This is a genomic window from Paenibacillus anseongensis, from assembly GCF_009757995.1.
Classification (GTDB): Bacteria; Bacillota; Bacilli; order Paenibacillales; family NBRC-103111; genus Paenibacillus_E; species Paenibacillus_E chondroitinus.
On the sequence record NZ_WSEM01000002.1, the window covers coordinates 57,672 to 110,015 of the forward strand.

Sequence of the window (52,344 nt, forward strand, 5' to 3'; positions counted from 1 at the left end):
AATTCGGAGAATTTTCTTGCCCGTTCACTGGATATGGATCAATTCATTAGCACAGTTGCTTCCATCTGTGATTATGTCAAAGCCAAGAAGCGGAGTAAGAAGAAGTTATACCTTTCTTTGGACGAATGGAACGTATGGAATTCGATTGGCACCAGCCGTGCTACGGAGCGCTGGCAGATTGCGCCGGCTGAATTCGAGGACACTTATACCCTGGAGGATGCCCTTGCCGTCGGCTGTTTTCTGATTACTATGCTTAAGCATGCCGATCGGGTAAAAATGGCGTGTATGGCACAATTGATCAATGTCATCGCACCTATTATGACCGAGAACGGCGGGCCTGTTTGGCTGCAAACGACGTATTATCCTTATCTCCATGCTTCTCTTTACGGCAGGGGAAAAGTGCTGCACCCTGTTATCCGATCGCCGAAATATGACTCCAAAGACTATACAGATGTTCCTTTTTTGGAAGCCATCAGTGTTTATAACGAGGAACAGAGTCAAATTACGGTTTTTGCTGTGAATCGTCATTTGAGCGAAACGCTTGATCTGGATATCAATCTTCGCAGCTTCTGCGAAGTTAGGTTAGTTGAGCATTTGGTGCTTGAACATGACGATCTGAAAGCAACCAATACCAAGCTTCATCCGGAAAATGTAATCCCTCATAATCAAGGAACTGCAAGAATGGAAGAAGGGCATGTTCAGGCTAGGCTTTCTAAGAGTTCATGGAATGTGATTCGTTTGGACGTTATAAAGGAATAAATAACAAACAAGGTCAGTCGACGTAATGTCGATTGACCTTGTTTGTATTAGTCGTTTGTGAGAAGGATAGTCAGCCTGCCGGCTTCCACCTGAACGTGACACTCTCCGTTATGGTCGGAGGAATAGGTTGTCTTGTTGTGGGGATTCAAAAGTGCTGATCCAGCTTGGCAGCGGAATGTGTGCGATTGTTCTGTCCCGTTCACTAACAAGTAGAACATGGTTTGTTCATCCCGGAGTATTTTGTACATCCGTATTTCAGGGCAATCGGCATCAGTTGGAAAAGATTGTATGACCAGTGCGGATGCTTCGCGGGTTTTTGGATAGAGCAGAGTCAGATAATCTCGGTTGCAATTAGAGCTGTTATCTCGGCCGCCATCATCACCGCCATCACCGCAACCGCCACCAACGCCAATGCTGCTAATTCGGAAGTGTTCTTGTACGGTCAGGGGATAGGCACCAGATACGGCTCCGTGATCCTTAGATACTGAAATGCCGCTTGGCTCAAGGAAAGTGACTTCCAATTTCATGTCATTTAAGCAATGGGCCGTGATCCGATTGTTCTCTATATCAGACATTGTGCTCATCGCATGCAGATTCCAGATGCTATTGTTCTCACTACGAATACGATCCCAAACCACATAAACATCAACGCCGGCTTTCACATAGGCAAAGTGGCGATGGTAAGTTTCCGCATGGCTATCTGGAATTTTACTCCGAACATAATCGAATTGATTCGAAAAGAAAACTTCCTCACAGAGGCTTTTCAGCGGGCCATTCTGTATGACCCCTGCTTCGTCCATGAATTGAACTACGTTATGCGCATGTCCGTTCACATACCAGTGGCGGTCTCCATTGTAATATCCACCCGTCCCAGGATCCAGGGTCAGCGGGGTACCGTTCGCCCAGATGGAGAAATGCCCCTCATCGTGATGGGCATGATAGGTGAGTGGCGAAGATTCAAAAATGGCATAGTTCTCACGGCCCCACACACCGGCATTTTGGCGGAAAATAATATAGCCCATCCCTGGATAGTGGACGGAAGTCAGCGCAGGAGCTTCTTGAGGAAGCTCTGGCAGTGGGTAGAGAAGTGCGAGAAGGGTACAAGGATAAGCCCCCGTATCGCGAAACACGCCACCCCCATGCTGCCAAGCCCACATCATTTCCCGACTAAGCTGTGAATCTGTTGTGGCATAAAAGGGCGCTGCGTAAGCAAACATACGAAACCACTGGTCGTCAACCGTTGAATCGCCAACAGCAGGAGACAGCAGTTTAGGCTCCGAATCCGGCCCGCCCTGAACGTTATCCTTCGGAGTCACCGTGTCGATTAAGAAGCGGTACATCTTTTTTACCTTGTCTCGTGACCAGTAGTCTACGCCCTTAAGTCGCTGCAGCAGCGTGAAAAATAGAAAGTACCTATGCAGCACAGCGCCATGGTAACGGATATTTTCAGGCCACGCGCCGTCCTGATCTACGACATGCTCCAGCTGCCAATCAACGACAGCACAGGTATGGGCCAGATAGTCATCAGCGAGCTTTTCTTCGGGGAAAATGAGTGCGTAGATCCCGAGGCCAGTAGCGCGGTCCGCGTTCCAGTTGCTCCGCTTGCCTCCCTTTTCATCCGGAAACTGCTCGAGATCGAACCGATAATATGCGGTGTCCATCATCATTTTAGCTATATAACGGAAATTAGCATGGATGTCTGCGCTCTCGTGTGGAAGGATGACACCCGAGTCTGCAATCTGGTCGTATATGACCGATAACACGGCGATGCCCCGTCCTATATGGACGGCTCCGTATGTATCATCATCATGCCAGCCAGTCGCTTTGAAAATATCCATGCCTTGGCACATATCGGGCAGCATGTACAGCATCTTTCGTTTGGCCCGCTCTGCGTACTCCATATTCCCGGTTACCATATAGACGTTTGCATCCGCTCCAGTTGTCTCCAGCAGGGCAGCCCAATTGGTCGGTGTTTTGCGGTTAAAGGAGGGCGAAATATATACCGCATCCACAGGCTGACCGACAGCGTCCTGGAACTCCACTTCGATCGTTACACCGTCATCCGAGAAGTGTTGATCCAATCGAAGATTCGTCTGAATACTGTAGTGCTCCTTGGCATGCACAGGAATCGGATCTGTAATTGACAGTTGCATGTGGTTGTTATTTGACAAGTTCTTTACGTGCAAGCACTGCCCTTGTCCGGGGTTTTCGGAAGGCTGAAGGGAGGCTGAGCTTGTGACGGAGTGCGACGATGCTGCCCATCCGAGTAACCCGTGATCGAACCTGCCGTTCTCTAGCGGAATAGGCAGCCCTTTTTCCGAATGGGTAAGCTGTACTTGGTTGATCCAAACTTCTCCTTTTCCCCGAATATGTAAAGCGAACTTCAGATAGGCAGCGTTCTCCGGCGTTCGGAACACAAAAGGAACGGTTCGGAAAGCATATATCCGTTGAATAGGCAAGGACAATTCCTCATTTGCAAATGTATCCGACAACTTCCATTGCCGCTCATATTCCTGCCGCAATTTAGGCTGCATGAAAACCCGATTGCGAATACTCTCTAGCTGCTCCGCACCGTAGCAGGCGAAAGGACGATTGGCCGTCGCGATCCTAGATTGGTTTGTCATTTCACATACCCCCGAGTGGTTAATGCTTACTTATATAAACACTATATCACCTGCTTTTTTTTAGTGAGGGGGACAATCCATGTTAGGAAGGGGGGCAAATCAACTGAAATGATAACGTGAATTAAAAGCGCTGAACAAAATTATATCTTCACAAACGAACATATATTCGGTATTATAAATATGGTTTATTATTCCAAAATGAATTGGAGACTTCGAATTTCTCAAAATCGTCTGCTTGATGAATTTAAAATAACCCGCCTTCAGTTAGTTGAAATACTGTTAGCTGAAACAGAAGTTGTTTCTAAACATGTTACCGTGAATGGCGTAGATACTTGCCCGCACACCGGCACACCCTATTCTTTGCTTTACATCATTCATGAATTTAATGATCATGATAAGCACCATAAAAATCAAATCTTAGCGGTAATATAATTTTATAAAGCAAACATGTTAAAGGGTGGGGTAAGTGGAGATATATTCTAATTGCCGCAATGGACAAAAACAGAGTCATTGGAAAAGACAATGACATTCCATGGAGAATCCCTAATGACTGGCGGTATGTTAACAAAATAACAAAAGGACATACAATTGTATTGGGGAGAAGGAATTTTGAATCCATTGGAAAGGTACTTCCCGATCGTAGAAATATTATATTAAGTAGAGATACAGAGTTAAGCATAGAAGGATGTGAAATGGCGCATTCCATCCAAGAAGTTTTTGATCTATGCCAGAATGAAGAGAAGATATTCATTTTTGGAGGAGAACAGATTTACAAATTATTTATGCCATATGTTAAAAAAATGTATGTAACAAAAATTCATCATGAGTTTGATGGAGATACCTATTTTCCGGAAATAGATTTTAGTGAATGGAAGGAAGTATCCGTTGAGAAAGGGATAACTGACAGTAAGAATCCTTTCACTTATTTTTTTCATATTTATGATAGAAATTAAGGAGGAGTCAAATATGATTCAATCAATAGTTCATATTGCTCTAGTGGTAAAAGATTATGATGAAGCAATAGACTTTTATACAAAGAAGCTGAACTTCACTTTAGTTGAGGATACCTATCAACCTGAGCAAGATAAACGATGGGTAGTAGTATCCCCGCCAGGTTCAGTTGGCACCACGTTATTGCTTGCGAAAGCATCGAAAGAGGAACAAGATAGGTTTATCGGAAACCAGACGGGTGGTAGGGTTTTTCTGTTTTTAAACACGGATGACTTCTGGAGAGATTATAATGACATGGTGGCAAAAGGAATTGAGTTCGTTAGAGAGCCCAAAGAACAGTCCTATGGAATTGTCGCCGTATTTAAAGATCTATATGGGAACCTATGGGATTTACTTGAGTTAAATGAGGACCATCCTATTCATAAGAGAATAAAATAATTTCCATTGGGGCTACCTGCTAGCGAATAGCGTTAGTTCAAACAAACCAGGAGCAGATCGCCGCGGCAACTGCTCTTTTTGTCATTGAGGATTGTAGGGTCAAACTCAACGAAGGGACGAAGCTTTTAATTTAAAGCCGTTCATACACGTATCCCAAGCTTGGTTAGATCCTCTCCAGTCTTCCCCTTGTGGTAGAAGCACCGAGCTAATTCCACCTAGCCCCCAAGACTCGTAAATCACATCTTTGCTGTCTTTTTGGTGGTTATTCACGATCAGAAGGTGGAATTTTCCATGTTTCAGCCTTTTTAATGCGGCATGCAGCTCTTGTGCTTCCTTTTTTGTAGCATTGGTTCTAATAAAAAGAATGGGTTGACCTTGCATAGTTTTCATAAACCGATCTACGCGTCGATTGAGCTTTTCTTTAAACGCGGGATAAGCATCACGCCATCGCTCCGCAGTGAGATAAAGAGGGAAGTCATGGAAAGATGTAACGCCACTTGCATTATCTCTTATAACAAAGCATTCATAGGTAGTGCCAATGAGTTCAAGCTGGCTAAGTTCCATAAATCCTTTGAAACGATGATTTATCAAACGAACCACTTCCCCTGTCGAATCGGAAATAAACCAATCTAAGGGCCCCGCATATTTTCGTAAGCCTAGTCTTCTAAGCTGATGGGCTGTTTGACATGTAGAACCTAGACTAATGTAGGCCTTATAACCACCTAGGGAATCGCGCGATTTCATAATTTTCACTCCCTTTTCAACAGCCGATCTCCTTCACAATGATGAGTAGAATTAAATTATGCAAAAATTAAATTTCCGCTTGGGCAAACGTGTAGTGCAATCTGTTATTTCACTACCTCAGAACAATAATTGAAAAATGAAGCAGAATATAGACTTATGCCCAAGCAATGATCACGTACCCAGCGTAGATTATACCGTAGTTAAAATTCACTTGAGGGGAATGACTAGATATGAGTGGTGCAAGTTGTGCTGGTTATGGTGTTAACAACGCAGCAGCTGTTCTGGTTCTTTTTATTCTTTTAGTTATTATCTTGATGACTTTTGCAATCTAACCTGACATCGCAAAAAACAAAAAACGGTCTTATCGCGAAATAGAAGCGATACAGACCGTTTTTTTGTCGGTAAAATAATGCTGACAGGTGAGTTGGGTACTGGCTGGAAATATCAAAAAGGCCGCCCTTATTTTTCATCTAAGGATGACCTTTTTATGGTTAATGAAGGTGAAATTTGAGTTGCTGTGGTGGGGTAATATATAAGATTCAACTTTAAAAATAATGCGTGGGCACATGGCTGGAATTTGCACTATTTTTTCGGGATGGTTTAAAAAGGGGATGACCCGAAAATCTTTATTATAAATGCCGGTTATTTATACTCGATTTGGTACATACGTCCAATCAATCATTGCGTAACCAACATATTTTATACCGTAGTGACATTTCACCAGAGGGGAATGAGTACACATGGGAGCAGTAGGTTATGGTGGTAGTTGTGCAGGTTATGGTAACAACGCAGCAGCAATTTTGGTTCTCTTTATTCTTTTGGTAATCATCACATCCGCATTTGTATGGTAATTTCTTAAAATGAAAAAAACGGCCCATTCGCGCAACAGTCGCGAACACGGGCCGTTTTTTCTTATTGTTAAGGGAACCTGGGGCCGTTATTCCTGGCAAAATCGGCCGATTCCACGTGTTCGCGGAACTACAGGGCTCTATTTACCTGCCAATCTCCGTTTTCCCTGCCAAAACGGAGAAATAGCGGACGCTAGTTCACTTCAGCTCTGAGATGGCCACTTTACGGTAAAATAGCGGCCTGTAGTGGCGTTAATTGTAAGTACACGGTAAGGATTCGAATGCTTCTGTGTAATTCTCATTAAATTCTCATTTTTTATTGTTAAAGTCGTTCAATGGGATGATACTGTATAGAAAAACATCTTGATCTTCAAACTACTTGGGGATACATGCACTGGTAAACTTTAACTTATGGATCAGGGAGATAACGATGAAACGAATATTGCTCATTGAAGATGAAAAAAACTTAGTCCGATTTATTCAACTGGAGCTGGAGCATGAATTGTTTGAAGTGCAGGCCGCTTATGATGGGAAAACCGGATTGGAATTAGCGCTTCAAGAAGAGTGGGACTTAATATTGTTGGATCTCATGCTGCCGGGACTTCATGGCATTGAGGTGTGTCGACGGATACGTGCAGCCAAGAAGACACCGATCCTGATGTTGACAGCCAGAGATAGCGTTGTGGATCGTGTATCTGGCTTAGATAGCGGTGCAGATGATTACATGCCAAAACCATTTGCCATTGAAGAATTATTAGCTCGAATAAGAGCTATTTTTCGCCGCACGGAGTTAGAAAGAAACGATACGCATGAAAAGCTTTCTTTTCAGAATATTACTGTCGATGTGGATGCCCGTATTGTATATAAGGATCAACAAATTGTTGCGCTTACGAAACGCGAGTTCGATCTATTAGTTATGTTCATGAAGAACCATAATCTTGTCTTAACACGTGATATGCTTTTGGATCAAGTATGGGGGTATGATTCTTTGGTTGAGACGAATGTTGTTGATGTCTATGTAAGGTATTTGCGAAACAAACTAGGTTATAACGGTGAAACAAATTTAATTCACACCATAAGAGGAATAGGATATGTAATGAGATGATAGAACGTCTAACCATGATGATTCGGCGCCTTCCGATCAAGTGGAAGCTCATGTTTGGAGCTACCGCGTTAATCTTTTTGATATTTGTAACCTATAATTTTGCTCAATACATAGTGCTTAAACAATGGATGCTGAAACAAGAGAAAGATCAAATTCAAGTGAATATGATTCAGCTTGAAGATTATTTTAACGAGAAATTGAATAGGACAGAGACTTTGCAAATTTCAGATAGCCGATCTTATTTAGAGAAGATTATTGGAAAAAATCAAATGATACGCATCCTTGATAAGGAAGGGACTTCATTACTGACTGTTTCAAACCATTTTGATGAGAACTGGGTTTCACGGAAACCAACTAGTTCACAAGAGCTAACCGACATTACCCATCAGGAAGAGCACATTTTAATATACAGGAGTCCACTGATTACCTCTGCCTTTGTTGGGACTATTGAGTTGGCAAGTAATTTGGAAACATTCGATCATTTTAGCGAGACGATTTTGTGGGTAATGGCAGTCGGTGGGGTACTGGCTATTTTTATTAGCGGACTCGGTGGTTTAGCCATTGCGCGGCAGTTCATGCGTCCGATTCGAACGTTGGCATCAACGATGCAGAACGTCCAGGAGAATGGACTTAAGGAACGAGTTGTGCAGATAGAAAATGGGGACGAATTATCTAGTTTAGCGAAACTTTTTAATGAATTGATGGATCAACTGGAAGTTTCTTTTCGTCAACAGAAACAGTTTGTTGAAGATGCTTCCCATGAGCTTCGAACGCCCATAACCATTTTGGAGGGGCATTTATCGCTCTTAGATCGCTGGGGGAAATCCGATCCTGTTGTGCTCGATGAATCACTGTCAGCATCTCTACAAGAGGTTAGGCGTTTGCGAGGTATTGTTCAAGAATTACTGACATTAACGAGAGCAGAGTCTCAATTCTCATATGAAAATAGAGAGCCAAGCCAACTTGAACCTATTATTCATGAGACGATAAAAAGATTGGAGCTACTCCATCCGGATTTTGTATTTGAGCTGAATTTGGTGAAAATTAGAGATGTTTTCATATCAATAAACCCACTGCATATGGAGCAGATTCTCTTAATCATTTTGGATAATGCCGTCAAATACACGAAAGAAAATAAAAGAATCTTAATTGAAGGAACAACATTTAAAAATGAAGTTGAAATAACCATCGCAGATCACGGAGTTGGTATTCCCAAGGAAGATCTGGCGCATGTCTTCGATCGTTTCTACCGTGTGGATAAAGCAAGGAGCCGTGAATTAGCAGGAACTGGACTTGGGTTAAGCATTGCTAAGCGTCTCGTCAATAATTATCAGGGAGAAATAACGGTCAGCAGTCAGGAGAAAGTTGGAACAAAAATAAGTGTGAAGTTTCCAAGGTTGTAAATTTATATTATTATGTTTTCTCATTTTCCTCTCATTTTCATCATGTAAAGTTATTGTAATGTCGTCTTTGCGGCATCTACTATAATTAAAGGATTGATGAACATGAGTTTCGCTCAGTTGGATTATCAGTTGTTTCAAATGGTTAATGGGTTAGGACGCACGATGGATGTTCTAAATCCTGTTATGCGTATGTTTGCTTCTTATGCTGAGTACGTATTTTACATTGGCATAGTGATTTATTGGTTTACTAGGCATCGAATCCAACGTCAAATGGTTGCGCAATCGCTTGTTTCTGCCTGTGTAGCATTTGCATGCAGCGGAATTATCGGACATTTTTTCTATCGAGACCGTCCTTTTGTAACGCATACGGTGCTTCAATTGATTGAACATCCAGCGAATGCTTCATTTCCAAGTGACCATGCAACCGGGGCTTTTGTCATTGCTGCTTCCATTTGGATTTTCCGTAGAAAAGAAGGAATGGTGTGGTTTGTCTTAGCGGCTTGCATTGCATTATCGCGAGTATGGACAGGGGTTCATTACCCATCAGACGTTTTGGCGGGCGCAGTGCTTGGCATAGCTGCCGCGGCTGTTATACATCAATTATTAAGCAGGGTTCCAAAAGCGCAAAATATGCTATTCCAAGTTATTCATTGGTATGAAGTTGTGGAGAACAAAGTTTGGAAGAAGAAACTCGTAAGCGAATATTCAACGAAACTATAAGTCTCTATAAATCCGTTCAAGTGATGAACGGATTTTTATTTTTGAATAAATGGATAGTTAAGAAAGTTTTAAGAATTGGTTCATAAGCGTTTCATTTTTGTTGCCTATGATTTAGTTGTAAGCCCAATACCAAAAAGGAGAGACTTTGAGTGCCACTCAAAGATCCCTCCCTATATTAGGAGGAAATCATGAAAAAAAAGTGGATCATGTTAGGCAGTGTTGTTGGGATTAGTAGCATCGTTATGGTGACAACTGGGTTTAGCGCAATGGCGAGTACATCAGGGTATGAAGCCTATAAATCAGCGCTTAAAAATACCAAAACGGTGCAAAATGTTGCTGTACAAGCAGAAGCGGCTTTACAAGATAATGGAGCAGTGCTTGCTAGTGCGAGTGGAAATTTTAAAGTGAGTCTAGATTCGAAAACAGCAAGCGGAAACGCAGATGTTGCAGTGGGCGGCACACAGCAAGCACTTAGCTTCTATAAGGAAGCAAACCAAACAGTACTTAAATCAGCTGCCAGTGATGTGTATTTCGTGAAACAAGAGAACGAGAAGAAACATAAAACCGAGAATAAGCTGAATGAAACGGAAATTCCTCAGCAGGTTGAAACGGTTATTGATGCGTTAGTCGGGAATCTGAAAGATTATGTAGCTGTTGATACGAAGGATGATGGTTCCAAAGAGATTTCGATACAACTGGATAACGCGCAAATTCCAACTGTAGTCAATGCATTGGCGCCAATCGCTATTAAAGAAGCTACTAAGACCGAACACGACGGCGAAAAAAGTGATGATGGTGTTCAGGCGAATGCCCTACCATTTCAAGAGGATTTTCTGAAAAATGCAGCTCCTCAACTGACCCAAGACATCAAAATTGAACATGTATCGATTAAAGCAACAGTGAATTCAAGTAATTATCTTTCTCATCAAGAAGCGGATCTAACCGTATCAGGCAAAGATGATGCCGGCACCGTACATCAAGTTACACTGCACCTTCAAGCGAATCTATCAGATTATAATCAAACAACACCCGAAACCGTTGATCTTACTGGAAAAACAGTGCAAACATTGAAGCACGATCACCAAGGTAAGCAAAATCAATAAGGGTTTACGCAAGTTAGATGCTCATGCAGACAGGCTTCCCTGTTGAAGCTTGTCTGCTGTTCATGAATGGGGGAACCAAATGGATATCATTTTAGAAACAACTAATCTATGTAAAGAATATGGCAATAAACGCGGAATTCGCGATATGACACTTCGGCTATATGCTGGTGATGTGTATGGTTTGCTCGGGCCAAACGGTGCAGGGAAAACGACATTTTTAAAATTGATAACGGGTTTAATTCGACCGGATCAAGGAACAATTACTTTGTTTAATCATAAAATACCCGAACATTTTGAAGCGGGTATGCAGCATGTAGGCACGATGGTTGAATCGGCGGATTTTCATGATTTTCTTACAGCAAATCAGTATTTAGCACTAGTAGCTCGGTTCTACCCAGCTGTTGTATCGAAACGAATCGAAGAAGTATTGGATCGTGTAGGCTTACTTAAAGTACGCAAAGAAAAAATTAAAGGCTATTCAACAGGGATGAAACAAAAATTAGCGCTTGCCGCGGCTATATTACCTGAGCCGAAACTTGTCATACTAGATGAGCCTACGAATGGATTGGATATTGAAGGAACCGTGATGTTTCGGAAATTAATCAAGCAGTTGTCCACGGAAATGGGAACCTCATTTCTAATTTCGAGCCATATGATTCACGAGTTAGAACAGTTATGTAATCGAGTTGGGATCGTTATAGGGGGGCAGTTGAGAAGAGAAGGATATGTCTCTGACTTATTGCAAAAAAATCAATCCTTGGAGCAATTCTATATCGATGAGCTTCAGCTTCCAAAGGAGGACAACGCGAGTGCATAGATGGCGTGCTGCTTACTTAAATGAACTTTACTTAATGTTTTATCGAAAAAAAGTCGTGATGTTTGCTATTTTTTCAGCTCTATTGCCGATCGTACTCGCCGTTTCACTTCAAGCATTACAGCCTTTTCTTGGACTTTTTGCAGTTAGCCAGTCTTTTCCGATTGAGATGCTTTCGATTTATACGAGCATTTGGATCCCGCTCTTGATTTTAACCATTACAGCTGATTTATTTCCTGGCGAAGTAGGATCCAGAACGATGAAACTTGCTTTACTACGACCCAATTCACGGTTTCAAGTCTATGCAACAAAAGCGGCTGCTCTTGTCACATGTATGGCTGGAATCCTGATTGTACTCGGCATCGTAACCTCTATTTGTAGCTTTTTTGCTGGAACAACATCTAGTTTCACGGAAACATTGGGAATGTTGAAAGCCTATGTTGCTGCTTTTGTTTCTATGGTAGCCATATCGTCCTTGTTTGTATTTGTTTCCCAGTTTTTCAAATCAGCCAGCGGATATATGGTTTTTGCACTCATTCTTTTTGCAGCAGCTAAAAAGCACCCTTCTTGCTGCACAATTTCGCTGCCTTTTCACCAACATCGTATACAGATTGGCATATGTTATGGTTAAGTCCGTCCGTTTCCAATGGTAAATTAGTAACGACTTCACTTTTCCTGCTTTCAAGTTGCATGTTGTTTATGGCACTAGGTTACTATAAATTCGATCGAAAAGAAGTATAAATAAACGGGGTCTGCACATGTCAATTCGTCTAAAATTATTACTTTCCTATGCAGCCATGCTGCTAATTCCACTCGTAATGATGATGATCACAGCCATCTTATTAATCGTAGTATTCCGTGGGGATTTTCAGGGTATTCGCGAACAAGTGAGCTCCGGGGTCGGACTATTCGAGAATCAGAATCTAGAGCATACGTTCAAGGAAATGAAACGAACCTCGGAGAAAAATCCGGCCATGCTTGCCGACCTGACTTATCTGGCAGACATCGATCAAGAACTGCAAAGCAATAACTCAAGGATGATTGTACGAAAAGATAATACGTTTGTGTATGTATCTCCAACCTTAGAAAATTCGGATGTCCTTCAGCAATTGCCGGCATTTAAGCATCCTGGCCATCCGGAACACGAGGATGCCAAACACATTGGGAACAAATTACTGGAGATTAGTTCTTTTGATTTTTATTTTTCTGGCCAGCAGTCGGGAAGTGTCTTTATTATTACGACTGTTAATCCGTTAGTTAATTTTATACAGAAATTTTTCCCGGCTCTTTTTATAACGCTCCTTATTATATTAGTTCTGACGCATAGCTCATTAACTTATTTTGTTTCTAGAAGTATTATTTCACCCCTAAGCAAGTTAAAAAATGCAATGAAAAGGATCCAATCCGGTGATCTGGATTTCCAAGTTCAGATAACAAGCACCGATGAGATCGGGCAGCTCAGTATAGCCTTCGAACAAATGCGCAAGCAACTGAAAGAATCTATTCAAACGCAAGTTCAATATGAAGAAAACCGAAAAGAATTGATTTCTAACATTTCGCACGATATACGAACCCCGCTTACTGCGATTAGAGGTTATATCGATGGACTAGGTGATGGAATTGCGGATACCACGGACAAAAGACAAAAATACATCGAAATCATTTCATCCAAAGCGGAAGAAATGGATCATTTAATCGATGAATTATTTCTTTTTTCTAAACTGGATTTAAAGCGAGTGCCGTTTAACTTTGAAGTCGTCAACTTCTCCAATTTTCTAATGGATTGGTCGGACGAACTTGAATTTGAACTCCATAAAAAAGGCATCCATTATAAGTCAGAGATCGCAGTTGACCAGCAGACACTGGTTTCCATTGATCGAGACAAAATAAGACGTGTTTTTTCTAACATTGTAGACAATTGCTTAAAATATATGAACAAAACGGAGAAATCCATCACTTTGCAAGCAAAGACTGCTGGAACAAGTGTGATTATAGAAATTAGGGATAATGGGGCTGGTGTAGAAGCAGATGCGCTCCCATATATTTTTGATCGCTTCTACAGGGCAGATCCGTCTAGGAATAGCAACAATGGGGGAAGCGGGTTAGGATTAGCGATTTCCAAACAAATGATCGAGGGGCATGGCGGGGCCATTAGCGCACACAGTATGAAAGGCGAATGGACTTCTATTACCATAAAATTACCGCAAAAGTTGCGTAAAGACGGTGGGAATGAATGAAACGGGTACTTATTGTTGAGGATGAACAGCTCATTGCAGAACTTGAACGTGATTATTTGGAGGTAAATGGATATAAGGTCGATATCGCAACTGACGGTGAACAAGGCCTTAAGTTGGGTCTAAGTGGAGAGTTCGACTTAATCATCCTGGATGTCATGCTGCCTTTATTAAATGGATTTGAAGTATGCAAGCAAATTCGTGAGAAATATCAGATTCCAATCTTGATGGTAACCGCCAAAAAAGAGGATATTGATGTTATTCGTGGACTTGGTCTAGGGGCAGATGATTATATTACGAAGCCTTTTAAGCCTGGTGAATTAGTAGCAAGGGTTAAAGCACATTTAGCACGATACGAACGATTAATTGGTACCAAAGAAAATAAAGATGAGATTCGCATTCAGGGACTTTTAATTGATAATAGTTCCCGTCGGGTATTTGTTCATGATCAGGAGATTAATATAACAACCAAAGAATTTGATCTGCTCTATTTTCTAGCTACGAATCCAAATCGAGTATTTAGTAAAGATCACCTATTTGAACGGATTTGGGGATTTGATGCTATGGGAGATGCCCAGACGGTTACGGTCCATATCCGTAAATTAAGAGAAAAAATTGAAGTCGATCCATCCAATTCGCAATACATTGAAACGGTATGGGGAGCAGGTTATCGGTTCCGGTTATAAAAGTATGTGATGAAAGGTGGTAGGCATATGATACCATTTAATCCTCGTGTTTTAATACTTACGGCTAATTATGGGAATGGACATCTCCAGGCTTCCAAAGCATTATTACAGCAATTCAATCAGCAAGGTGTGGAGAACGTGAAGATTGTGAATCTAATGAAGGAAGGCCATCCATGGATCCATTCGATTACATCAACGTTGATTAGCAAAAGCATGAAAGTTTCGCGGCTAGGAATTGACTATTATGGTTGGAGCTATTATTTGACTCGGGAAACCAAAGAAACGGCCTTATTTCAGAAGTCAATGACCTATTTAGGGCAAAAGAAGCTGAAAGAGATTATACACGAAGAACGTCCGGATGTAGTCGTCAATACTTTCCCCTTCGGTGCATCTCCAATCGTTTGTAGTTCCATGGGGATTAAGAATTATACCGTGCTTACGGATTATGCTTTGCATGCAAGTTGGCTTCACCCGAAAGTCGATCGATATTATGTGGCAACGGAAGACTTGAAAAAGCAAATCATTGAAAGAGGAATTAACAAGGACCGAATAGATGTTAGCGGCATTCCGCTCAGACAAGAGTTCGCCAATACGAGGATTCGTGCAAGAAATCAGCAGAAGAAAATCATTCTTATCATGGCCACGGATAGCGGTGTAACAAGTTATATAGAGGAAATGATGCGCACGCTTTTTCTTATAGATAATTGTCAATTGGTCGTTGTTTGTGGTCATAATGAGAAGTTAAAACATAGATTGGAAGTGGAGTTTGCAGCTTATAAGGGGATAACCATTCATGGGTTTGTAGATAATCTTCATGATTGGATGGCACAAGCTAGTTGTATGGTAACGAAAGCAGGCGGATTAACGTTGACAGAGGCCATAGCCTTAAGAGTTCCGGTTTTCATTTATAAGCCTAATGGCGGGCAAGAGAAAGAAAATGCCTTATATTTATCACGCCGCGGCGTAGCTTCAATCTCAAATAAAATCGAAGAACTTTCGAATAGTATTCAACATTTCATTCATCATCCTCAAAAATATGAAGAAATTCGGGATCATATGGAGGAATTACACCGAAATCATGCAGCAGCTCATATCGTAAAAGATATCATGCATCATTGGAATGGCCAATTCATGTTAGCGTCAATTTAGAATGGGGAGGCATGATTCAAATGAAAAGCCAAGCCAAAACCTCCAAGTCCTAAAAAGGGTTGGAGGTTTTCAATTTGGGGATGGTAACGATGACTTCTGTTCCGTTATGCCGATCACTGGCTATTTGAATTGTGCCATGATGCAAACTGACAATACATTTAGCTATGGCTAGACCTAAGCCTGAACCGCCGGTTTGTCTGCTTCGGGATCGATCTACGCGATAGAATCGTTCGAAGACGAAAGGCAATTCTTCTGCGGGAATGCCAATGCCATCATCAACAATGCGTATACAATGATTTGAATCTGTTTGAGAGAGGTAGATCCGGGTGTGATGTTTCATGTATTTCATCGCATTATCCAAAATAATGAAGAGGACTTGTTTCATTTGCGGCCGATCTGCTTCCATCATGATGCTGCTTTCGGTGGGGATAAGTATGAATTCTTTGTCGGAGAGTGGCTGAAGAAGTTGAATGTTCTCTTTACATAGTGTGACAAGATCAAATAAGGAAAGCGTTAATTTAGGTTCGTGGTCGAGTTCAGCCAATTCAAGCAATTGATAAGTAATGTGTTTCATACGCTTGCTCTCGTCATGAACAGCATTAAGAGCTTCCATATGAAGGTCTATGTTTTCAAACCCCCATCTGCGAATGAGAGATGAATAGCCTTCAATAATCGTAAGTGAAGTCTTAAACTCATGTGAGGCATCAGAAATAAACTGCCGCTGTTTCTTCATACTTATCTCGATCCGTTCCATCAAATGATTAAATGTCTCAGATAATTGATAGAGTTCATCCTTTGACTTTCGATTCAAAGGTAGTTTGGTTATCGCAAGACTCGTTTCAATCTCTTTCATCGTCTGAATCATACGGGATAGCGGTAAGAATAACAGTTTGGTCAATAAAAAACTAGCAGATAGAGAGAGCAGCATAGCAGCAAGCGTTACGATGCCAATAATACCAACCAATCGGTATAAGCTTTGGTCAAGCTCTATTGGTTCCGTAATGATTTCTAACGTTCCGATGATTTCTGTTCCTTGGCGAATGGGTGTTCGCACAATCATAACGGTCTGTTCATTAAGTTTTTGCGAATAAGTCACTTGTGTATCCATGTGTTTTGGCGGAATAACGGCTAATTCGTCATTGTTGGCTACTTGGTTTATCACCTTAGAAGAAAGATTAAGTGAGCGAATCATAGAGTGATCGGGTAGATACCTTCTTAATATGCGGTTGTTATCTTCTTGGAGCAATTCCATAGGACTTATTTGTGTAAGCATTTGGTTAGCCGTAAATTGAAGTGATTCGAGCTCTTCCTCTTTTTCATACTGTGCATAAAGATAGTAAATAATGAAGGTAAGCGGTATTAGAATGCTAATTAACCAAAAGAATGAAAGCAGGGAAGCTTTAGTTTTGATTTTCATGTCAATTAGACCTCCAAGAGGTACCCAATACCACGGATGGTTCGAATGTTCGGGTAAGGCGCAAGTAGCTTTTTGCGAATATACCTTATATATACATCCACCAGATTTGAATTTCCTAGGAAATCGTAACCCCATACATCGTTCATGATTTGTTCCCGACTAAGGATTTCATTTTGATGTTCGATCAAATAGACGAGAAGTTCAAATTCTTTTGGTGTAAATTCAATTTTAATATCATTCTGTAATACTTCTCTGGAACGAAGATTCACATTTGTTCCTTTCACCGTATAAATCATGGAGTCATGCTTATTAAGCTCATCATCGGGTTGTTGGAATTGATTTTGGCGGCGTATACAAGCGCGAATCCGAGCAAGCAGCTCTTCCAAGTGAAAAGGTTTCGTTATATAATCCTGGCCCCCCAAATCAAGTCCATTCACAATATCCGCGGGGGTGCCGCAGGCAGTTACCACAATAATGGGAGTTTCTGAATTCTTCTTGCGAAAGGATTTAATAAGCTCAAAACCGTTGTATACAGGAAGCAGAATATCTAAAAGAATGAGGTCCCACTTCTCATTTAATGCTTTTCGTAGTCCTTCTGAGCCATCTGAAGCTAGCTCCACAATATAACCGGCATGTGTGAGTTCTAATTGCAGCAGCCTTGCTATTTTCTCTTCATCTTCGATGACAAGTAATTTATGTGACATGTACAGCTCTCTTTTCAAGGTATTTGAAATTAATCGCCTTACATCTTACATCTTATGTACCTAGAAAGCGGGATGTTCTGGCATAGGAAAAGGACCTCCTTCAGTTGGAGAACTGAAAGAGGTCTTCTGAGCTTTTAAACAAAGCGAGACAGGCTTAGTGAATCACACGACGGGCTGTTTTGTAATTTTTGCTCCACCAGCCAGAGTTCATATCTGAAATCGTAACACCAGGGCTGCCGTAGGTGTGCAAAACCTTTCCATTCCCCATGTAGATACCAACGTGATGAATTGGTGAGTAGAAAAAGACAAGATCACCCGGTTGAAGCTGATTTCTAGCAACAAAAGTTCCTACTTGTGACTGCTGCTTAGAAGAACGGGGCAGATTGATCCCATTTTTGCCATAAACATATTGTGTGAAAGAAGAGCAATCAAACGAGCTGGTGGTGGCTTTTTGAGAACCGAATTTGTACCTGACACCGATATATTGTTTACCAGTTGTAATAATACTATTTGCTTTCCCCGATATCGATGTTGAAGCTGAAGCTGCTGTCGCAGAAACATTGCTTGCAGCATGCGCGGATTGCGGCGCCATCATTAGGTTAGCAGATGCAAATAAGGATACACTAAGTGTAATACCTAATAGCGATTTGCTTAGGCGGTTCGTTTTCATGTTGTTCATGATTGGATATCCCCCTTCAGGATCGTGTTTTAGGTTTTCACCTGAGATAACCTTAACATATCCGGAACTCCCTATAGATTACCAAACATGCGGGAATACCAGGTCCAATGAGGCTTAAAGGACAATTATTAGAAGATCATGAGAATCGGATGAACGGAAATACCTTGACAATCCAAACACAAGATAACTTCATGTTTAAAGAATTCTCTCATGTGATTTTCACATTCCTATGATAGGATCAATTCGAGGCAGGTGAAGAAAGATGAATCATCATTCAATGATCTTGTTAATCACCCATTACGGTTATGCAGGTATTTCTATAGCACTCTTCCTTGGCATTGTTGGCATCCCGTTACCGATCGAGATTATCCTGTTAGGTGCAGGCTATATAGCCGTCAAGACGAATTTACATGTAGGTGGCATTATCGGCTTCGCCTGGCTAGGAGCGAGTGCTGGAATGACAGTTAATTACCTTCTGGGGAAAAGTATAGGGTTGAAGCGGATTAGCAAAGTAACCAAGTGGATTAAGCTCTCTGAAAATAGATTAGAAAATTGGGCAGAGCATTTTAAGAAGCATGGAGCTATCTTACTATTAGTAGGCTTTTATGTGGCTGGTCTTAGACATGCTGCACCGTTCATTGCAGGGGCAATCAAATTGCGGTTCACTAAATTTATAAGTATCTCGTATTTGGGTGCAATGGCCTGGATCTTAGTTATTGTTTTTCTAGGTCAAAAGCTTGGTAAAGCGTGGGACCACATGTTTATGCATTTCCATCATCCAATATGGCTGATTGTCGCGGCTGGTGTAGTCGGTCTTGGTTTGTTAGGAGTTAAAATGATGATACGTCAACAAAAATTGCCCTCTTAAAACGGAAGCAGCTCCAATCCCCTGTTTAAAGAAGGATTGGAGCTGTTGTACGCTGCTCAAGGAACAAGGATTATTTGCGTTTTGCACGGAGGAACCGTCCGTTTGCTCTCGCATACCGCAGGACTTTGAAGAACATTTTTTTATTTTTTAATTGGTTGAAAATAAAAGGGTCAGGCGCTGTGTTGACTTCCAGCACCCACGGTTTTAAATGTTTATCGATTCCAATATCAACACCAATTTCTTTAAATCCGGGATAACTTTTCTGATAGTGCTTTGCAATTCGATACCCTAAATGTCTTAAGCTTTGGATATAATCACTTTTCTGTTGATTCTTTAAATGGGAACCAAGTAATAATTCTAAAGGCAGCGGTTTGCCGCTATTATGAAAGTTCGTTACGATCTTGCGAGGATGAGCAACTCGGCCAATATAACCCGTTGTTTCCCACTTCTTATGAGTGTTTTTTTGAACCATGATACGTGTGTCGAAGATTCGCTTCTGGTGCGTTAAGAGATGAATACCTTGCTGTACAAGATAAGATCTGTTTAACTTGGCTTTGCTTAGAGCAGCGAATAAGCCTTGAAACGTCCCAAATGATTTGGCAATTTTGCCAGCCTGATAACGGTATTTATCATTTTTCTCTACACGAATAACACCTTGTCCGCAAGAACCATTGTTTGGTTTGACATAAACCATTTTATGCTTATTTAGCATTTGAAGAAGGTTCGATTGACTGTAGACTCTTGTTTCCGGTACAAATCTGCGAAGTTCCTTGTTTAATAAGAGCACCTTTGTTTTGACCCATTTGCTGCCAATTGTTCGAGCTCTATTCACCATTTCAGCACCTCTTGTTTAGATATTATTCGAGTTATCATATTCAAATGAAGTTGAGGGACTTGGAGTAGAGTTTAGTTCAAAAATTAAATTTCTTTAATTGATAAGGGGGATTAATTCATTAGTGAATTTGAAGATACAACTTACCTGGGCTTTTTTTATAAGCCTTTTGAGTGCAATTAGTTTTGGAGCCATAGCGCTCTTGGTAACCGATCATAAGGTAGTTCAATTCGACAAGGTGATCATTTCGTTTGTTCAAGGGTTAGAAACACCGCTTTTAACAAGCATTATGAAATTCTTTACCTTCCTAGGAGGGGGATTTCCAGTTGTCGTTGTTACGTTAATCATTTTGTTTTTCTTGTATAAGGTTTTACATCATCGCAGTGAATTGATTCTATTTATAAGCGTTGTCATCGGATCGGTGATTTTAAACGAAACATTAAAGCTTATCTTTAAACGTGCGAGACCAGTATTGCACCGCATCATTGATGCAAATGGTTTTAGTTTTCCAAGTGGGCATTCAATGGCCGCTTTTAGCTTATACGGTGTTGTTGCTTTTTTGCTTTGGCGGCATATTTCAACTGCTCTTGGTCGTAGCGCGTTAATTGTTATTAGTATCATTATGATTATGGCGATAGGAATCAGCAGAATTTATTTGGGCGTACATTATCCAAGCGATGTTCTTGGCGGTTTTCTAGCAAGCGGTAGTTGGTTAGCCATCTCTATTTGGTATTATCAGCGATATCAGGAAAGACGGTATGAAGATATGAAGATATTGGAGGAGTTAAGATGAACTCTCAGCAACATCTAGAAGTAAAACAACCGTGGATTCCTAAGAAAGAACGCATTTGGGTATTTGGTGCGATGGCAGTGTCCACAATCTATCTTATATGGCAGCTTTGGAATCTGTTTCATTTACCATCAACAACATTGCACAGTCGCCTTTTTGAGCGTACATTCAAGGATTATGGCTCCAATGCCCGTATAGCTCTATTCATAGTCGTATCGAATTATGTTTTAGCTTTTATCATTAAACAAGGCATTTTGGGAAAATTCGCTCATCTGAAAAAAGGCTTGGTTGTGCTGCTTCGTATTGTCAAGAAATATCATGTTACAATTGCTATTCTCGCTATCGCACTTATCATACTCCATACGGTTGCTGTGTTTATGTTTGGTTTTAAATGGGATTTCAACAACATTAGCGGGCTGCTTGCATTAATTGTCCTGTTGCCGGTACCGATTTCGGGCTTACTGCGCTATAAAAGACTCGATAAGAAATGGCATTTAAGATGTGGACTAGCGTTTGCTGTGTTATTTTTGATTCATGCATTTTTATAGAAGTTTTTGGGTTGGATACCGCGGAGGAGCTTAAGGGATGGGGTTGCCAGGGGAATCTATGCCTCAGAGCTTATAGACGAAACTTATAATGAGGAAAACATGAAATGCCGCGCGGTTGCGGTATTTTTTTTATTTTAAAATAGATATAGCCTGTAAAATAACAAAAGAGGCGTTCGGATTAACTGATGCCTCTTTTTACTGGTTGACGGAAAAAACACGCATAATGAACCTAAATTATGATCATCTTAGGGCAGATCTTTAGGTACCAGATTAAAAATTTCTTCTGTTTCAAAACTGTCAATAAGCCGATCCAGCCATTTGTAATATCGAATTGCTTCGTCGATTTTATTAATATCTGTTTGCAGAATGCCTTGCAGCGCTGTATCGTCAGGATATAGCTGACTAAGTTGATTAAGCTCAACTTTTGACTTGCGCAAAGAGCTGAGATTGATTTCCAATGCTTTACGCCACTTCAGTGAAAAATAATCGGAGAAAGTTTGGAACCAATCCATTTCTACTTCATAAAGGTCTTTCCGCGACCCTTTCTCCCAAACTTTATTGACCATTTTCAAATCAACCAGCGTACGCACGCCAGTGCTCATGCTGGTTTTACTCATTTCCATGGCTTCTCTCATCTCATCTAGGGTCATGGGCTTGTTTTGGAAAAAAAGCAATCCATATAGATGGCCGATCGATTGAGTTATGCCATAGAGTTCCATATTTTTGCCCATAGATTCAATGATGCGTTTGCGCGCTTTTTGAATAATCAACTCTTGTTCGGAGCTTATATTGTTTAGTTGTTCCATTCCAAGTTCACCCTGCCTTTATGTGTACAACGTTATTGTAAGAAACAATTTCGATAAAGTAAAGAAAGTCATTGAATAGGATGCTGAAGTATGTAGTAGAATTTAAAATGTTTTGTACAGTTTTTTCTGTATAAACAGATTAAACAGAATTTATGGTTGACATAACCCGCTTTTGTTCTTTACACTTAAAAGGCAAGAGGGCATTAACGCATACAGAAAGGAGTGAGCGTGTGGCAATTATTGATGTGCATCAGGTAACCAAGGTATTTGGGCCTGATCCCGAGTCTGTTCTTCCGCTATTGAATAGTAAGGTCTCCAAAGAACAGATTTACAGGGAAACGAAACATACAGTGGGGGTCAACGAAGTCAGCTTTTCCGTAGAACCTGGTGAAATTTTTGTCATTATGGGACTGTCAGGCAGCGGGAAGTCAACACTTGTCCGGCTGCTTAACAGGTTAATTGAACCTACGAAGGGGATCATCAACATTCACGGCAGAAATATTGTCGAGATGAGTGATGAAGAGCTCCGCCATGTTCGGAGAGAAACGATTAGTATGGTATTTCAGAAATTTGCCTTGTTTCCGCATAGAACGGTTGCTCAAAATGTGGAATACGGGCTTGAGATTCAAGGGAAAAGTAAGGCGGAGAAACGAGTAAAGGCCATGGAGGCCTTGAGTCTTGTAGGATTGCAAGAGTGGGCGGACAGTATGCCATCGCAATTAAGCGGCGGTATGCAGCAAAGGGTAGGACTTGCCAGAGCGCTGGCTAACGATCCTGATATTTTATTGATGGATGAGGCCTTTAGTGCACTAGATCCATTAATCCGTAAGGATATGCAGGATGAGCTGTTAGAGTTGCAAGATAAAATGAAGAAAACAATTATTTTTATTACGCATGATTTGGATGAGGCGCTTCGGATCGGTGACCGGATCGCATTGATGAAAGATGGCAGTGTCGTTCAGATTGGGAAGCCGGAAGAGATTATGATGAACCCCGCTAATAAATATGTTGAACGATTTGTCGAGGACGTAGACTTGTCTAAAGTACTGACAGCCTCATCGGTGATGCGAAGGCCAGAAACAGTTGGGCTTGACAGGGGGCCGCGGGTAGCTCTTCAACTTATGCGAGAAAGCGGCATATCGAACTTATTTGTTGTTGATCGTGGGAAAAAACTACTTGGTGTAATCACAGCTGAAGATGCTTCTGAGGCTGTAAGAGTAGGAAGAACACTCGAGGACATCGTTATTCGAAGTGCGCCTACTGTGACGCCGGAGCAAATGCTATATGAGCTATTCGAAATATGTGGTAATTCAAAATATCCGGTAGGCGTTGTTGATGAGAACAATCGTATTATCGGTGTCATTGTTCGCGGTGCCGTTCTAGGAGCACTAGCTGGACAACCTATTGCTAAAGAGGAGGTGCATAAGGATGATTCCCAAGATTCCTCTAGATGAGTGGGTAGAATTTATCGTGGATAAACTGGAAATTAATTTGGCTGTACTATTTCAATTCTTCTCGGTTTGCATTGAGGGATGCGTGAATGCCTTATCTTTTGTTTTCCAAGGTGTTCCGGTTTTATTATTCATCGCAATAATTTGTGCAATAGCCTTTTATTTGGGCCGCTGGTCATTTGCGCTATTTTCAGGGCTAGGTCTTTTATTAATAGATAATTTAGGGTTTTGGAGCCATACGATGGACACCTTAGCGCTTGTTCTGACTTCTGCGTTAATTTCTATCATTATTGGTATTCCAATAGGAGTCTGGTGCGCTCAAAGCAATAAATTTCGTGATGTGATTACGCCATTATTGGATTTTATGCAAACGATGCCTGCTTTTGTGTATTTAATACCAGCTGTAACGTTCTTTGGATTAGGAGTTGTTCCTGGTGTTATTGCTTCTGTGATCTTTGCAGTACCTCCAACAATAAGGCTTACGAATTTAGGAATTCGGCAAGTTGCAGAAGATTTAGTAGAAGCTGCCGATGCATTTGGCTCAACAAGAACACAGAAATTGTTCAAATTGCAATTCCCATTAGCAATGCCGTCGATTATGGCGGGAATTAATCAAACGATTATGCTTTCATTATCAATGGTTGTTATTGCCTCTATGATCGGGGCTCAAGGTATAGGGGCGGATGTCTACCGCGCAGTGACACAGATTAAGACAGGACAAGGGTTCGAGGCGGGCTTATCCATTGTCGTATTAGCCATACTTCTTGATCGAATGAGTCAGTATATTCTGAAAAGAAAGAGGAGCGTGTGAATAAATTGAGGAATAAAATTAAAGCATTAGTGTTGGTAAGTTTGGCTGCAGTAACCGTGATTACAGGTTGCTCCAAACAAGTATCGTCCGAAGGAAACGTTGGAAGCCAGGTGCATCATGAAATCATTGGGATCGACCCAGGAGCGGGATTAATGAAACAAGCTGCCCAGGCGATCAATGATTACGATCTGAAAGGTTGGAAGTTGGTGGAAGGCTCAAGCGCTGCAATGACAGCCGCTCTCGACAAAGCCTATAAAGCTAAGACGCCAATCATTATAACGGGCTGGACACCTCACTGGATGTTTGCCAAATATGAGCTAAAATATTTGAACGATCCTAAAGGTGTGTTTGGAAAGGATGAACAGATTCATACCATTGTGAGGAATAACTTGAAGAAGGATGCTCCTTCGGCTTATACCATGCTGGATAGGTTCGAATGGAGCCCAGAAGAGATGGCCGTCGTAATGTCTGCGATCATCGATGGGAAAAAACCGGAAGAAGCAGCTGTCGCTTGGGTAAAGGATAATGCGGATAAGGTTGATGGTTGGGTAAAAGATCTAGCTCAAGAAAAAAGCAAAAAGCTAAAACTCGCCTATGTCGCATGGGATTCCGAAATTGCGAGCACGAATGTCGTAAAAGCTGTTTTGGAAGAAAAGCTTGGATATAAAGTGGAAATGCTGCAGGTAGAAGCCGGACCGATGTGGGCAGGAATCTCAGATGGAAGTGCGGATGCAATAGTAGCTGCATGGCTGCCAACGACGCATAAAGATTATTTTGATAAGTATAAGGGTAAATTTGAAGATTTGGGGCCGAATCTGAATGGTACTAAACTAGGATTAGTAGTTCCCACATATTTGAATATCAATTCAATTGAGGAACTGAACAGCAAATAAGGAAAAATGAACAAATGAGGACAAAAACATATATGAAATATCAGCCGCGAATTTCGCGGTTTTTTTATTGTATTGTTTTCCATTGATAGACGTCATGATGATGTGTTCTCCGCGGTAATTGAACAATGAATTTTTAAGGATTAACAAATAGAATTTTAATTTGGAATTAATCAAATTCGACCCCATTCATTCCTTTTAATTAATAAGAATATAACTTGAAATGCGTTGGAATAAATAAAAGAGATCCAGTATGATGGCATTATTATATTTCGGGAAGGCAGAAATGAGGAATGTACACATAAATCGAAATTTCGGCATCGTGCTGCATGTGATACTGTTTTATAAAATCACTTTACTATAAAAGGAGAAATAAAAATGATCCTTATAACTGGAGCAAACGGGAAAACTGGTCGTGCAGTCATTAAAGCTTTGCTTTCTAAAGGAGAGCGGATAAGGGCTTTTGTTCGAAGAACCGAACAAATCGAGGACATTAAATCATTAGGTGAGATGGAAGTCGTTACAGGCGATATGCTGGATCAAAATGCTGTAAATGAGGCATTAGTCGGAATTAGGGCTGTATACCACATTTGTTCAGCAATGAATCCCGATGAGGTTCAAATCGGACAAGTAATCATACAAGCGGCTCGCTTGGCAGAAGTTGAACATTTTGTATTCCATTCTGTCATACATCCCGTCATTCAAGAAATGCCGCATCATCAGAAAAAACTTATGGTTGAGGAGCTCCTGGTGAATTCAGGTATCCCATATACGATTATTCAGCCAGGCATATTTATGCAGAATATACTTGAGTCTTGGAAGCTGCTTAGCGAAAAAGGTATCTTTCGACAAAAGTATTTTACGACTCAAGAAACTCGCATCTGTATGATTGACTTAGATGACTTAGCCGAGGCAGCTGCAATCATTCTTACTCGTCCGGGACATACAGGGGCTTCATATGAATTTTCTGGACCTGAAAATTTATCATTGTCTGATATGATAGCAGCAATGGAACAGCATTTTGGCCATGAAATCAAAGTTGAAACTCCGCAAGACGAAATGTTTGCAGCACAATTAAATAGCAATGGCTTAGGAGAATATCAAGTAAATACAATATTAAAGATGTTTCAGCATTATAATGAACATGGATCCATCGGTAATTCTAATGTTTTAACGTGGATATTAGGACGAAAGCCAAATGATTTCTCATCCTTCATTCTTAGAACATTAAAAAGCATGAACTGATACTGGAAGAAAACAAAGTTACACGACCTAATGTAACTCGCAAAGGCTCATTCGTAATAGGAATGAGCTTTTTTGTTTTGCGCTATTGTCACGAGGGGCAATGTATAGCTATTATTCTTGATTACATCAGTTTCTGGTTGATCTAACTGGCGGGTAACATCACCGACGTGCAAAGGAGCCGCGTTACGCTAAGTGGAGTTTACTTCCAATATGTGTGTTATTATTATGGTGAAGAACTACCGATAGAAGACAAAATCTCACAAAACAAGGACTTAGAGGGAAGTGAAATATTTGAAGATAACCTATGAGATAAAGACGTTTGAGGATTTTAAGAAAATACCTTTGATCTCAAAAATCGGAATTTGTACTTTCTGCTTAAGTGTTTTAATTTGTATCTTATTTGTTTTCTTGCGCGTATTGCACATACAGATTGGCAACATAATTTTGAAAGATGAGTATTTTTTTTATTGTGTAGGTATTGGGTTTCTTGGATTTTTTACTGCGATTTTGTTTGATAAAAATCGCAAAAAGAGAACAAAAATTGGAATTAAGGGACCTAATTAAAATAATTAAGAGGTTAAGCTCTAACGAGGAATGGATAAAAAGGCGCCTTTTACAGCGCCTTTTTTTGTTCAATAATTCTGGTAGGTATTTATAATTTCGACAAGAGTATTGAAACAAGTATTCCTAGAATTGAAATCCATACGAAAACTGATTTAAATATATTTTTGATAATCGAGTCCTGACTTTTCAAATCATTACCATGGTTTTCATGCATGGCTAAATCAATGTTCCCCATTGCGTTAGAAGAACCTTTAGAGCCTACTCCTTTAAAAAGTAAGGTCAATATAAGCAGAATTAAAGAAAACATAAAAAGATAATCAGAGATTTGTTGCATTTTATTAACCACCTCCATATTAACAATATTAGCATATTTTAACGTTTTTCATTATATCAAGTGCCTTATTAACCTAAATTATGGTAGTATAAATTGAATCATGGACCAAGCTTTTTGCATCGGAGGGAACATTAAAACAATGGAAATCGAATTAAATTCAGTGTATATAGAGGTTATTAAGGAAGATATAACAAAATCAAAAATGGACTGCATAGTTAATGCAGCAAACACAAGTTTACTCGGTGGTGGTGGTGTGGATGGTGCCATCCACAGAGCAGGCGGTAAGGAGATTCTTATAGAATGCATGAGAATAAGAGAAAAACAAGGAGGATGCCCAGTTGGCGAGGCCGTAATCACTACAGCGGGAAAATTAGATGCAAAATTCGTTATTCATACGGTTGGACCTGTATGGAACAATGGAAAAAGTAATGAGGAAGAGAAACTTAAAAGCTGTTATATAAACACCTTAGATCTTGCTAACCAATATGATATTAAAAGTATCGCGTTCCCCAACATAAGTACAGGTATATATAAATTTCCAAAAAAGAGGGCCGCTGAAATAGCCATTAGCTCATTAAGGGAATTTATTGAAGGAAATAATTACTCTTTTAGAAAAATTCAGTTCGTTTGCTTCGATGATGATAATTATCAGATATATTTAAAAACAATTAAAGGCTTTGTTTAAATTTTGTGTTCTGCAAGTTTGAATTATTCAGTTCCTTTTTAACATTAGGTTGCTCTCATGCTGAAAGAACGCGAAATAGTGATTAGTATTTGAACATTCAATGAACTGGGAACTACAGCTCAACAATCACAAAGAAACGGCGGCCGCGCAAGGTTGCCGTTTTCTCAACTAATGGGTAGATTAGTTTAATAAAATGTAAAAAATAAGCATAGTTTACGGTAGTTATTTAGGGAAATTTTCAACTATAAATGAGATTGAAGATTGGTTAGCGATGGATTCTGAATACAAGGAATACTCTGTTGAAAAGAGTTGTGAATATGAGAATTAATGAGTTTTGGCAATATGTTATGACGAAACTTGTTGCGTCGGGACTTACTTTATTCAGTTTTTGGGCAATATTTTTGATAATTAACGGTTTGGATTTTTATAGTGTCTTTGGAGGAATGAAGGAAGTCTCATTGTTTAATATCCTTTATTTTTACAGTATTCCGTGTTCACTACTCATTGATCTAATCGTGAGGTTTATTTCTTCGAATAAGCGCTTATTTGAAATTCTCCTCTATATCGCTTGTGGCTATGCCTACTTTCCGGGGTTTGCTTACATTCGTGGCGGATCTAGTTTATCTTCTGAAGAGTTGCTCTCCAGTCTCCTTTTTGCAGGAACCTTTGGTGCAATATTTGCTATGATTTTCTATTCATGGACAAGAATTAGTAGAAAAAAATTGACTTTTCAATATCTCTGGGGTGTAGGTATTCCTCTGCTTTTGTTAATTTCTCTGACTATCGTTAACAATCTAAAATTAAATTGGGTTGAAACATACACTGCTGGGACTTATGAAGCGAAATTTGACTTGTTTAATGGATCGAAAGAAATACCAGTTAACGCACGAAAAGGACAGACCCTTATTTTTAAAATTATTTGGGATACTCGCGGTGGTTCATCAACGGGTCAGTATGTATTAAAACCGAGTGGAACATACGCAGGTATGAAAGAAACAATTGAGCATAAGGCATCAGTTAATATTGATGAAGATGGAATATATAAAATTGTTGCAGATGGTGACGGAGGTTTAAAGGGAAGTTTCAAAGTGACATGGGAAATTATTGACTAAAGGGGTGCTAAACTAACGAGGGATTTTTATAATAACAAAAGTTCTTGAGATGTGGGGGATTATGGTAAAGTTTAACGTATGAGAACACATTCGTTAGGAGGGCATTATGTTTCTATCCGAATTAGACCCGCAAGCTCTTGATAAAAAAATGATTAATCGAATAATCTTTGAAGACATGGACGATGATGGGCAAAATGCAGATTTTGTATTAGTATTTGGAAGCATTACAGCCCCTAGAGTGAGGGTTCCTAAGGCTGTAGCACTCTATAAAGCGGGGCGTGCCACTACAATTATCATGTCGGGTGGAACTTCAAAAATTCCCGAAGCCCATGTAATGAGAGATACAGCAATACAAAGCGGTGTTAAAGAGTCAGATATTTGGGTAGAGGATAAATCAACAAATACGAAAGAAAATGTTATCAACACAAGAGAGTTGATTGATGAGCTTTTCGGATTAAGAAAGACCCGAAGAATACTACTTGTTACAAATTACTTTCATTTAAGACGATGTTATCTTACTATGAAGACCTTTATGCCAGATTGGATAGAGTACAGTCTCTGCGGGGTTTTGGACAGTAATACACGTCCAGATAATTGGTGGACCAATGAAAAGGGGCAAATTAGGGTGCTCAATGAAATTGAACGTTTAATTAAATACACAAAAGCAAATGAAATTGTAGATTATAATATTAACTAACCATCTATTCGTGTTCAAGTAACGAGATAGGATAATTCAATACCACTAGGACTGCTAGTCGGGCGACCCTTCGTTACAAAAACGTCCAGAATTCCGTAATGAATTGTAAAATTTAACATACGTGTTATTTTTAGAAGAAAGGCTGTTTAAAAGGGAGCGGTAGTTATATGCAAAAAGTTCAAATTAATATTTATCTGCTCGGTTTAACTACTTTAGCATTCACTGCTTGTACAAGTCACTATCCAACTCATACTAAAACATCAAATTCTACCACTACAACGAGTGAAGCTTCCGATACCACCCCGATAGTCTTAACACCGATAATGACATCAACACCACCACCACCAATATCAACATCGAAGGCTATAACACCAGAACCAGAATTAACACCGGCACCGGCTCCAAATCAAACACAGAGCGGAGGAGTATCTTCATCAACTGCTAGCAAAGATTATACATTGCCGGAGTATTATGCTTACTCTGGCGGTTCACTGCCTGAGGATATCGTAAATCCTATTGAATATAGGGTACAAGTAAAGATCAACGATATGATGCCGGAATTTTCATTCGAAGCATTTGGACAAACCGTTCAAAGTTATCAACTTAGGGATGATAAAAAAATGTATTACTTAAAGGATGGGGTCAATAAAGTCAACAAAATTGTCGTTCAATGTAAGCCCTTATCCTATCAGCAGGAATTACTTTTTGATGAAACGGAGACGCCTAATATTTCTGAAGTTACCTATGGATTCAATTTAAGTGATTGGAATTTCGACGGTTATTCGGATATTAGCTTATGGAAGAATGTAGGCGGCACCTCGCTGAATGAACCGCGTTATTATTGGTTGTGGGATAATGAAAAACATAGGTATGTCGAAAATAATGATCTAGAGGACATTAGCGAGACCGCCTATCTGGAGATAAAGGCCGGGGATCAGCAGCTTACTGCCAACAGCAGAAAAACTAATGGTTATTATCATGAGGATTATGTGTGGCAAGATGGGAAGATTGTGCTGGCAAGAACGGAAGATGCGACATTTGAGGGACCTACTGAATCTACGGGGAAAAGAGGAGTCCATATTATCGTTAAAGAACGAATAGATGGCGTTATGAAAGTGACTAAAGATTATCATAAAGACTAATGCAACTGGCGACGTTTGTATTTTAACGACAAGGCTATCCCACAAAGGATGGTCTAAAACGTGTCGCTTTAGACAGCGCAAGGTACCGTATCACAAGTTGAAATGCGAAGCGATGATCATTGCGCTAACGAGGAATGTTAGTTTAAAACTATCCATAACTCGATACTGCCTGCATGCGCTCTTGTAGATAGCTAAGAACAATAAAAATAGGAGTAAGACCTATGACAATGTTAGATTACATTAAGAAATTCAAATCACTAATAAGAGGCTCTTACATCAACCAAGCTAATGAACTTGATGAAAATAAAGGAGTATTTTTAAAGGAGATTACATTCGAAGTTAAAGCCAATAAAGAGGATTTAGATACTTTCCCTGATGGACTAATCCCTTGGATCAGTATAGAGTCACCAGAAGACGAATTTGCACGATTGAGGAAAAAGAACGAAGTAGTTTTAAATTATAAAAGCATCTATGTAGTCATAGACTACCCATTAAAAAAGCCCAAAGTGTTTGAAATAAATGATTCCAGATTATTAAGATCAGACTTAATTAATCAGATCAGTAATATATATCATAATATTTATCAGGAGGAAGAAGATACGTCCAGCATTAAAACAATTCCAGTGATGGAGAGAGGCAAACTTAAAAACAGGAATGAAACAAACGGCAAATACGGTATCTGGGGGCATGATCTTCGAGATCTAGATTTAGGTTCAGTCAATGTCATTAAAAAAAATAATGGGAAAATTTATTTATACCTTAATATCGAATCTTAAAGAAAAAATAATTGTGAATGCTTTTTTAGAGCATTATTTATCTTAACCGATACGCCATTGAGCTAATTAATCACTTTCATTTCGCGAATTTTTAGTCTCTTTGAAAAACTAACCCTTTTAACTAAGGGTGGAAAGTAGAAAACTCATGAAAATCTTTTTTATGGTAGTGGCAATTATTATGCTAGTAGTAATATGTTTATATTTTCAAAAACGAAATATTAAAAGAAACTTAGTTAGTAATCACAATTTAGCCAAGCTAGATCCCAAATTAATAAATTTTGATTCTAATCCTGATTCTCCAGTTGCTTTTGGTTATAAGTGTCAGTGGTTTGCAGTTAAGACTAACGATACCCAAGCTGTTTTAGATACTATGGAGCTTAAAAATATTCAAATCAGTAATTGGAAAACTGGAATCGAAGGAGCTTACGAAGGATATTATTTTATATCTCCCCCGATTAATGGATGGACTTTAGTGATAAATTCGATAATGCCAGATTTAAGTGGAACAGAACGGCCTAATCCACTAGATGTAATATCTGACTTAAGTTCGAGTTTCGGAGAAGCATATTATTTTGGAACGCATCGAGTTTTTGAGTACCATGCTTGGGCAAAATCAATTAAAGGCAAACTGATTCGTGCCTACGGATACTTAGGTGAGACGGGCGAAACTATTATTAATAAAGGTGAAATTAGTAAAGAAGAACTTGAGAATAATCTTATTTTTACTGATCTAGATGTTGAAGAACCAAAATTGCCAGATGAAGAAAATGTCTTATTTATAGCAAAGGAATGGACTATTGACCCTCAAATGGAAAATCAAAATTATCAGATAGGGACAGGGTTTATTGGCATAAAGTAAGAGTTATCCATGGTTCGTCGGTAAACTGGTGCAGTTGCCAACATTAGCTTCAATAAAGATGCTTTTTTTACAGTTTATTACCTCAAATAAGGCTAATATAAGAGAGGAGATTTTCATGTCGGTAGAACGGGATATCATGATAGATGCCCTGAAAACAATTGTTATTCCAGAATTACGTGAAAAAGGATTTAAAGGCTCCTTTCCGCATTTTCGAAGAATTACAGATAAGAAAATAGATATATTAACATTTCAATTTGATAAATATGGAGGAGGCTTCAGATTAGAAATAGCTGTTTGTTCACCAGAAGGTCTCACTCACGATTGGGGAGAAAAGGTAACTCCAAACAAAGTTACTGCCTATCACTTGAATATTCAAAACAGGAAAACTATTTTAGATAACGGCAATTGGTTTAGATATGACAAAAAAACTTTTTTCGGAAGTGTATACAAAAAAGTTGCTAGTAAGGTATTGAAAAGTTTTAAAAAAGCTGAGGAATATTGGGCTAATGCGGAGTTTCGCCAGTTCAATATTAATAGCAATTAAGGCTAGTCTTGAACTCAAGGATTACGCTAACGGGACACTATAGTGCAATAAGCAGGGAGCAGCACGCCACGCGGCAGATGCTCCTTGTTTTCGTTAAGCTATAGGGCAGTATTCGCCAATCGAATGCAGGTGAAATAGTAGTCTTAGCCGAATAATGAGAATATAACGTTGAACAAGTTGAAGGGTAGAATTATGATCAAAACGATAAGATTTATTTATGCGGTTTGCATAATAACACTATTAGTGGGGTGTCAAAGTATCGTGTCAGAAGATAGTTATTTCAATGATAGCGCTGATCGTCAGAACTTAGAATCCCTTGAACGATCAGGAGTAGATCTTGCCCAAAAGCATAATGTCGATTTTCAAATCGCTATTAGAGATGAAATATCGGGTAAGAAAGTGAAACAAATGATGATGGATAAAAATTTCACTTGTTCTTTAGAAAAAGATTTTGAAGGCAATCAATGGACATGTACATGTTCACAAGAGATGCCATTAGAATTGAATGCAATTGTAGAGATCCAAAAGATGATTAATAAAGAGGCCAAAAAATATGGTGGTTATTCTGATGGTTGGGGTGTTATGGTGAAACCAGCTATTGCTACTAAAAATAAGGAAGTAAACTGACAGGCGAACAAGGCTTTCTGTATGGTAGTACGTTAGGCTAACGGGAAACATTAGTTCCAAACCTAGGAGTGGAGTTAAATATGCTGGATTTAAATAAGTCTTTAGAGGAAATCGATGGGGAAAATTGGGGGGATCCTGACGAGGGAGCCACCGGTTTAATAAGAAAGTGTCTTACATTAAGAAGAAAACCTCTAAAGGACTTTACAAATGATGATCTTACCCGAATGTTATTTCAAAAATTTTCTCTAAATTACCTTGTCCCTATAGCCATTACAAGATTAGTTGATAACCCGTTGAACTCCGGAAATTATTATACGGGAGATCTCTTATGTTCACTACTAAAGGTTAGTCAGGATTTTTGGAACGATAATTTAGAACTAAAAGAAGAATTCGATCTAATTGTATTTCATTTCCTCCAAGCGTATGAGACAATAGCTCCTCTTATAAAGGCTTATCAAGATAAAAACGACTGAAGTGAATACTCCTGGATGTTCGTTTAAATCGGCAGACTCATACCAAGGAGGAATTATTTAAAGGTATGTTTAGTTTTTTTAAGCACAAATTCAAATTTTTCAAGTCTTCACAATCGAGTATTTCGATTGAAGAGCAGCTCGCAAATCTAAGTAAAATAGGTATTACACTCAAAGGGAACATAGAAATCATCGACATTTTAGATTTCAAAATAAGCGATTATGAGGAACGCCCTTACATTCATCTTATTATGTGTATGGGAAGAGAAAGAGACAGCGTCTTAGATTTTATCAGTGATGTATACCCGTCTAACGACGTTTGGTGCTTCGATCGCGAATGTATTGAGGACCATGGGGACTATGTTCAAGTATTAAAACGGATTGCGATTATGGTTGAGCCAGCATTAAGCCTAACCGATATTCAGGATTACGTGAATATTCAAGAAGGTAAGGTGTGGATTGCCTTTAAAGCTAATAGCACGAACTATCGTTATTCGCTTTCCGTGCAAGACGATTGGTTGAGCCCAGAAATCTTCTTGATTTTTTCTGAATTACTTGCTGAGAGAGGTAGCAGTAGAAGATTCTTTTTCGCTGATACCGGTAATGAAATATTAGTCGTACTTATTGAACGGAACCAGTTTCATCAATTAAACAAGTTAATAAATATTTTCACCCCTTCTACCCAAACATAGGTGTTCAGTTTAGTGGATCGTTGAACTAACGGTTAACGATAATTCAACAACAAGTGAGCAGATCGCACGCAGCCGGCAACTGCTCTTTTTTCTTTAATAATACTGGAGGATAAAGGAAATTATTTGAAGAATTAATAAGCTAATGATAAAAGAAACTCCACCAAAGGGCGCAGGGCGGACTTACAGAGGATATGCGTTTGCTAAATAATATTAGGGAAACTTGCTAAACAATCAATAGTTTTAGTCCAAAAATTTTACAGCCAGCTTCGTTTGGGAATGCTGTTACATTCCTTGGTGTTGAATCGAAAGAAGTATATGATTTGCATGTGCGATTGGTGGATACCGTATCTCCGTCACCTGAAATGATCAGTCGTTACTTTGAATTGAATTGTTATCACCCATATTTGACCCAGGGCAAACCTATTTGGGTATGACCGAAACCGAGGTTGAAGAAATGAAGCTGTCAGCGGTTAATGTCCTAGTTCCATTTAGCCAAATGATTCAGCTAAAGTGGTACGTTTGTTAAAAATCAATGGATTGCCGAGAGCGACACCGCGGAAGTTAACCGCACTAGCAACATGTGCCTCCTGAGTAATGTCTGCACCTACAACGAGATGATGTACAGTAATGTTTTCAATGAATTGATTTTGTTTATCTTGCGCTTTAAACTTCATGGTAGAGCGCTCTCCTGGATGATGGAATTAATGGCTTTGACCCGTGTGTACTATCTATCGTAACGAAGCGCTCGTTTTTTTTATCCATCTACAAGAATCTAATTGAATTCGATAGTTGAACCATACCTGAGAGCAGAACCTTCGGCGCTGCTCTTTGTTCCATTGATGTAACGGGAGATTAGCTCAAAAAAAGTTAAAATAACCACCTTTCAAGGAGGAGACCATGTTTATACATAAAATTGATGAGGACTTATCTTTAAAACTAATAGAATTAAGGGATGGAGAGAGGGTATTTGAATTAACAAATAATTCAAGAGGTTATCTAAGAGAATGGCTTCCTTGGCTTGATGCGACAATACAACTAGAAGATACAATAGATTTTATTAAAATATGTCTAAAAAGTTTCGCTGAAAATAAGAGCTTGAATACAGTTATATTATTTAAAGGTAAAATTGTTGGAGTTGCAGGTTACAATAGTATAAATTGGTCAAACAAAACTGCATATATAGGATATTGGCTTGGAGAAGAATTTCAAGGGAATGGAATTATGACCAGGGTGGCTAGTGCATTGACCGATTATGCAATTAGTGAGTTAAACCTAAATAAAGTTGAAATTAGGGCTGCGGTAGAGAATCAGAAAAGTAGGAGTATTCCCGAAAGATTAAACTTCGTAAATGAAGGATGCATTAGGCAAGCAGAATGGTTATATGACCATTATGTAGACCACGTTGTTTATGGAATTTTGGCAGAAGAATGGAACAAAAATAGTCGGAGTTTTGATATTGAAAAATGCAGTGATGGTGATTTAACTAACGGAAATCGATAGTAGAAATTCTTATTATGAACCCAAAGCAGGCAAACAAATGACTATTATAATAGCAAGATCTATTCCATCAATAGTACACCTAATATTAACATTACTATATTTTAAATATATATTTGGATCTAATGGAGAGTATTTAGATTCAAGACTATCTCATGGATTTATAGTGTTATTTCTAACAAATACCATTATCAGTTTGGTTGTTTCTCGAGGTCAGTGGAGGCAGTTGTTAATTTCTCTAATGTCTTTCATTATCTTTTATGTGCTCTATCTGTTTTACATGGTAGCAACTGGTGATCCGAATCGTGATGTTGATGAAAACCCTGCTAATGGATTAGTGTTGATCGGAATCGGTATTCCGTATTCATTTATAAGTCTTTTTATTGGAACAGTTCTAGGAATAATAATAATTAAATTGAAAAAACAAGTTCAAAATATTTACATGAAGAGGAGAGAAAAAAATGACTGAGAGCATAGGAACAGATATATATATTCGGAATGAACGAGAGGCAGAGATTGCGCAACGTTCTGATCGATTAGCAGCCCTCTTCGCGAGTCGTGCGGCACATCATGATACAGAGGGAAGCTTTCCGTTCGACAATTTCGCGGATCTTCGTGAATCAGGTTATTTGCAGCTGACAGTGCCGCGAGCTTACGGCGGAGAGGAAGCGTCGCTGTACGAATTGGTGCTTGCCCAGGAACGACTCGCGAGAGGCGATGGTTCAACAACGCTTGCGGTGGGCTGGCACGTTGGTTTGATGCATCAGCTACGCTTTACGAATGCTTGGCCGGAAACGTTGTACGCACGTTTTTGCCGAGAATCGGTGGAAACAGGTGCGTTGATTAATAATTTGGCGACGGAACGGGCAACAGGGAGTCCGAGTCGGGGGGGAAGACCGGAAACGAAGGCCGTTGCCACAGAGGGCGGATGGCTGATCAGTGGACGCAAAACCTACAGTACTTTGAGTCCTATACTCACATGTTTTACTGTTTCGGCAGCGATTGAGGGCACGGAGGAAACAGGGGATTTTTTCGTGCGTTCCGGATCTGGCGTACGTATAGAAGAAACATGGAACACACTTGGCATGCGCGCTACGGGGAGCCACGATGTGGTGCTTAAAGACGTATTCGTGCCTGATGATCAGCTTATTCACCGTTCGGGAGCACCACGCAAGGAGCGCAAACCCGACGAAGGTGGATGGCTATTGCATATTCCCGCTTGTTATATCGGGATTGCGCATGCGGCTAGAAGCTTTGCGATTAACTACGCGCAGCACTATCGACCGAACAGCTTGAACACACCGATAGCTGAATTACCGAATATTCGACGTCAAATTGGCGAAATGGAAATTGAGCTTGTAACGGCGCGCACGGTACTTTACTCGGTTGCCGATCGATGGGACCGGGAACCTGAACGATGCAAAGCGCTAAAGCCGGAGCTGGGCTTGGCCAAACATGTGGCCACGAATCATGCTATCTCAATTGTAGATACAGCGATGCGTATCGTTGGTGCTGCGAGTTTGTCACGCAGTTTACCGTTGGAGCGGATGTACCGCGACGTGCGTGCAGGGCTGCATAATCCGCCGATGGACGACATTGTGGTTAACGGATTGGCTCAGAGAGCTTTGGATGAAGTGAAACTTATGAATTCATAAAAGCCGATGGCAAAGGGATGTAAATTAAGCCAACCTTCTTCAGCTCCATTGCCAAATCGTCAGGAGGTTATCCGATGAAGGAATCAATTTTTAATTATGATGATGTTTTGAATATTCTGGACACGTTGTTAAAAGAACAATCACGTTTTAATTGGGACAACTTTTATTCTGACAAGGAAAAAGAAGTCCCTTTTTTTGTGAATTTACCTGATGAAAATTTAGTCCAGTATTTTAATCGAGGATATTTAAAGTCAGGAAAAGTGTTGGAACTAGGTTGTGGTCCTGGGAGGAATGCAATTTATTTTGCTGAACAGGGCTGTACAGTTGATGCAGTGGACTTATCCCAAGAGGCTCTTAATTGGGCGAAGCAGCGTGCTGAGAACAAGAATGTCTCAGTTAATTTTATAAAGCAAAATATATTTGAGTTAGATATTGAAGAAGGAACATATGACATTGTCTATGACTCGGGTTGTTTTCACCATATCGCGCCTCATCGAAGGATGAGTTATCTGGAATTGTTGAATAAAGCGCTTAAGCCAAATAGTTTTTTTGCAATAACTTGCTTTAAGGTTGGTGGAGAACTTGGAGGTTCGGATATATCTGATTGGGAAGTGTATAGACTAAGGAGCCTCAGAGGTGGTTTAGGTTACACGGACGAAAAATTAAGAGAAGTATTTAATGGTTTTCAAGTAATCGAATTACGGGATATGCTCGAAATGGAAGCATCAAGTGAAATGTTTGGTATTGCAGGTTTACTTACTGCTTTGTTTAAAAAACAAATAATTTATTGAGCTTACGGTTAACGTTTAGGGAATAAAAGCATATACACCAAATGTATTGCCAAATCAATCGTAAAGAGGTGTTGTTCGTGCAAGTTGATAAGATTATTTTACCCTCATATTGGGGAGCAGATATATCACACAAACACATAAAAAATGATAACACCTCAGTTGCCGTGCTTTTCCCTGGACAGAATTACTCATGTGAATTGCCTCTTCTATACTATACGGGCAAATCAGCATTTGATGCGGGACACGATCTATTACTACTTGAGTATGGCTACCAATCTGCAAGACGAGCATTTGAAGAATCAAATGTCGATAAGGTGATTCAAGAATGCTACAACTCAATAAACCAGGTCATTAACAATTATTTAGATGTCGTTTTTGTAAGCAAGAGTCTTGGAACTTACATTGCTGGAAAAACGGCTGAACTATTTGCAGATAGGAATATAAGACATCTATTTCTAACACCTGTCAGATCATCGATCCCAATAATTGAGAAATTTGGTGGATTAGTTGTATGTGGCACAAACGACAAACTTTTTAATGAGAGTGACATTGAACGAATAGATGAATTTCCAAATACAGATGTAATTAGAATAAAAGATGCTAACCATGCATTAGAGGTTAATGATTTGCTTCAATCTTTGGAGATAATGAAAACTTTAGCGGAGGATTCTAATCGCTTCTTCAAATCAAAATAGCGTCAATGCGGCAGCTCTTTTTCAATAGCAGGACTACTATTAATAGTTCAAACAGGGAGCAGAATGCCGCGGCAACTGCTCCTTTCAAATCTCCTTAATAATACGGATTCATCATTAAGAACACGACAACCCCGGTTAAGCTCACATATAACCAGATCGGCATTGTCCAACGGGCAATTCTACGATGTTTATGCAACTGGTTAGTCCAACCCCATACAAGAGTGAACAAGGCGAGTGGCACGATGATGGCTGCAAGAATGCTGTGAGAGATCAGAATGAAAAAATAGATCGGCCGGATAATCCCTTTACCACCAAACAACGCCGTCTCCGAGGACATGTAATGAAATGTTAAGTAGGAGACAAGAAACAACAATGTTGAAGAGAAGGCAGCCAGAATGAACCCTTTGTGAAGCTTTATGTTCTTCCGTAGGATCGCAATCAATGCGGCAACCAAAAAAATGAATGTGAAGCTGTTCAATACCCCATTGATTCTTGGAAAGATGGTAAGGTCAAAATTTATCTCGCCCTTGTAACCAATCGGTGAGAAGAACAAGAGTAAAATAACGATATTTGCGACTAATGAGATGGTGACAATGGCAGCTGTATAATTTTTATTGCCAGCTTGCCTTGGTACATGGTTATTATTGCTCATTTAATCAAAAATCTCCTTTCCTACCACATGGTAATGGCTTCATTATAAGCCGTTTTGTCGAAGTGTAATCAGCCTTAGATGTCAAAATAGCGAATTCTTATTGACGATTTATAGACTTCGAAAGGTATTGTAGTAATCATGTTGCTAAATGGCAAAAATAAGGTTAGAATATGCATTATTAAAAATTTTAATGCGATATTATTTTTTTTAAGGTGTGTGATGTGATTGGAACATATAAACGACGAACTTGGAGCTTTAAAGCAAATCATTAAAGGAATTGCAACGCAATTCGGGGATAAATGCGAGGTTGTGCTTCATGATTTGACTGGTGATTATGAGCATACAATTGTAGGGATTGAGAACTCCCACATTACTGGAAGAAGAATTGGTGATTGTGGGAGCAATCTGGGCTTGGAAGTTTTGAGAGGTTCTGACAAAGACGGTGATCGTTATAACTATATCACGCAAACGAAAGATGGAAAGATACTTCGATCTACGTCTATTTACCTCAAAAATAATAAAGAGGAGATTATCGGAGCCATTTGCATAAATATGGATATTTCTGATTTGATTATGGCTGAAAAAGCGCTTAAATCGATCACGATGCACAGCATGGAACAAGAAACGGAAGAAGTATTCGTTAATGATGTGAGTGATTTACTGGATTATTTGCTTCAGCAATGCCATAACGAGATAGGGATACCCGTTTCCCATATGGGGAAAGAGGACAAGAAGAAAGCAGTCCAATTTCTCGATAGACGAGGAGCATTTCTAATTAAGAAGGCTGGAGATAAGGTATGCCAGTTTCTGGATATCTCTAAATTTACTCTCTATAACCTACTGGATGAAGTCCGCGTGAAATAAATTGTGCGAAAGCATATGAGTAAAAAAACCAATCAACTTCCCTACGTTGGTTGGTTTTTTTGCATTAACTGAAATTTGAATGGTAAGAAATCTAACATATTTTCGGCGTTTTATAGAATTATTTCGAAAAAATAGATGGTTCATCAAAATTATGTTAAGTCCATGTCATGTAATTTCCTTTTGGAAGGGCTTACTTGAGAAAAAAGCATTGACGGGTTGGTTTTTTTTGACTATATTATAAAAAAGAAAAAAATTAATATAATATAAAAATTTTTAATATTACCTCATGGTGATGAAAATCATAGATAAAGGAGGCACTTGATGGTTCAGCCACTACTATCGGTTGAGAATTTAAAAACCTATTTTGTCAAAGGCGATGTCGAAGTGCATGCAGTTGATGGTATTGATCTCACTATTTATCCTAAACAAATTGTTTGTATTGTTGGGGAATCGGGTTGCGGGAAGAGCATGACGTCTTTATCCATCATGGGGTTGGTTCCAAAACCACATGGTCGTGTGGTAAATGGGCAGATTTGGTTTGGGGGTCAAGATTTACTCGAGTTAACGGAGAATCAACTATCAGCGATTAGGGGAAACGATATTTCGATGATTTTCCAGGAGCCGATGACATCGCTGAATCCGGTGTTGACGATTGGCGATCAGATGTCGGAAGTTCTGCTCAGACACCGTAAAATAACGAAGCAGCAAGCGCTGGAACAGGTCGTTAAAATGCTTGAATTCGTTGGTGTAGCAAGGGCCAAAGAGATTGTAAAGGAATATCCGCATCAATTTTCTGGCGGCATGAGGCAGCGTGTGATGATTGGCATGGCGATGATATGCGAGCCTAAGCTTTTGATTGCTGATGAGCCTACAACGGCTCTGGATGTGACAATACAAGCCCAAGTGCTTGAGCTGATGAAGCGCATGCGTGATGAATTCGATACTTCGGTGATGATGATAACCCATGATTTGGGTGTAGTCGCTGAAATCGCTGATCACGTAGTCGTTATGTATGCGGGCCAAGTGGTTGAGAGTGCATCAGCCGATTCTTTGTTTGAGGATCCGCTTCATCCTTATTCCCAGGCACTATTGAAATCCATCCCATCGCTTGATGAAGAAAAAGAGATGCTGTATTCAATTCCAGGTACGGTACCGGATTCATCAAAGTATCCAATCGGTTGCCGATTCGCAGAACGATGCGAGTGGGCGCAGCTATCCTGTACTCAAAAAATGCCAGAACTGCGCGAAGTGAAGCCCGGCCAGTTCGCTAGGTGTGATCTAATCTAACAGAAAGGATAGATATCATGAGTGATCAGCTATTAGAAGTTTCCAATCTCAAAAAATATTATCCGATCCAAGCTGGACTTATCCGTCGAACAATCGGACATGTGAAGGCCATAGATAATGTTTCCTTTCAAATAGGATATGGCGAAACGCTTGGTATTGTTGGAGAGTCGGGCTGTGGGAAATCGACCTTGGGCCGAATGATTATGCGTGTTCTTGAACCGACGGAAGGAACCATTTTATTCGATCAGCAAGACATCACCAAGATGCAAGGAAAGACACTTCGCCGTACACGTCGAAACTTTCAAATGGTCTTTCAGGATCCTTACGCATCCTTGAATCCTAAGATGATGGTTGCAGATATTATAGCGGAGCCACTGCTGATAAACGACATCATGAACAGGAAAGAAGCATCCGAGAAGGTTAATCAATTAATAGATTTGGTTGGTTTGCGTCAGAAAGATTTGCGGAAATATCCGCATGAGTTCTCCGGTGGGCAACGGCAGCGTATAGGCATTGCACGAGCACTGTCATTAAGCCCTAAGTTAATTGTGGCTGATGAGGCGGTTTCGGCTCTGGATGTATCCATTCAAGCGCAGATTCTTAATCTAATGACGGAATTGAAGAAAGAATTTAATCTTTCTTATATGTTTATTTCGCATAATCTATCCGTAGTCAAGCACATTAGCAATCGCGTTGGTGTCATGTATCTAGGGCATTTGGTGGAGATTGGAGATAAGGATAGCTTGTACCAAGAACCGCTCCATCCCTATACGAAGGCGCTGTTATCTTCTTCACCTCATGCGAAAAGAGGGGTTAAACGGGAAAAAATTATCTTGCAAGGAGAAGTGCCAAGTCCCGCTAATCCCCCGCAAGGTTGCCCGTTCCATACTCGCTGCCCGCAGGTGATGGAGGTTTGTAAATCAGTAAGACCGCAGCTGCAACAAATTGTTCCAGGACATTCCGCAGCTTGTCATTTATACGAAACGGCAGGTGCATCGTTATGAAAGATCAGACGCTTGTAAAAGTGATAGATCCGTTGAATCAACAGACATACAAAGCCTTGCTAAAGAAGACGGCCGATGGGTACCAACTAGATCGCTCGTTCCCGGATCATGCCTCGCAGGAGCCTGAGTTTTATTTGAGCCCAGGATGGATTGATCTCCATACACACGTATACGATGGTGTTGCCAACCTCAGTGTACCCGCTGATGAAGCAGGGATTTATAATGGCGTCCATTTGGTTGTTGATGCAGGAAGTGCTGGGGAAGCGACTTTGCCAGGGCTTCGGAAGTATGTTGCTCCTGCTTTTCAGACGGAAGTGAAGGCGTGGTTAAACATTAGCTCAATTGGGCTGGTTCATCTTCGTGAAGTGGCAACCTTGGATTACATTCATGTAGATAAAACTGTGCAAGCGATCGCAGAGAATCGCGATTTTGTCTGTGGCGTCAAGGTTCGTTCGAGCGGTGCTATTGTTGGATCAATGGGACTCCAACCGCTTCAACTGGCTAAGCTGGCAGCATACGAGGCTGGCGTGCCGGTTATGGTACATATCGGGGAAGCGCCTCCGCTCATTGATGGCGTTTTAGATCTTTTGGACGAAGGAGATGTCATTACCCACTGCTTTCATGGGAAAATCGGACATCCATGGTTAAAAAATGGCAAGCCGGTATTGGCACTCCAGAAAGCCATCGATCGAGGCGTTAAGCTGGATGTGGGACATGGGGCGGCAAGCTTCAATAACGAGATATGCCAGAATGCAATAGCAGCCGGATATGCGCCACATACCATTAGTACGGATGTACATATTCGCAATATTCGAGGTCCGGTTTATGACCTGTCAACAACAATGACCAAGCTGCTGGCATGCGGCATGCCACTTGAGAAGGTGATTGACGCAGTAACGATAGCACCAGCACAGATTTTACAGATGAACAATTGGTGTTCCCTTAATGGAATTCTGGATCGAGCAACGTTATTTGAAGTTGATGGGCAGCGTCCAGAAGGGCGTGATTATCGCGATTCACAAGGCAACTTGCTAGCACCTGAACAGTTCATAAAGCCAACAGCAGTTATACGAGCAGGTCAATTTACAGCGTGCAGGACGTTGTAGGATCAGCAATTTTTATACATCAAACAAGTCCAGTCATGTAAGTATGTAAGCTAATCAATTCAGTGAGACCATTTTAGGAGGAATTATTGTGAAATTAAAGCTTATACTGGCAGTTATGTGCTTGATAACCGTTTTATCGGCTTGTTCGAACTCGAATGGCAGTTCCACGACTCCATCTGACAAAGGATCTGGTACAGTCTCATCCAAACCGGCTAAGGACACGTTAACGGTGGCGCAAGATATCGACGCAGGAACACTGGACCCGCAAAAGCAGGGCAAGATACCGGACATGGGTATTCTGATTAACATGTTTGATACCTTGGTTACACGCGATGAGAATAACAAATTGGCTCCATCACTTGCTACCGAATGGAAAGCGTTGAACGATACGACTTGGGAATTCAAGCTTAGAGAAGGTGTGAAATTTCATGATGGTGAGCCGTTCAACGCAGATGCTGTGAAATTCAGTATCGATCGTCTTAATAATCCTGAAACGAAATCACCGATTGTTGAGCTGAAAACGGTTAAAGAAGTAATTGTAGTGGATGCCAAAACTGTAAAAATTATTACTGATGGTCCTGATCCAATTTTGCCTAATAAAATGACGTTGTTCGGCGGAGCCATGGTTCCCCCACAGTATATTAAGGAAAAAGGCGATGAGAATTTCGCGAAAAATCCTGTCGGTACAGGTCCATTCAAATTTGTTTCCTGGCAAAAAGATAGTCAAGTTACAATGGAAGCCAATGCGGATTACTGGCAAGGAGCCGCCAAATTCAAAAAGCTGGTCTTCAAAATCATTCCGAACCCTTCCAATATGGCTGCAGCAATAAGAGCGGGAGAAGTGGATATTGCATCTGGTATTAAACCCGATGTGGCTACACAGCTGAAAAACCAATCCGATCTTAAAGTCGTATCAAGTCCTGGAATCCGAACATTCTATATTTCATTGGACACGAAAGCAGGACCTTTGGCCAAGAAGGAAGTTCGTCAGGCACTCAACTATGCCATTGATGTGAATACCATGATCAAAACCGTGTTGGATGGTAATGCTGCGCGTGCGTCTACATTAGTCCCTAAGGAGAACTTCGGATACGATCCGGCTATTGCTCCATACGAATATAACATCGAGAAAGCTAAGCAACTGCTGGCGACTGCCGGTTATCCTGATGGTTTCGCAATTACACTGGATGCGGATAATTTGGAAGTAAACAATGTTCAAGTCATTGCGGCACAGCTGGAGAAGATTGGGGTTAAAGTTCAGCTTAACTTGATGGACAGCAAGACCTTGACGGCTAATTTGGTAGCGAAAAAGACCTCACCTATGTATTTTATCGGAAATACAGGATGGACCATGGACGCAATGAGTAATTTTCAGTCCTATCTAAAAAGTGACAGACGTTATAACAGATATGCTAACCCTGACATTGATAAACTCGTCGATGAAGAAGAACAAAGCATAGATCCACAAAAACGACAAGCTGCATTTACCAAGCTGCAAACGATTTTAAAAGAAGATGCACCTTTCATCTATTTATATCAAATCAATGGCCTATACGGAATCCGCAACAATATTGAGTGGAAACCGAATCCGGTCGGCATCTTGTCCATGTACAAAGCATCCATTAAATGATTTGTCTGCTGCGGAGGTGATATCTATTGCTTTCTTATATACTGCGTCGCTGCTTTTATGCCATATTTGTCTTGTTTGGGGTAGCGACGGTCGTATTTCTAATTACAAGGCTGACTGGCGATCCGGTAGCCATCATGCTGACACCGGATGCTACGGCTGAACAGGCACAAGCGCTTCGGCATTCTCTGGGCATGGATAAACCCGTTATTGAGCAATATGGCATTTATCTGTTGAACTTACTTCATTTAAATTTTGGAGTTTCATTGCGCTACGGCGAGCATACGTTACAACTTATTATAGAAAGGATGCCGGCGACGATTCAGCTCGCCGGAGCAGCCTTGCTATTCTCTCTCGTCGTTGCGATCCCTGCCGGAATTATTTCGGCTATAAAACGGGGGACAGTAATAGAGAAAGGTATCATGTCGTTAATTGTTTTTGGTCAGTCCATGCCTGTTTTCTGGGTGGGGATTGTGCTCGTCTTACTGTTCTCCGTTCATTGGAGAATATTCCCGACGGGTGGTATTGGCGGATTCAGCCACATCGTATTACCTGCCTTTGCGCTGGGCATTCATCTCTTGGCACTGGTTGCCAGATTGTTAAGGGCATCGTTGATTGAAGCTCTCGATTCTGATTATATTCGTACGGCCAGAGCCAAAGGTTTGGTTGCCGTGGTTGTCATTTCAAAACATGCTTTACGAAATTGTCTGCTACCAATCATTACGATCGTTGGCTTGGAGATTGGATCTTTATTGGGAGGATCTGTAGTAACAGAGACCGTATTTGCTTGGCCAGGTGTCGGGCAACTGCTGGTGCAATCCATTTATAACCGTGATTATCCGTTGGTTCAGGGAGCAATTATCATTTTGGCCGCTATTTTTGTACTGGTTAATTTAATTGTTGATATCTGTTATTCGCTTGTTGATCCTCGTATCCAATATAAATAGGAGGGATACCTACGTTAAAACGAATAGTGAGTGGGAAATATGGCAGTCTATTTAACTGGTTATCGCTATGCGTGCTTGGCGGCTTTCTCATAATGGCCGTGACCGCAACGAAAATATCACCGCATGATCCGAACGTACAGGATTTATTGATGCGTTTTAAACCTCCTTTCTGGCTTAGTGGCTCCGAAGCTGGCTATTGGCTGGGCACAGATAATATGGGACGGGACTTGTTAAGCCGAATTATATATGGCAGTCAGGTTTCCATCCTTGTAGGTGTAGCAGCCGTAGTGATATCAGGCGTGCTGGGAACGATCATAGGCTTGTTATCTGGATTTTACAGCGCTTTGGATCATCTCATGATGAGGATCGCAGATATCCAATTGGCTTTTCCGACAATTTTATTAGCACTAGCGATCGTGGCTGTCATTGGAGGCGGCTTGAATAATTTGATTATTGTGCTTGGTATTACAGGCTGGGTGCCTTATGCGAGAGTGATTCGTTCAGAGGTTTTGAGCATACGCTCCAGTGATTTCGTCGTCGCAGCGCAAACCATTGGAGTTAGTGACTTTCGCTTGCTGTTTAGGCATATCCTTCCGAATATTTTTTCGCCGGTGATTACCATTGCTACTTTCCAAGTGGCGTCTGCTATTATTGCGGAATCTTCACTGAGTTTTCTTGGACTTGGCGTGCCTGTCAGTGTACCTAGCTGGGGCAACATGTTGAACCAAGGACAATTGTATATGGAATCAGCTTGGTGGATTTCCGTATTTCCGGGCTTGTCCATTATGCTGATTGTATTAGCCATCAATATTTTGGGTGATATTTGGAGAGATAAACTGAATCCGAAAGCCAAAGGGCGCTAAAGAAGTTAAGCAGCATTTTCCTTATAGAAAGTTTTTAGGAGGAAGAAAGCAAATGACTTGGTCTTATGCAACTCATTATTCCTGTGATAATTGCACAGAGAGATTCGAATTAATGCAGCCTTTAAATACATGCCCAAGCTGTGGGGGCTTGCTGGAAATTCAGTATGATTTGGACCGTATGAAGGTTGAATTGCAGCCGAAGTTATTTGATTCTCGCGAACCCTCGATGTGGCGGTGGCATGAATTTTATCCCCTGCAGGACGGTACTAACGTTGTATCAATGGGAGAGGGCGGCACACCGCTGTTACCATCTGTTTACGTTGGAAAGAAGTTAGGGCTGTCCAAGCTCTATTTTAAAAATGATGCGTTGATGCCTACTGGTAGTTTTAAGGATCGTGGCTTTAGCTTGGCGGTCAGTTTTGCCAAAGAGTTGGGGTTATCACGGGGGCTGACTTACAGTTCCGGGAATGCGGGAGCTTCGTTTGCGGCTTATGCAAGCCGGGCGGGGTTAGATGCAACGGTGTTGGTCGAATATTTGGCTAACCCGATCAAGAAAGCGATCATCGGCTTGTACGGGGCTCATACGGCTACTTTACATTTTGAAAGTATGACGGATATTTCTGCGATGCTTGAGCAAGCAGTGAGGGATCTCGGTTTATATCAGTTTGTGAATTTCATCAACCCGACCAGGCACGAAGCGATGAAGAGCTATGCTTATGAAATCAGCCAGGCATTGGGGTGGAAGGCTCCGGATCTGATGATTCACCCCGTAGGTACAGGTGGAGGTATTTGGGGAGCTTGGAAAGGTTTTTGTGAGTTGAAACAACTGGAGTGGATCGACTCGCTGCCCAAAATGGTTGCGGTGCAGCCGAGCGCTACGGGGCCGATTGTCCAGGCGTTCAAGCAGGGAGCAAGACATGCGGAGAAACATGGTGATCCTACTCAAACCATTGCGCAAAGTATTGCGGCTGATGCTCCAATTCAAGGGGGGCGCCGGGTGCTGAATGCTATTTACGATTCAGGCGGATTCGCAGACGTTGTGACGAATGAGGAGATTATCGAAGCGGTTCAATGGCTGGGTAACGAAGGGATTTGTGCTGAACCTGCTTCTGCCGCCTCACTTGCGGTGCTGAAGCGAGCTGTCTCCAATGGCTTTGTTCAGCCAGATGATTGTGTCGTATGTGTGATTACCGGAAGCGGCTTGAAGCAGCCATCTGTCATTCAACAGGCAATAGCGGAATCCCAATTAAAATTGAACGCGAGCTTTGAAGATTTAAACAAACTTTTAACCGAATTATGGAAGGAGACTATAAGGTTGGAGATGATATGGTGCAGCAACCAAGCCCTGTAATTAAAGCCTTAATGACATGTATCTCGCATCCAACTCCAAATCCGCCTGGTGAAGTTGCTGAGGTAGCGGATTGGTTGGAAGAATGGGCGAAGAGCTTCGGTGCACAAGTCGTACGTCAAACGGTTGAACCGGGGAAGGACAATGTCATTATTACGCTGGATTACGGTCCCGGTCCATGCCTCGTTTTTAATACCCATATGGATGTTAATTCTCCCGAGGGACAAGTGTGGTCAACTCCGCCTTTTGAGCCAAGGTTAAGTCTGGATGAGGGAAAGCTCTATGGCGTGGGTGCATGTGATACCAAAGGCAGCTTGGTTAGTATGATGGCAGCTATGGAAAACATCGCAAACGATCCGAGAAACCTGAGCGGTAAGCTAGTTCTTACTGCCGTGATGGGGGAAGAAGCCGGGGGGCTCGGTACGCTGCATTTGGTCCAGCAAGGCATTCAGGCGGATGGTGCGGTTGTAGGCGAGCCTACTGGGTTGGACGTTGCTATTGCGCATAAAGGCACCTATATGCGACGGCTGCGTTTCCTTGGCCGTGCTGCACATTCAGGGCGACCGGAGCTTGGTATTAATGCAATCATCCATTCATCAAAATTTATTGTTGAGTATGAGAAACTGAATACTAAATTGTCTCTTACTCCTCATGCGCTGCTTGGACCGGCCAGTGCGGTAGTAACGATGATTCAGGGAGGAACTCGGCAAAACACGATTCCTAATCAATCGGAAATCATCATTGACCGCAGGTTGATTCCTGGCGAGACGCACGCGGATGCGGATTCCGAGCTTCAAGATATTTTGAATGCATTGAAAATATCGATACCTGAGCTAACGCTAGACCCAATTGACGTAGTGGTAGCTACCATTCCTTCCGAAACATTGGCAACAGAGAGAATCGTTAGTACGGCCCTTGAGGCGGTTGAATATGTCATAGGGAAACCTCAAACTCCATATGGATTCAGGGCGGGCTGTGACATGAGCAAGCTGGTGACAATGGCCGGGATTCCAACGATCATACTGGGACCAGGCAGTTTGGATCAGGCGCATGCCCCAGATGAATTTGTTGAGATTTCTCAGGTTGAACAGGCAGTGCACATTTATGAACGAATTGCCCGACAATTTATAGGCAGGTGATTGAATGAGCAGAATAACTGAGTTTTTGCAGCAGGCCCGTGATGAGAAAGCTTTCTCCGGTGCGGCTTATGCCATTGGAAATTCAGACGGAATTACGGAGCAGGGGACGGTTGGAACGCTCTTTTGGGACGGGCCATCGGTGCAACTGGATAGTATATGGGATCTGGCATCTGTAACCAAACCAATCGCAGTATTACCATTAATGGTGATGCTAGAGCGCGGTGAATGTTATTTGGAAGATGTGATCGCTCATTTTTTGCCCGACTACAAAGATACAAATAAGGCTAACTTGACGCTCCGTCAACTGCTCGCGCATACAAGCGGGATACCCGGACAGCAGCCTTTATATCAGACATCGCCTACGAAAGAGGAACTATTGGCTGCTGTGAGAAATCTTCCGCTGCGCTATGCGCCTGACACCGATGTTGAATACTCCTCACAAGGTTTCATGATCTTGGGGGAAATCATAGAAACGATTGCTGGTGACAGTCTGGATGCCGTGCTTCAGCAGCTGGTATTGGAGCCGATTGGGATGAGTCAGACCCTGTTTAATCCCTGCGCACATTTGCATTCGCGTATTGCCGCAACTGAATATTGTGAGTGGCGTGGCACGACCGTGATCGGAGAAGTTCATGACGAGAATGCAGTCGTGCTGGGAGGCATTGCAGGTCATGCAGGATTGTTCAGCACCGCCGGGGATATGAGCAAGCTTTGCCAAGCGATGCTCCGGTTAGGAGAAACTGCAGAAGGCCGTTTCTTACAGCCAGAGACAGTTCGCCTGATGACTAACAATCAGACATCTTCTTTAAAACTGGCCAGAGGACTTGGATGGCAGGCAAAGGACAGGCATGATTCTCCTGCGGGTGACTTGTTTTCCATGTCTTCCTATGGGCATACCGGTTTCACGGGAACCAGCATATGGATGGATCCGGAAGATGATGTGTTTGCTGTACTTTTGACAAATCGCGTTCATCCTACACGTACCAGCACGGCGATCAAAAGGATTCGCTCCATTTTCCACAACTTGGCTTTTCTGTCGGTAAGAAGTTAGTGTTTATCAAATATACGGAAATTAACGGAGGACAACGATGAGTGTAATTTCGAGCAGATTAAAAGAATTAGGTATTGAGTTGCCAGTTCCAGGTGTACCTGTAGCCCAATATGTGCCAGCTGTAACAGTTAATAATTTGGTCTATACATCAGGTAATGATTGCCGTATGAATGGTAAGCTTATTTTTGAAGGGAAGCTAGGAACGGATTTGACGATTGAACAGGGCCAACTAGCTGCAAGACAAACGATGATTAACCTGTTAGGTGTATTGCAAGCGCATCTAGGTGACTTGGATCGGGTGGAAAAAGTTGTGAAGTTATTGGCCTTTGTCAACAGTGCGAGTGGCTTTGCGGACCAGCCGTATGTCATTAATGGGGCTTCGGAATTGCTGGAGTCTGTTTTTGGTGAAAATGGCAAACATGCCAGATCGGCCATAGGTACGTCTGATTTACCTTTCAACACACCAGTGGAAATTGAGATGATTGTTCAAATTAAATCATAGGATGGAGCTTCTCGCTTAGCGGAGCGAAGGAGACATGAAAAGTCGCATTTGATGCGGCTTTTTTTATTTGCTGCCGTGCGGCCTGGCGTGTCGGCGGGGAGTCTTGGACGAGGCTGAGGCCAAGCTTAGGGGAACAGCAGGGCGCTGATATGAACGAAACCCGCAACTCCTAGCACGGAGTTCCTTTTTTAGGCA

At 41.0% G+C, this 52,344-nt stretch carries 57 protein-coding genes and 1 pseudogene (1 of these 58 cut by a window edge); 48 read left to right on the plus strand and 10 right to left on the minus strand.

Features of this window, described 5'->3' with window-relative positions:
- A protein-coding gene (arfA, locus tag GON05_RS00815; RefSeq protein WP_157317364.1) for an arabinosylfuranosidase ArfA crosses the window boundary here: on the plus strand, positions 1-759 show its 3' portion. Its footprint begins 753 nt before the window's first position; only the last 759 of its 1,512 coding nucleotides appear in the window; its start codon lies off the left edge, out of view; its stop codon occupies positions 757-759.
- A 47-nt stretch (positions 760-806) separates the two neighbouring features.
- On the opposite strand, the gene GON05_RS00820 is transcribed toward arfA, so the two are convergent.
- Positions 807-3,383: a heparinase II/III domain-containing protein gene (locus tag GON05_RS00820; RefSeq protein WP_157317365.1), complete on the minus strand. Its 2,577-nt coding sequence runs from the start codon at positions 3,381-3,383 to the stop codon at positions 807-809.
- Positions 3,384-3,581: 198 nt separating this feature from the next.
- Here GON05_RS00820 and GON05_RS00825 point away from each other — a divergent pair, with 198 nt between their 5' ends.
- Genes GON05_RS00825 through GON05_RS00835 form a run of 3 tightly spaced genes read left to right on the plus strand, consistent with a single transcriptional unit; the run spans position 3,582 to position 4,772 of the window.
- Positions 3,582-3,815, plus strand: coding sequence for a hypothetical protein (locus GON05_RS00825; protein WP_185157169.1), 234 nt, complete (start codon positions 3,582-3,584; stop codon positions 3,813-3,815).
- A gap of 44 nt (positions 3,816-3,859) precedes the next feature.
- Positions 3,860-4,336, plus strand: coding sequence for a dihydrofolate reductase (locus tag GON05_RS00830; RefSeq protein ID WP_397368774.1), 477 nt, complete (start codon positions 3,860-3,862; stop codon positions 4,334-4,336).
- A gap of 13 nt (positions 4,337-4,349) precedes the next feature.
- The gene (locus tag GON05_RS00835; RefSeq protein WP_157317367.1) at positions 4,350-4,772 is read left to right on the plus strand and encodes a VOC family protein; all 423 of its coding nucleotides are present in this window, start codon (positions 4,350-4,352) and stop codon (positions 4,770-4,772) included.
- 105 nt (positions 4,773-4,877) lie between these two features.
- Here GON05_RS00835 and GON05_RS00840 read toward each other — a convergent pair whose 3' ends face one another.
- A complete protein-coding gene (locus tag GON05_RS00840) occupies positions 4,878-5,516 on the minus strand; it encodes a DUF1796 family putative cysteine peptidase (RefSeq protein WP_157317368.1) in 639 nt (212 codons plus the stop codon).
- A gap of 230 nt (positions 5,517-5,746) precedes the next feature.
- On the opposite strand from GON05_RS00840, the gene GON05_RS00845 reads away from it, so the two are divergent.
- The 11 genes from GON05_RS00845 (at position 5,747) to GON05_RS00895 (ending at position 15,578) form a co-directional block, all read left to right on the plus strand.
- A complete protein-coding gene (locus GON05_RS00845; protein ID WP_127455727.1) occupies positions 5,747-5,848 on the plus strand; it encodes a sporulation protein YjcZ in 102 nt (33 codons plus the stop codon).
- A gap of 408 nt (positions 5,849-6,256) precedes the next feature.
- Positions 6,257-6,367, plus strand: a complete 111-nt coding sequence (locus tag GON05_RS00850; protein ID WP_127455728.1) for a YjcZ family sporulation protein — start codon at positions 6,257-6,259, stop codon at positions 6,365-6,367.
- A 427-nt stretch (positions 6,368-6,794) separates the two neighbouring features.
- Positions 6,795-7,469 carry a response regulator transcription factor gene (locus GON05_RS00855; protein ID WP_157317369.1) on the plus strand — a complete coding sequence of 225 codons (675 nt, stop codon included), beginning with the start codon at positions 6,795-6,797 and terminating at the stop codon, positions 7,467-7,469.
- Positions 7,466-8,872, plus strand: coding sequence for a HAMP domain-containing sensor histidine kinase (locus tag GON05_RS00860; protein ID WP_246238733.1), 1,407 nt, complete (start codon positions 7,466-7,468; stop codon positions 8,870-8,872). Before GON05_RS00855 ends, GON05_RS00860 begins: the two co-directional genes overlap by 4 nt.
- 102 nt (positions 8,873-8,974) lie before the next feature.
- Entirely contained in the window at positions 8,975-9,592 is a 618-nt protein-coding gene (locus GON05_RS00865) for an undecaprenyl-diphosphatase (RefSeq protein ID WP_157317370.1), read from the plus strand.
- A 188-nt stretch (positions 9,593-9,780) separates the two neighbouring features.
- Complete coding sequence (locus GON05_RS00870; RefSeq protein WP_157317371.1) at positions 9,781-10,695, plus strand: hypothetical protein; 915 nt, start codon at positions 9,781-9,783, stop codon at positions 10,693-10,695.
- A gap of 79 nt (positions 10,696-10,774) precedes the next feature.
- Complete coding sequence (locus GON05_RS00875; RefSeq protein ID WP_157317372.1) at positions 10,775-11,512, plus strand: ABC transporter ATP-binding protein; 738 nt, start codon at positions 10,775-10,777, stop codon at positions 11,510-11,512.
- Positions 11,505-12,140 carry an ABC transporter permease gene (locus tag GON05_RS00880; protein ID WP_309491736.1) on the plus strand — a complete coding sequence of 212 codons (636 nt, stop codon included), beginning with the start codon at positions 11,505-11,507 and terminating at the stop codon, positions 12,138-12,140. The genes GON05_RS00875 and GON05_RS00880 overlap by 8 nt, the downstream gene beginning before the upstream one ends.
- 127 nt (positions 12,141-12,267) lie before the next feature.
- Positions 12,268-13,746 (plus strand): sensor histidine kinase, encoded by a 1,479-nt coding sequence (locus tag GON05_RS00885; RefSeq protein WP_157317373.1) that lies wholly within the window; start codon positions 12,268-12,270, stop codon positions 13,744-13,746.
- Positions 13,743-14,429: a response regulator transcription factor gene (locus GON05_RS00890; RefSeq protein WP_157317374.1), complete on the plus strand. Its 687-nt coding sequence runs from the start codon at positions 13,743-13,745 to the stop codon at positions 14,427-14,429. Before GON05_RS00885 ends, GON05_RS00890 begins: the two co-directional genes overlap by 4 nt.
- Positions 14,430-14,456: 27 nt before the next feature.
- On the plus strand, positions 14,457-15,578 hold the full coding sequence (locus GON05_RS00895) for an MGDG synthase family glycosyltransferase (RefSeq protein WP_181646071.1): 1,122 nt from the start codon (positions 14,457-14,459) through the stop codon (positions 15,576-15,578).
- Positions 15,579-15,627: 49 nt separating this feature from the next.
- Here the strand turns inward: GON05_RS00895 and GON05_RS00900 are convergent, their stop codons facing one another.
- From GON05_RS00900 to GON05_RS00910, 3 genes are all read right to left on the minus strand, one after another.
- On the minus strand, positions 15,628-16,995 hold the full coding sequence (locus GON05_RS00900; protein WP_157317376.1) for a HAMP domain-containing sensor histidine kinase: 1,368 nt from the start codon (positions 16,993-16,995) through the stop codon (positions 15,628-15,630).
- Positions 16,996-17,000: 5 nt separating this feature from the next.
- Positions 17,001-17,699 (minus strand): response regulator transcription factor, encoded by a 699-nt coding sequence (locus GON05_RS00905; RefSeq protein WP_157317377.1) that lies wholly within the window; start codon positions 17,697-17,699, stop codon positions 17,001-17,003.
- Positions 17,700-17,853: 154 nt separating this feature from the next.
- Positions 17,854-18,378, minus strand: a complete 525-nt coding sequence (locus GON05_RS00910) for a C40 family peptidase (RefSeq protein ID WP_397368760.1) — start codon at positions 18,376-18,378, stop codon at positions 17,854-17,856.
- 262 nt (positions 18,379-18,640) lie between these two features.
- On the opposite strand from GON05_RS00910, the gene GON05_RS00915 reads away from it, so the two are divergent.
- Entirely contained in the window at positions 18,641-19,246 is a 606-nt protein-coding gene (locus tag GON05_RS00915) for a DedA family protein (protein ID WP_157317378.1), read from the plus strand.
- 70 nt (positions 19,247-19,316) lie between these two features.
- On the opposite strand, the gene GON05_RS00920 is transcribed toward GON05_RS00915, so the two are convergent.
- Positions 19,317-20,081, minus strand: coding sequence for a YheC/YheD family protein (locus GON05_RS00920; RefSeq protein ID WP_157317379.1), 765 nt, complete (start codon positions 20,079-20,081; stop codon positions 19,317-19,319).
- Between the two features lie 121 nt (positions 20,082-20,202).
- On the opposite strand from GON05_RS00920, the gene GON05_RS00925 reads away from it, so the two are divergent.
- Together GON05_RS00925 and GON05_RS00930 are read left to right on the plus strand one after the other, a co-directional pair.
- The gene (locus tag GON05_RS00925) at positions 20,203-20,871 is read left to right on the plus strand and encodes a phosphatase PAP2 family protein (RefSeq protein WP_181646072.1); all 669 of its coding nucleotides are present in this window, start codon (positions 20,203-20,205) and stop codon (positions 20,869-20,871) included.
- The gene (locus GON05_RS00930; protein WP_157317380.1) at positions 20,868-21,416 is read left to right on the plus strand and encodes a hypothetical protein; all 549 of its coding nucleotides are present in this window, start codon (positions 20,868-20,870) and stop codon (positions 21,414-21,416) included. The genes GON05_RS00925 and GON05_RS00930 overlap by 4 nt, the downstream gene beginning before the upstream one ends.
- A 245-nt stretch (positions 21,417-21,661) precedes the next feature.
- Here GON05_RS00930 and GON05_RS00935 read toward each other — a convergent pair whose 3' ends face one another.
- Positions 21,662-22,222 (minus strand): GbsR/MarR family transcriptional regulator, encoded by a 561-nt coding sequence (locus GON05_RS00935; protein WP_157317381.1) that lies wholly within the window; start codon positions 22,220-22,222, stop codon positions 21,662-21,664.
- A 230-nt stretch (positions 22,223-22,452) separates the two neighbouring features.
- Between GON05_RS00935 and GON05_RS00940 the strand changes: the two genes are divergently transcribed.
- The 4 genes from GON05_RS00940 (at position 22,453) to GON05_RS00955 (ending at position 26,619) form a co-directional block, all read left to right on the plus strand.
- Positions 22,453-23,676, plus strand: coding sequence for a quaternary amine ABC transporter ATP-binding protein (locus GON05_RS00940; RefSeq protein ID WP_309491737.1), 1,224 nt, complete (start codon positions 22,453-22,455; stop codon positions 23,674-23,676).
- The gene (locus GON05_RS00945; protein ID WP_157317383.1) at positions 23,651-24,484 is read left to right on the plus strand and encodes an ABC transporter permease; all 834 of its coding nucleotides are present in this window, start codon (positions 23,651-23,653) and stop codon (positions 24,482-24,484) included. Before GON05_RS00940 ends, GON05_RS00945 begins: the two co-directional genes overlap by 26 nt.
- Positions 24,481-25,377, plus strand: coding sequence for a glycine betaine ABC transporter substrate-binding protein (locus GON05_RS00950; RefSeq protein ID WP_397368763.1), 897 nt, complete (start codon positions 24,481-24,483; stop codon positions 25,375-25,377). Before GON05_RS00945 ends, GON05_RS00950 begins: the two co-directional genes overlap by 4 nt.
- Positions 25,378-25,752: 375 nt before the next feature.
- Positions 25,753-26,619: an SDR family oxidoreductase gene (locus tag GON05_RS00955; RefSeq protein WP_157317384.1), complete on the plus strand. Its 867-nt coding sequence runs from the start codon at positions 25,753-25,755 to the stop codon at positions 26,617-26,619.
- A 652-nt stretch (positions 26,620-27,271) separates the two neighbouring features.
- Here GON05_RS00955 and GON05_RS00960 read toward each other — a convergent pair.
- Complete coding sequence (locus tag GON05_RS00960; protein WP_157317385.1) at positions 27,272-27,517, minus strand: hypothetical protein; 246 nt, start codon at positions 27,515-27,517, stop codon at positions 27,272-27,274.
- Positions 27,518-27,677: 160 nt separating this feature from the next.
- On the opposite strand from GON05_RS00960, the gene GON05_RS00965 reads away from it, so the two are divergent.
- From GON05_RS00965 to GON05_RS01010, 10 genes are all read left to right on the plus strand, one after another.
- Positions 27,678-28,202, plus strand: coding sequence for an O-acetyl-ADP-ribose deacetylase (locus tag GON05_RS00965; protein ID WP_309491739.1), 525 nt, complete (start codon positions 27,678-27,680; stop codon positions 28,200-28,202).
- Positions 28,203-28,519: 317 nt separating this feature from the next.
- The gene (locus tag GON05_RS00970) at positions 28,520-29,314 is read left to right on the plus strand and encodes a hypothetical protein (protein ID WP_157317387.1); all 795 of its coding nucleotides are present in this window, start codon (positions 28,520-28,522) and stop codon (positions 29,312-29,314) included.
- 106 nt (positions 29,315-29,420) lie between these two features.
- A complete protein-coding gene (locus GON05_RS00975; RefSeq protein ID WP_157317388.1) occupies positions 29,421-30,011 on the plus strand; it encodes a YdcF family protein in 591 nt (196 codons plus the stop codon).
- Positions 30,012-30,178: 167 nt separating this feature from the next.
- Positions 30,179-31,153 carry an XAC2610-related protein gene (locus GON05_RS00980; RefSeq protein WP_157317389.1) on the plus strand — a complete coding sequence of 325 codons (975 nt, stop codon included), beginning with the start codon at positions 30,179-30,181 and terminating at the stop codon, positions 31,151-31,153.
- Positions 31,154-31,374: 221 nt separating this feature from the next.
- A complete protein-coding gene (locus GON05_RS00985; RefSeq protein WP_157317390.1) occupies positions 31,375-31,929 on the plus strand; it encodes a hypothetical protein in 555 nt (184 codons plus the stop codon).
- 145 nt (positions 31,930-32,074) lie between these two features.
- Positions 32,075-32,788, plus strand: coding sequence for a hypothetical protein (locus GON05_RS00990; RefSeq protein ID WP_157317391.1), 714 nt, complete (start codon positions 32,075-32,077; stop codon positions 32,786-32,788).
- Positions 32,789-32,903: 115 nt separating this feature from the next.
- Entirely contained in the window at positions 32,904-33,332 is a 429-nt protein-coding gene (locus tag GON05_RS00995; protein WP_157317392.1) for a DUF4304 domain-containing protein, read from the plus strand.
- A gap of 261 nt (positions 33,333-33,593) precedes the next feature.
- Positions 33,594-33,959, plus strand: coding sequence for a ribonuclease E inhibitor RraB (locus GON05_RS01000; protein WP_157317393.1), 366 nt, complete (start codon positions 33,594-33,596; stop codon positions 33,957-33,959).
- Positions 33,960-34,039: 80 nt separating this feature from the next.
- Positions 34,040-34,432 carry a contact-dependent growth inhibition system immunity protein gene (locus tag GON05_RS01005; RefSeq protein ID WP_157317394.1) on the plus strand — a complete coding sequence of 131 codons (393 nt, stop codon included), beginning with the start codon at positions 34,040-34,042 and terminating at the stop codon, positions 34,430-34,432.
- Positions 34,433-34,497: 65 nt separating this feature from the next.
- Positions 34,498-35,121: a hypothetical protein gene (locus tag GON05_RS01010; protein WP_157317395.1), complete on the plus strand. Its 624-nt coding sequence runs from the start codon at positions 34,498-34,500 to the stop codon at positions 35,119-35,121.
- A gap of 521 nt (positions 35,122-35,642) precedes the next feature.
- On the opposite strand, the pseudogene GON05_RS01015 reads toward GON05_RS01010, so the two are convergent.
- Positions 35,643-35,795 (minus strand): annotated as a pseudogene (locus GON05_RS01015) (IS110 family RNA-guided transposase); the annotation flags it as partial.
- Between the two features lie 223 nt (positions 35,796-36,018).
- Between GON05_RS01015 and GON05_RS01020 the strand changes: the two are divergent.
- From GON05_RS01020 to GON05_RS01040, 5 genes are all read left to right on the plus strand, one after another.
- A complete protein-coding gene (locus GON05_RS01020) occupies positions 36,019-36,621 on the plus strand; it encodes a GNAT family N-acetyltransferase (RefSeq protein WP_157317396.1) in 603 nt (200 codons plus the stop codon).
- A 37-nt stretch (positions 36,622-36,658) separates the two neighbouring features.
- Positions 36,659-37,087, plus strand: coding sequence for a hypothetical protein (locus tag GON05_RS01025; RefSeq protein ID WP_157317397.1), 429 nt, complete (start codon positions 36,659-36,661; stop codon positions 37,085-37,087).
- Positions 37,080-38,273: an acyl-CoA dehydrogenase family protein gene (locus tag GON05_RS01030; protein ID WP_157317398.1), complete on the plus strand. Its 1,194-nt coding sequence runs from the start codon at positions 37,080-37,082 to the stop codon at positions 38,271-38,273. Before GON05_RS01025 ends, GON05_RS01030 begins: the two co-directional genes overlap by 8 nt.
- A 74-nt stretch (positions 38,274-38,347) precedes the next feature.
- Positions 38,348-39,064: a class I SAM-dependent methyltransferase gene (locus tag GON05_RS01035; RefSeq protein WP_157317399.1), complete on the plus strand. Its 717-nt coding sequence runs from the start codon at positions 38,348-38,350 to the stop codon at positions 39,062-39,064.
- A gap of 77 nt (positions 39,065-39,141) precedes the next feature.
- Complete coding sequence (locus tag GON05_RS01040; protein WP_157317400.1) at positions 39,142-39,759, plus strand: alpha/beta hydrolase; 618 nt, start codon at positions 39,142-39,144, stop codon at positions 39,757-39,759.
- 94 nt (positions 39,760-39,853) lie between these two features.
- Here the strand turns inward: GON05_RS01040 and GON05_RS01045 are convergent, their stop codons facing one another.
- Complete coding sequence (locus GON05_RS01045) at positions 39,854-40,411, minus strand: DUF420 domain-containing protein (protein WP_157317401.1); 558 nt, start codon at positions 40,409-40,411, stop codon at positions 39,854-39,856.
- Between the two features lie 225 nt (positions 40,412-40,636).
- Between GON05_RS01045 and GON05_RS01050 the strand changes: the two genes are divergently transcribed.
- The 11 genes from GON05_RS01050 (at position 40,637) to GON05_RS01100 (ending at position 52,149) form a co-directional block, all read left to right on the plus strand.
- Positions 40,637-41,275 (plus strand): helix-turn-helix transcriptional regulator, encoded by a 639-nt coding sequence (locus GON05_RS01050; protein WP_127455750.1) that lies wholly within the window; start codon positions 40,637-40,639, stop codon positions 41,273-41,275.
- Positions 41,276-41,596: 321 nt separating this feature from the next.
- The gene (locus GON05_RS01055) at positions 41,597-42,562 is read left to right on the plus strand and encodes an ABC transporter ATP-binding protein (protein ID WP_157317402.1); all 966 of its coding nucleotides are present in this window, start codon (positions 41,597-41,599) and stop codon (positions 42,560-42,562) included.
- Positions 42,563-42,579: 17 nt separating this feature from the next.
- Positions 42,580-43,566 carry an ABC transporter ATP-binding protein gene (locus GON05_RS01060; protein WP_157317403.1) on the plus strand — a complete coding sequence of 329 codons (987 nt, stop codon included), beginning with the start codon at positions 42,580-42,582 and terminating at the stop codon, positions 43,564-43,566.
- The gene (locus GON05_RS01065; RefSeq protein WP_157317404.1) at positions 43,563-44,672 is read left to right on the plus strand and encodes an amidohydrolase/deacetylase family metallohydrolase; all 1,110 of its coding nucleotides are present in this window, start codon (positions 43,563-43,565) and stop codon (positions 44,670-44,672) included. Before GON05_RS01060 ends, GON05_RS01065 begins: the two co-directional genes overlap by 4 nt.
- A gap of 88 nt (positions 44,673-44,760) precedes the next feature.
- On the plus strand, positions 44,761-46,302 hold the full coding sequence (locus tag GON05_RS01070; protein ID WP_157317405.1) for an ABC transporter substrate-binding protein: 1,542 nt from the start codon (positions 44,761-44,763) through the stop codon (positions 46,300-46,302).
- 26 nt (positions 46,303-46,328) lie between these two features.
- Entirely contained in the window at positions 46,329-47,246 is a 918-nt protein-coding gene (locus GON05_RS01075) for an ABC transporter permease (protein WP_246238739.1), read from the plus strand.
- A gap of 26 nt (positions 47,247-47,272) precedes the next feature.
- A complete protein-coding gene (locus GON05_RS39145; protein WP_221435190.1) occupies positions 47,273-48,109 on the plus strand; it encodes an ABC transporter permease in 837 nt (278 codons plus the stop codon).
- Between the two features lie 52 nt (positions 48,110-48,161).
- A complete protein-coding gene (locus GON05_RS01085) occupies positions 48,162-49,460 on the plus strand; it encodes a threonine synthase (RefSeq protein ID WP_157317406.1) in 1,299 nt (432 codons plus the stop codon).
- On the plus strand, positions 49,439-50,596 hold the full coding sequence (locus GON05_RS01090) for an ArgE/DapE family deacylase (RefSeq protein WP_157317407.1): 1,158 nt from the start codon (positions 49,439-49,441) through the stop codon (positions 50,594-50,596). The genes GON05_RS01085 and GON05_RS01090 overlap by 22 nt, the downstream gene beginning before the upstream one ends.
- Positions 50,597-50,600: 4 nt before the next feature.
- On the plus strand, positions 50,601-51,647 hold the full coding sequence (locus tag GON05_RS01095) for a serine hydrolase domain-containing protein (RefSeq protein ID WP_157317408.1): 1,047 nt from the start codon (positions 50,601-50,603) through the stop codon (positions 51,645-51,647).
- A 37-nt stretch (positions 51,648-51,684) separates the two neighbouring features.
- Positions 51,685-52,149 (plus strand): RidA family protein, encoded by a 465-nt coding sequence (locus GON05_RS01100; RefSeq protein ID WP_157317409.1) that lies wholly within the window; start codon positions 51,685-51,687, stop codon positions 52,147-52,149.
- Positions 52,150-52,344: the final 195 nt, after the last annotated feature.

Bases quoted from the DNA above. Each gene is read 5' to 3' on its own strand.
- GON05_RS00820 (WP_157317365.1), bottom strand. From the start codon at position 3,383: ATGACAAACCAATCTAGGATCGCGACGGCCAATCGTCCTTTCGCCTGC.
- GON05_RS00825 (WP_185157169.1), top strand. From the start codon at position 3,582: ATGAATTGGAGACTTCGAATTTCTCAAAATCGTCTGCTTGATGAATTT.
- GON05_RS00835 (WP_157317367.1), top strand. From the start codon at position 4,350: ATGATTCAATCAATAGTTCATATTGCTCTAGTGGTAAAAGATTATGAT.
- GON05_RS00840 (WP_157317368.1), bottom strand. From the start codon at position 5,516: ATGAAATCGCGCGATTCCCTAGGTGGTTATAAGGCCTACATTAGTCTA.
- GON05_RS00845 (WP_127455727.1), top strand. From the start codon at position 5,747: ATGAGTGGTGCAAGTTGTGCTGGTTATGGTGTTAACAACGCAGCAGCT.
- GON05_RS00850 (WP_127455728.1), top strand. From the start codon at position 6,257: ATGGGAGCAGTAGGTTATGGTGGTAGTTGTGCAGGTTATGGTAACAAC.
- GON05_RS00855 (WP_157317369.1), top strand. From the start codon at position 6,795: ATGAAACGAATATTGCTCATTGAAGATGAAAAAAACTTAGTCCGATTT.
- GON05_RS00860 (WP_246238733.1), top strand. From the start codon at position 7,466: ATGATAGAACGTCTAACCATGATGATTCGGCGCCTTCCGATCAAGTGG.
- GON05_RS00865 (WP_157317370.1), top strand. From the start codon at position 8,975: ATGAGTTTCGCTCAGTTGGATTATCAGTTGTTTCAAATGGTTAATGGG.
- GON05_RS00870 (WP_157317371.1), top strand. From the start codon at position 9,781: ATGAAAAAAAAGTGGATCATGTTAGGCAGTGTTGTTGGGATTAGTAGC.
- GON05_RS00875 (WP_157317372.1), top strand. From the start codon at position 10,775: ATGGATATCATTTTAGAAACAACTAATCTATGTAAAGAATATGGCAAT.
- GON05_RS00885 (WP_157317373.1), top strand. From the start codon at position 12,268: ATGTCAATTCGTCTAAAATTATTACTTTCCTATGCAGCCATGCTGCTA.
- GON05_RS00890 (WP_157317374.1), top strand. From the start codon at position 13,743: ATGAAACGGGTACTTATTGTTGAGGATGAACAGCTCATTGCAGAACTT.
- GON05_RS00895 (WP_181646071.1), top strand. From the start codon at position 14,457: ATGATACCATTTAATCCTCGTGTTTTAATACTTACGGCTAATTATGGG.
- GON05_RS00900 (WP_157317376.1), bottom strand. From the start codon at position 16,995: ATGAAAATCAAAACTAAAGCTTCCCTGCTTTCATTCTTTTGGTTAATT.
- GON05_RS00905 (WP_157317377.1), bottom strand. From the start codon at position 17,699: ATGTCACATAAATTACTTGTCATCGAAGATGAAGAGAAAATAGCAAGG.
- GON05_RS00910 (WP_397368760.1), bottom strand. From the start codon at position 18,378: ATGAACAACATGAAAACGAACCGCCTAAGCAAATCGCTATTAGGTATT.
- GON05_RS00915 (WP_157317378.1), top strand. From the start codon at position 18,641: ATGAATCATCATTCAATGATCTTGTTAATCACCCATTACGGTTATGCA.
- GON05_RS00920 (WP_157317379.1), bottom strand. From the start codon at position 20,081: ATGGTGAATAGAGCTCGAACAATTGGCAGCAAATGGGTCAAAACAAAG.
- GON05_RS00930 (WP_157317380.1), top strand. From the start codon at position 20,868: ATGAACTCTCAGCAACATCTAGAAGTAAAACAACCGTGGATTCCTAAG.
- GON05_RS00935 (WP_157317381.1), bottom strand. From the start codon at position 22,222: ATGGAACAACTAAACAATATAAGCTCCGAACAAGAGTTGATTATTCAA.
- GON05_RS00945 (WP_157317383.1), top strand. From the start codon at position 23,651: ATGATTCCCAAGATTCCTCTAGATGAGTGGGTAGAATTTATCGTGGAT.
- GON05_RS00955 (WP_157317384.1), top strand. From the start codon at position 25,753: ATGATCCTTATAACTGGAGCAAACGGGAAAACTGGTCGTGCAGTCATT.
- GON05_RS00960 (WP_157317385.1), bottom strand. From the start codon at position 27,517: ATGCAACAAATCTCTGATTATCTTTTTATGTTTTCTTTAATTCTGCTT.
- GON05_RS00970 (WP_157317387.1), top strand. From the start codon at position 28,520: ATGAGAATTAATGAGTTTTGGCAATATGTTATGACGAAACTTGTTGCG.
- GON05_RS00975 (WP_157317388.1), top strand. From the start codon at position 29,421: ATGTTTCTATCCGAATTAGACCCGCAAGCTCTTGATAAAAAAATGATT.
- GON05_RS00980 (WP_157317389.1), top strand. From the start codon at position 30,179: ATGCAAAAAGTTCAAATTAATATTTATCTGCTCGGTTTAACTACTTTA.
- GON05_RS00985 (WP_157317390.1), top strand. From the start codon at position 31,375: ATGACAATGTTAGATTACATTAAGAAATTCAAATCACTAATAAGAGGC.
- GON05_RS00990 (WP_157317391.1), top strand. From the start codon at position 32,075: ATGAAAATCTTTTTTATGGTAGTGGCAATTATTATGCTAGTAGTAATA.
- GON05_RS00995 (WP_157317392.1), top strand. From the start codon at position 32,904: ATGTCGGTAGAACGGGATATCATGATAGATGCCCTGAAAACAATTGTT.
- GON05_RS01005 (WP_157317394.1), top strand. From the start codon at position 34,040: ATGCTGGATTTAAATAAGTCTTTAGAGGAAATCGATGGGGAAAATTGG.
- GON05_RS01010 (WP_157317395.1), top strand. From the start codon at position 34,498: ATGTTTAGTTTTTTTAAGCACAAATTCAAATTTTTCAAGTCTTCACAA.
- GON05_RS01020 (WP_157317396.1), top strand. From the start codon at position 36,019: ATGTTTATACATAAAATTGATGAGGACTTATCTTTAAAACTAATAGAA.
- GON05_RS01025 (WP_157317397.1), top strand. From the start codon at position 36,659: ATGACTATTATAATAGCAAGATCTATTCCATCAATAGTACACCTAATA.
- GON05_RS01030 (WP_157317398.1), top strand. From the start codon at position 37,080: ATGACTGAGAGCATAGGAACAGATATATATATTCGGAATGAACGAGAG.
- GON05_RS01035 (WP_157317399.1), top strand. From the start codon at position 38,348: ATGAAGGAATCAATTTTTAATTATGATGATGTTTTGAATATTCTGGAC.
- GON05_RS01045 (WP_157317401.1), bottom strand. From the start codon at position 40,411: ATGAGCAATAATAACCATGTACCAAGGCAAGCTGGCAATAAAAATTAT.
- GON05_RS01055 (WP_157317402.1), top strand. From the start codon at position 41,597: ATGGTTCAGCCACTACTATCGGTTGAGAATTTAAAAACCTATTTTGTC.
- GON05_RS01060 (WP_157317403.1), top strand. From the start codon at position 42,580: ATGAGTGATCAGCTATTAGAAGTTTCCAATCTCAAAAAATATTATCCG.
- GON05_RS01065 (WP_157317404.1), top strand. From the start codon at position 43,563: ATGAAAGATCAGACGCTTGTAAAAGTGATAGATCCGTTGAATCAACAG.
- GON05_RS01085 (WP_157317406.1), top strand. From the start codon at position 48,162: ATGACTTGGTCTTATGCAACTCATTATTCCTGTGATAATTGCACAGAG.
- GON05_RS01095 (WP_157317408.1), top strand. From the start codon at position 50,601: ATGAGCAGAATAACTGAGTTTTTGCAGCAGGCCCGTGATGAGAAAGCT.
- GON05_RS01100 (WP_157317409.1), top strand. From the start codon at position 51,685: ATGAGTGTAATTTCGAGCAGATTAAAAGAATTAGGTATTGAGTTGCCA.